The organism is Eubacterium sp. AF17-7, assembly GCF_003461285.1.
Classification (GTDB): domain Bacteria; phylum Bacillota; class Clostridia; order Lachnospirales; family Lachnospiraceae; genus Eubacterium_U; species Eubacterium_U album.
On record NZ_QTWU01000013.1, the window covers coordinates 1 to 57671 of the forward strand.

The following is a 57671-nucleotide window of genomic DNA, read 5'->3' on the forward strand; positions in this document are numbered from 1 at the left end:
CATTTTCAGGGATGGTTGCTGTTCAATTATCAATGTTCTTGTTTTGCTTGTTGTCAACTTGTTTTGTCGACTTAAATAATCAATCACACTTTCTTTTGTTTGTCAATGTCTTTTTTTATCTGAGAAGTTTCAAACGGAGAAGGAGGGATTTGAACCCTCGCGCCGCTATTAACGACCTACTCCCTTTCCAGGGGAGCCCCTTCAGCCACTTGGGTACTTCTCCAAGCAACAGCTTACAGGTGATTCATTATTTAAAAACGGAGAAGGTGGGATTCGAACCCACGGTCCCTTTCGGAATCACCGGTTTTCAAGACCGGCTCCTTAAACCACTCGGACACCTCTCCAGTTGTTTGCTTCGTTCCGTTTCCGTAACGCGCTCAATTATAATATCATTGTTGTTTACATATGTCAACAATATTTTTCAACTTTTTTTATTTTTTTATTTTTCGTGAAGTGAAAAATTTATTTCCACTTCATCTTATTTATTTTTAACAATTTCTAATCATTTAGACATGCTTATTTTGCATTAGGCACTCGCATAGTATTATATCTTCTGGTGTTGTTATTTTTATATTATCATATGCACCTTCTACAAAATGAACTTTAGCATTCCCATATTTTTCTACTACCATTGCATCGTCTGTAATTAATGCATTGTCACTTCTTTCTATATTCTCATAAGCCTCTCTTATTAATTTATCTTCGAACGCCTGTGGTGTTTGTGTTATCCAAATTTGATTCCTAGGTGGAGTATCTATTACAATTCCTTTTTCATCAACTATTTTGATAGTATCTTTTACCGGTACTCCCGCTACGCATGCTTTGTATTTTATCGCTCCATTAATACAATTATCAATTATTTGCTGATTTATTAAAGGTCTTGCGCCATCATGAATCAGAACATAATCGCATTTTGTTTCTTTTAATCCATTATATACAGAATTGTACCTTTCTTTTCCCCCTTCAATTATACTTGATACTTTTGTTAAATTGTATTTTTTTATTATATTTTTGCAATAATCTACATCCTCTTTAGATGTTACCAATATTATTTCATCTACCATGCTCTTCTGAAAAGCATTTAAAGCAAACCATATCACTGGTTTGCCTTTTATTGTCATAAACTGTTTTTTTGTTTTGCTTTTCATTCTACTTCCACTACCTGCAGCAAGAACAATAGCGTTTACTTTCATATTTTTCTCCTAATATCAATGGTTTTAATTTTTCTACTATAATTAACTGTGCACACTAAATACAAATATGATTATAACTATTACTGTTATATATAGTCTTGTTACACAATTAATTTTATTTTTTTAAAATCAAACTATCTTTCACCTAATTTCAAGTTAGGTATTGCATTTAAATCCCATCCATCTCTTTTTCCATTTATGTATTCGTAGTATGCAGCTGATCCAATCATAACCGCATTATCAGTGCACAAAATTGGTGACGGATGATAAAATTCTATATTTTCTTCTTTACATTTTTGCTCAAAAGCTGCTCTAATAGCTGTATTTGATGCCACTCCACCTGCGATAGCCAATTTATTCATGCCACTTTCTTTAACAGCCATCATTGCATGTGTCAACAATGTATCTACTACTGCATTTTGAAACGATGCTGCTATGTCTGCCGGTACTATTTTCTCTTTCTTCATTTCCGCCATATTAATCTGATTTAATACTGATGATTTTAAGCCACTAAAGCTAAAATCATAGGCGTTATCTGTTATTTTTGCCCTAGGGAACTCATAGGCATGAGGATTTCCCTCTTTTGATATTTTATCAATTTTAGGTCCACCCGGATATCCTAAACCGATTGCTCTTGCCACTTTATCAAAAGCTTCTCCTGCTGCATCGTCTCTGGTTTTCCCTAAAATTGTATATTTACCATAATCTTCTACTTTTACAAGGTGTGTATGTCCTCCTGAAACAACCAGACAAATAAATGGTGGTTCTAACTCTTTATTTTCTACGTAATTTGCACAAATATGTCCTTCTATATGATGTACTCCAACAAGAGGGATATTTTTTGCAAAACTAATAGCTTTTGCTTCAGCCACTCCAACTAACAGTGCTCCAACTAATCCGGGGCCATATGTTACACCTATAGCATCAATATCATCTAATGTGCTTCCTGCCTTTTCTAAGGCCTCCTCAATAACATAATTAATATTCTCAATATGTTTTCTGGAGGCAATTTCAGGCACAACTCCACCATATAGTGTATGAAGATCTATTTGAGATGAAATTACATTTGACAATGCTTCTCTTCCATTCACAACAACTGCTGCCGCTGTTTCATCACAAGAACTTTCTATAGCTAATATCTTTACTTCTTTCACTTTTATACCTCGTTATTCTTCTTCAAATTTCAAATCGACTGACATTCCATCCTTGCCTGCTTTAGCATTCGGGAATATTTTTGTGACTGTATCCATGTAAAGCTGTGGTTTTACAAGTGACGGACTATAGTGAGTAAGCCACATTTCATTCGGATTTGCTTCTTTTGCAATAGTAGCTGCTTCCTTAAAAGTCATATGCTTATATTCTCTAGCTTTTGCTTCTTTATCAGGTTCTCCATACATGCCTTCGCAAATAAACAAATCGGCTCCTGTTGCTGCTTCAACAATCGCTTGAACAGGTCTTGTATCAGTTGTATAAGTAACCTTAAGACCCTTTCTTCTTTCACCCATAACCATATCCGGAGTATATTTTTTATCTTCATAAATTATTGTTTTTCCTTTTTGGAGCAATCCCCAACATTTAACGGGTAAATTAAGTTCTTTTGCTTTTTCTGGATTAAATCTTCCTTTTCTGTCTATTTCAATTGAATATCCAAAACATGTTACATTATGCTTTACCTTAAACGCGTTGATTTTGTATTCTCCAATATCAATTATTTGTCTGTCGCCGCTTAATTCAATAAAATTAATTTCAAATGGCAATTCTTGAGCTATCATTCTCAAAGCCTTAACAACTTTTTCAAGACCTCTTGGTCCTATCATAGTTAACGGTTCTGTTCTTTCTGCATTTCCCATAGTCAGCAACAATCCCGGCAATCCACTTATATGATCTGCGTGAAAATGTGTTATGCAAATAACATCTATAGGTTTAAACGACCAGCCTTTTTGCTTAATAGCTACCTGTGTGCCTTCTCCACAGTCTATCAATATATTACTTCCATTATATCTGCACATTAAAGCTGTAAGCCATCTTCTTGGAAGCGGCATCATTCCTCCTGTGCCTAACAAACATACATCCAGCATAAATTTCTCCACTTTCTATAAAAGAATTTTTTTAATAATTCTTTTAATACTCTTGTTAACTCTATGTTGTATAATAGCACAAAGACTTTTTTATGAAAAGGATGTAATTTTTTATACCTGTTCTAACGTATAGTAATCATCCTCTACTGAAATATATTCTGTAACGTCAACCGGATATTTAAATAACGTAGTTATCGAATCATAACATTCTTCACATAAATCCATTGTATGCATCTGTAAATCCTTATTAGAAAAATAACCCCATTTCCCCTGTAATCTAATTATTCCTTCCGTAACTATTCCATTTGTCATCTGCATTTTCTTTCCACATTTATGACAAAAAATTTCATATTTACCTTTGCTATTCATCTTTTTCATATTTTTAATCCTTTCTTTTGATGCAATCATCATATTATTTTTTTCGACAAAAAAATAGTGGAAACCTTTGGCATTCCACTATCTAGAAGTATATTTATATCTTTAATAGCATTATAATTGCATCTTCTACCGGATGTTTATAGTATTTTTTTCGTTTTGTAATACTTTGAAATCCAATTTTTTTATATAAAAATATTGCGGCTTCATTACTTTCTCTAACTTCAAGCATTATTTCCTTAATTTGTTCACTTTTAGCATCTTTAATAGCCTCTTTTAGCAACTGCTTAGCCACACCTTTTTTTCTCTTATCTTTTTTTACAGCTACATTCGTAATATCAGCGGAATTCATAACCTTATAAACGCCACAATATCCTATAACCCCTTCTTCCTCTATAGCGACATAAAATGCAGTATTATCTAATTCTAGCGAATCTTTAAATGCTTTTTGTGACCACGGAACAGAAAATATGCTCTCTTCAATCTCCGCTACCTGGGCTATATGCTTTTCGCTCATCTTTTCTATTTTTACCATATTACCCTTATCCTTTATCTCTATAAAACCAAATTATGAAAACTGTTTTATTTTTTCTTCCTTCTTTTGCTTTTCAAGCATTTCCCTTTCAGCCTGTGAAAGTCTCAAATAATCAGGTCTATGTTCACTAGCCTCCTCAATTTTTCCATTTTTATAATATATTTGTGCCAAAGCTGCAAGTGACGATGCTCTTTGTCTGCTCATATGGCATGGGGCATATAAATGCTCAGTTTTCATTTTTTCATCTATAATTTCTCTATATGCAGGCACTCCATCTCCCAAGAACATTACTGTTTTTCCTATCTTATCTAGCTCATCAATCAAATCCTCTACAGAAATTGCGCACTGTTCTTTTAATATTTTCATATGTGTCTGTTCAAAGTAATATATTCCAGTGTATACCTGTTGACGTCTTGCATCCATAATCGGACAAATAATATAATTGCTGGAATAAAAATTATATGCCATAGCATCAATTGTCGGTACATTTATTATCGGCTTATTAAGTGCTAATCCAAATCCTTTTGCTGTAGCGCTTCCTATACGTAGTCCGGTAAACGAACCCGGTCCTCCTGTTATTGCTATAGCGTCTATAGTTTCCATGTCCAATTCTATCATTTTGCTAATTTCATCTATCATTGGCAACAATGTCTGTGAATGTGTCTTTTTAAAATTTATTGTATATTCTGCCGTTAATATATCATCTGTTACTACTGCAACTGATGCCACTAAGGAAGAACTGTCTATTGCTAATATTCTCATCTTTATTCCACCGTTATCTTTCTATAATCTAATCCTTTTTCTAAATTCTTTTCTATCAAAACTGTTGATGCATTGTCAGGAATCAGTTCACTTATGAGTTTCGACCATTCTATCAGACATACTCCTTCTCCAAAGAAATAATCCTCATATCCTAATTCATACATTTCCTCAGGGTCACCAATTCTATATACATCAAAATGATACAACGGAATCCTGCCTTCTTCATATATTTGTACAATTGTAAAAGTTGGACTATTTACGCATTCTTTTATGCCAAGTCCGCTTGCAAATCCCTGTGTAAAAACAGTCTTTCCAACACCTAAATCACCATTTAGGCAAATTATTTGTCCTGCTTTCGCAGATTGTCCTAACTTTCTCCCAATCTCAAAAGTTTCATCAGGCGAATTTGTTTCATATATCATAAATTTTATTCCTCTTTTCTTTTATGGCAAAACATATTGTAATGCCAGAGTCAAAAGGTCTAAGCCCATATGAGCTTTTCCTACACAACAAAAACATTTGCATAACAAACAGCAAATATTTGTCAAAACAAAAAGATATTGTTTATAATCACCACATAATTATAAACAATATCTTTTTACATTTCAATTTATTTATTTCTAGAGTTTTTTTATAAATGTGCTTATTTTCTTATATAATATTCCTGTTACAATTCCAACTATTATTCCTTTAAATACATTAAATGGTGCTACTGCAACCCAAACAAAGCTCCATTTATCTTTAATTATCGGATTTACTTTTGCTCCTTCTTCTATAATTGCTTCTAACGGCATAAACTTTTCATAAAACGGTAGCATTACATAATAATTAAGAATTGCGCCTGCAACTGCCATTAACACAATACCAACTACTATCCCTATGAATGCTCCCTTTTTAGATTTCTTAAATTTATATATTATTCCCGCCGGAACAACAAGGCAACATCCTATGCAAAAATTTGCCAATTCTCCAACATAACCTGTTGTTGTCCCTTTAAGTAATATTTTAAGCACAATCTTTATAGCTTCCATAATTATTCCTGATACAGGTCCCATAATAAATGTTCCTATCAAAATAGGTATCTCACTAAAATCAAGCTTATAAAAAGACGGCGCTATAAACACTACCGGAATTTCTATAAGGACCATGAGTATTGCAGCAATAGCCGCGAAAATAGCCATCAACGCTAAATTTTTTGTTGTAAATAATTTTTTCATTTAATTTTACTTCCTTTCTGAAAATTAATATATTATTTATACAGAGCAAAGAAAAAAAGCACCTGGTTCAGGTGCTTTTCATGAGATTATTAATATCATAATTATTAATCTTATTACTTCTCTCATCCAGACTTTACTGTCGGCTATGGAATCACACCATATCATGCCTTTCGGCTCGCTGGCTTATATGCATTGCATAAATACAGCCGGTAGGGAATTTCACCCTGCCCTGAAGAATTATATTTAATATACGGTTAAAAATATTATTAACACGGTTTTATTCCGCATCATATACTCTATTTACTGGTTAATGCCAATGAATCTCTTGTAGATTGCCTTTATTGCTACTTCAAAATCTTCTTCTTCAACACCAACGATAATGTTAAGTTCTGAAGAACCCTGGTCAATCATCTTAATATTTACTCTTGCATCAGCTAATGCTGAGAATAAAATTGCTGCAGTTCCTCTTGCACTCTTCATTCCTCTACCAACTACTGCTATAAGTGCAAGATTGCTTTCGATATAAATCTGATCAGGATGTACTCTGCTCTTAATCTCGTCAATAATAGCTGTTTCCTTGCCTGCTAATGCTTCAGTTGCAATTACAACGCTCATTGTATCTACACCTGATGGCATATGTTCAAAACTTACATTACTCTTTTCTAATGCACGTAATACATTTTTACCAAATCCGATTTCGCTATTCATCTTATCTTTTTCTATATTAATTACAGACATGCCTTTCTTACCTGCAATACCCGTAATAATATGATCGCAATGTTCAGCTGACTCAGAAACAATCATTGTTCCTCTATCTTCCGGCTGATTTGTATTTTTGATGTTTACAGGAATACCTGCTGCTCTAACAGGGAATATAGCATCTTCATGCAATACTGTTGCTCCCATATATGCTAATTCACGTAATTCTCTATATGTGATAGTCTTGATAGGTTCCGGATTATTAACTATTCTAGGATCACAAATAAGACATCCGCTAACATCTGTCCAGTTTTCGTATAATTTAGCTTTAGTTGCTCTAGCAACTATTGATCCTGTTACATCAGAACCACCTCTTGAAAATGTCTTTATTGTTCCATTTGGCATAGATCCATAAAATCCAGGTATTACTGCCTTGTTTGTCTTAGCAAGCTTTGGTGCCAATTTTGCTTCTGTCTTAGTCCAGTCAAAATTACCCTGATCATCAAAGAAGATATATTTTCCTGCATCGATAAAATCAAATCCTAAATATTTTGCTAATACTTTACTGTTGAGATATTCTCCACGGCTTGCAGCGTAATCACGGCCTGCCATATGAGCAAATGCGCCTTTAATTATCTCAAAATCTTCATCAAGGCTAAAATCTTTTAATCCTAAGTCTGCAATAATATTGTTATATCTGTCTTTAATCATCTGAAAATATTCGTCAAAATTTTCGCTTTCAGATGCTAATTCATAGCACTTATATAACATATCTGTAACTTTAACATCTTCAATAAATCTTTTTCCAGGTGCAGATGCAACTACAAATCTTCTTTCCGGATCAGACAATATTATGTCTGCAACCTTTTTAAACTGTTTTGCATCAGCAAGTGAACTTCCACCAAATTTAACAACCTTTGTTTCTTCCATTTTCTTTCAATCCTCTCACACCGAATTACGGCCTTTATATTATATATGTTTTTTTATTATAAATTGCTATCAATTATTATTTACATAAACATTAATCTGTTAATGCAAATTTAACTTAATTTAATATCCCTTAATATTATTCTTCAATTCTTATTCTTGTAATAATATTCTCTAATTTTTCTGATGCAGCCTTAAATTCATCTTCTGACATCGGTCTTGTAACAAAACCAATTTCATTTTCAATTCCTGCATCTATGTATGTTACATTTTCAAACGCTTCTTCAATCTTATCTTTTTCATCACCTTCAACACGAACAAAGAAAGACTTTCTTGATTTGCCAAATTCTAATAATTCTAACTTTTCTTTATCCCATATAACTGTCACAGGAATATTCAAATGTCTTACAGCATCTACAACGTCTGATACAACTGCACTTGCTGTTGGAAGTTTTCCTGCGCCACTACCGATAAATACTAAATCACCAACCATGTTTCCTCTTACTAAGATTCCATTTACAACGCCTTCAACGTTAAACAATGGATGACTTGGTGATAATAATCTTGGTGTTACAGATGCAACTATTCCGTTTGCCTCTTTTTTACATTTTCCTAATAACTTTATAGATTTTCCCATAGCTGCCGCATATTTAAAATCTATATCTGTAATATTTGTTATTCCTTCTGTATATACATCTTCAAAATCAACTGATTTGCCATAAGCAAGTGATGCTAATATTGCTATCTTTCTAACTGCGTCAAATCCTTCTATATCTGCTGACGGATTACGTTCTGCATATCCTAATTCCTGTGCCTGTGCTAATACTGTCTGGAAATCTGCACCTTCTTTATCCATTTTTGTAAGGATATAATTTGTAGTTCCATTTAAGATACCTGCAATCTCACAAATTTCATCTGCTGTAATATGCTGATTTAATGGTCTTATAATAGGTATTCCACCTCCAACACTTGCTTCAAACAAGAAGTTTCTGTTGTGGTCTTTTGCAATCTGAATTAACTCTGCGCCATATTTAGCTACTAATTCTTTATTTGATGTACAAACACTCTTGCCTGCTAAAAGTGATTTTTTCACAAAATCGTAAGCTGGTTTTAATCCGCCCATAACTTCAATAACAATTTCAACTTCATCATCTTCCAAAATAGTATTAAAATCATGAACCAATACTGATTCACATGGGTCACCAGGGAAATCTCTAAGGTCTAAAACATATTTTACGTTTATCTCCTGTCCTGCTTTTTCCCCAATCAATTTTTTGTTTGTATCTAAAATTTCAAACACTCCGGAGCCTACTGTTCCGTATCCTAAAATTGCTACATTAATCATTATCTCTTCCTCGCTTGTTTCATTATCATTGCTTATTTGCATAACAAATTTATGTATACACTTTCAAAATTTTAACATAGTTAATTTTATACTGCAACTTATTTTTCGTTACTTTGCATACTAATTTATTTTCCCTGTATACTATTTTGCTTTAAATATGCATTTATAAACTGGTCTATATTGCCATCTAAAACACTACTTACATTCCCTGTTTCTTCATTTGTCCTATGGTCTTTTACCATAGTATACGGTTGCATTACATATGATCTTATCTGACTTCCCCAGCCTATTTCTTTTATTTCTCCTCTGATTCCTGATTTCTTTTCCTGTTCTTCCTGCTGTTTTAAAAGATACAATTTAGCTTTGAGCATTTTCATTGCTTTATCTTTATTTTGCAACTGTGAACGTTCATTCTGACATTGAACTACTATGCCTGTTGGTAAATGAGTAATTCTTATTGCCGATGAGGTTTTGTTAATGTGCTGTCCACCTGCTCCACTTGAACGATATGTATCTATTCTGATATCATCATCATTAATTTCAACATCTAAGTCTTCTTCTATATCAGGCATTACATCACATGAAGCAAATGAAGTCTGTCTTTTTCCTGCTGCATTAAAAGGAGATATTCTTACAAGTCTATGAACACCTCTCTCTGATTTTAAATACCCATATGCATTTTCTCCATTAATCTGCACAGTTATGGATTTTATTCCCGCTTCTTCACCCTCTAGAAAATCTAAAACCTGAGTTGTAAATCCTTTACTTTCAGCCCAACGCGTATACATTCTATACAACATACTTGTCCAATCACAGGATTCTGTTCCACCTGCCCCTGCATTTAACTTTAATATTGCATTATATTTATCATATTCACCTGACAAAAGAGTTTTTATCTTTACTTCATCCACTTTAGAAGCAAATTCATCCATTGAACTTTTCGCCTCTTCAGCAATTTCTGCATCTTCACTCTCTTCTCCCATTTCTATTAAGACTAAAATGTCATCATACAAACTCTTTAAATTATTATATGTTTCTATTGAATCCTTTAAATTTTTGAGCTCTTTCATATATTTTTGTGCTTTGTCCATATCATCCCAAAAGTCCGGAGCTTCCATTGTTCTTTCTAGCTCAATGATTCTTTCTTCTTTATTTTGCAAATCCAAAGCATCTTTTATTTCGTCTAATTCTTTTTCATATGGAGTCAATCGATATTTTATTTCATCTAATTCTATCATCACTCTCTCCTATAATATGTATTGCCCCCTCCCTTCGGTCAGTGGCTATTCGTTGGAAACATTTATAGGAAAAAATGAACTTCGTTCATTTTTTTCTCCTATATTTTTAACAGATATAATTTACTGTTTCAATTTATTGCTTTACTTTCTGTTAACACTAGGAAAGGACAGGTATTGTCCTGTCCTCTTCCTCTTAATGTGTTCTTCCACAGCAATGTTTATATTTCTTACCAGATCCACATGGACAAGGATCATTTGGATATACCTTAGCAACATCTCTGTGCTTTGGCTTTTTAACTCCTTCATCATCCTTATTTGTTCCGGTAACCTGAGCAACTTCTTCTCGCTCAACTTTTTGTTCTACCTGAAGATGCATTAACATTTTTATTGTTTCAAATCTGATATTAAGAATCATATTTTCAAACATTTCGTAACCCTGCATCTTATATTCTACAACAGGATCTTTCTGTCCATAAGCCATAAGGCCTATTCCCTGTTTTAACTGATCCATATCATCGATATGATCCATCCATTTTCTATCAATAACCTTTAGAAGAACAATTCTTTCAATTTCTCTTATCTGTTCGGGTTCAGGGAATTCTGCTTCTTTATCTTCATATAATTTAACTGCTGCCGCCTTAAGTGTCTGCTTAAATTCAGCCTTTGATAAATTAAGGATTTCATCCTTTGTCAATAAAAGCTTTATTGGCATAATTTCAAGAATACTCTGATTCAATCCAGCAAGATCCCATTCAGATGATGGCTGATTATCTCCAATGTAAGTATCAACTTCATTTTCAACTACATCTGTAATCATCTTAACAATGGCATCTCTCATATTATCGCCGTTAAGAACTTTTTCTCTTTCTGAGTAAATAATTTCTCGCTGTTCATTATTTACTTTATCAAATTCTAATAAGTTCTTTCTAATACCAAAGTTATTTCCTTCAATCTTCTTCTGAGCTCTTTCGATTGTTTTGCTTAATGACTTATGCTGAATTTCTTCATTCTCAGGAACTCCTAATGCATTAAACACAGACATAAGTCTTTCTGAACCGAACAATCTCATTATATCATCTTCCAATGAGATGTAGAATTTAGATTCACCCGGATCTCCCTGACGTCCTGAACGACCTCTTAACTGGTTATCAATACGTCTTGATTCATGTCTTTCTGTTCCAAGTACCTTTAATCCACCTGCTGCTCTTGCTTCATCATCAAGTTTAATATCTGTACCTCTACCTGCCATATTTGTAGCAATGGTAACCGCACCGTGACGTCCTGCTTCTGCTACGATTTCAGCTTCTAATTCATGATACTTAGCATTTAAAACTTTATGAGGAATTCCCTCCTTCTTTAATAATGCACTTATTTCTTCAGATGCATCTATGTTAATTGTACCAACCAATACAGGCTGTCCCTTAGCATAGGATTTCTTTATTTCTTCTATAACTGCATGTAATTTTTCTTTCTTTGTTTTAAATACAGCATCATCATGATCAATTCTTGCTACAGGTCTGTTTGTAGGTATTGCTACAACATCCATGCTGTAAATATCTCTAAATTCTTTTTCTTCTGTAAGGGCTGTACCTGTCATACCGGCTTTCTTATCATATTTGTTGAAGAAATTCTGGAATGTAATAGTTGCAAGTGTCTTACTTTCTCTCTTAACTTTTACATGCTCCTTAGCTTCAATCGCCTGATGCAATCCGTCTGAATAACGACGGCCCGGCATAATACGTCCTGTAAATTCATCTACAATGAGAATTTCATCATCTTTTACAACATAATCCTGATCTTTAAACATAAGATTATGCGCTCTTAATGCTAAAATCATATTGTGCTGCAATTCAAGATTCTCTGCATCAGCATAATTGTCAATATGGAAGAATTTTTCAACCTTCTCAATACCCTGAGCAGTTAATGTTACAATCTTGTCCTTTTCGTTTACAAGGAAGTCGCCATCTTCTTCAATGTCAACACCCATAATAGCGTCCATCTTACTTAATTCAGGGCTTGCTGTACCTCTTTCCATCTGTCTGGCAAGAATATCACAAGCTTCGTACAACTTAGTAGACTTACCGCTCTGACCTGAAATAATCAAAGGTGTTCTTGCTTCATCAATTAAAACAGAGTCAACTTCATCGATGATACAATAATGTAATCCTCTCTGTACAAGCTGTTCCTTGTAAACGACCATGTTATCTCTTAAGTAATCAAATCCTAATTCATTATTTGTTATATATGTAATATCACAATCATATGCTGCCTTCTTAGCATCATGATCCATATCAGCAGTAACACATGCAACAGTTAAACCTAAGAATCTGTGAACCTGTCCCATCCATTCAGCATCACGGTTTGCAAGATATTCATTTACTGTAACAATATGAACTCCTTTTCCTTCCAAAGCATTCAAATATGCCGGAAGTAAACATGTCTGTGTCTTACCTTCACCTGTTTTCATTTCTGCAATTCTACCCTGATGAAGAATAATGCCACCTAAAAGCTGAACTCTATAGTGTTCTGTATTAAGAACTCTTCTCGCAGCTTCCCTTACTACCGCAAATGCTTCCGGAAGTAAATCATCCAAAGTCTCTCCTTTTGATAATCTATCCTTGAATTCTGTCGTTTTATCTTTAAGCTGTTCATCCGACAATTCCATCATAGCCGGTCTGTAGCTTTCAATCTTATCTAGCGTATGCTGATTTCTTTTAATCTCTCTGTCACTATAAGTGCCAAATACTTTACTAAATGCGCTCATTATATACTCCCAATTATGTATTTCTATGATAATAACGTTTCAATAACCTTATAATCACACTAGCATATTGTATCACTTAAGAGTTTTTTATTCAACATATTATCCCCTGCATACTGTTACTATTTTGTAAAATATTTGTTAACATCACACTTGTTTCCATACTCCCCACTGTCCACAAGTTTCAGGATTCTCACCAACTGTCCACCATTTAGCCTGATATACTTTGCCGTTATAGTAAACTCTGTTTCCATTTGTATATACAGTATTACTATCCCATGTTGGATACTGGCTTACATTTTCTGTTGTTTCAGGTGTCTTTGTTGTAACCTCAGGCGCTTTTGTTGTAGTTGTTGTCTCTGATGCCTTTGTTGTAGTTGTTTCAGGTGCCTTTGTTGTTTCAGGTGCTTTTGTAGTTGTTTCCTGTTCCTTTGTTGTAGTTGTTGTTTCTTCCGGAATAGTCTGTGTTTCTTTTTCAACTGTAAAATCAGCTATGTTACATGCTCCTCCATTTACAACTAAAGTTAATTTATATGTTCCTTTTGCTGCAAAATTAATTGTAACTTTATGACTAATAAAGTTTGTCCATGAATTGCTTGCTGTAATTGCCATTGTTGCCGCATTATTATCATTTAACTTCACAATTATGTTATCTGCATTATATTTACTATCTCCAGCAGCTAATTTCAAATCAACTGTATAATTACCCTTTGAAGGGACTTTAATATAATAGTCTAAATATGATTCATTTGTTAAATTTCCTGCATATGTTGTATTATCAGATGTATTCATTGTAATTGAACTTGTCTTTCCACCAAATGAATCTACTTTTACAGTTCCCGGAACCTGCGTTACTGTAGCTTTTCCACCTGTACCAACAATAGCCGTAGCTGATTTGTAAATTTGGTTCAACAAACTATATGTAGCATTTTTACTATCCTGGCTAATTTCCCAAATCATGATACCACCAGCATTCTGTGCTGCAAATGTAGCTTTCTTAGCCATTGTATCTAAACCATTATAGTAAACTGTTGTTCCGTTAATAACTGCTGAGTCTTTATATGCATTTGCTGAATTATTAGCAACTACATCTGCATATGACGCCCAGTTAGGTCTTTCATAGAAAGGTACACCTAGTACAATTTTAGACGCGTCTACTTTTCTTGTTGAGTTCCAATAGTTAAATGAATTTGTAAGTAAGCTATATGGTGAATGTCCTGCCCCACTATCTCCGTCATATGCCATAACATTAATCCAGTCAACCATGTTAAGAACTTCATCAGTCTGATATGTTCCACTGGTAGCAGCAACTGCTGACGATAATGTCAATCCTCTCTTTGTTAATCCTTCTCTCAAATATCTCATGAATGACGTAAATTGATTTGCTGAACTTGCTGTTGGATATTCCCAGTCAATATCAACACCATCGAATCCATACTTATCAACTACTGATAAAATACTATTTGCAAGGCTTCTGCATTTTGCGTCAGTATTTGTTGCTTTTTCAAATGCATACTGGCACAAACTTCCATCTGAATATGACCAGCCTCCAACTGCCATTTCTACTTTTGTTCCACTATTATGAGCTGCCTCAATCAAACTGTTAATTACATTTGCAGAACCGTCTACAGAATCAAGTACACCTGATGCATTTGGCAACGCAAATGAATATATTACTGTAGTTAATTTATCCCACTGAATGCTTGATGTAATATCTCCATACCAGTTTGGATAGTACGCTACTGCTTTAAAATTGTTTCCATATTTGCCCTGTGTGTCAGGTACATCTACATTTACTTCAGGCTCTGAATCATCCTGAGTTTCATTTCCATAAACTTCAACTTCCCATATAGAATATCCATAAGGGAGCGCTCTCTTAACACCCTGCATCTTTACATATCTGGCCTTTACTCCATTAAGAGATACTGTTGTAGTTCCTCCTGTCTGATTATTTAATGTCTTTGCAGTTGTCCAGGAAGCGCCATCATTTGAAATTTCTATTCTGTATTCTGTTGCATAAGCTGCTTCCCATTTAAGCACCATATTATTAATTTCATATGTCTTACCCAAATCAATACATGCCCACGCATTATCTGCAAAGTCTGATGACCATCTTGTTCCATCATCACCATCAACTATATTTTTTCCTGTAAATGTATCATTTTCGTTTCCTGAAACTGTTACTGTTTTGTTCTTTGAAATTAATTTTCCTTCAGTCTGTGGTTTTGTCACAGCTTCAGTTATTGTTTCTGTTACAGGCTGTGTAGTTGTTGTTTCAACTGTTGGCTGTGTAGTTGTTTCTACAGGTTGGCTATTTCCAGGAATTGCAGATGCATTAGTTGCTTCCAGTGCAAACTTTTCCCATGTTCCAACTGAAGTTCCACAGGCATGTAATATTCCTGATGTTGTATCATTTATATCTGTCTGAACATAATAATTATTTAAATATGTTTTAATCGCATATGTTCCATCACTCTGTTTTTCAACATAAAATTTTTCCCATGTTCCAATTGCATTACTTCTTGGAATTACCGGGTTTTCTTTATCTGTATCATCAAAAACAGCACATAAATATTTATTATTTGCTCTAGACTGGAAAGATACTGTTCCATCTGAATTATAAATAACTCTAAATTGTTCCCATGCACCGGCAGAATCTCTGTTAGCTACTAAATTAGACTGTCCATAATTATCCGCACAAACATATTTGTTATTTATAGTTGCCTTAATTGAGAAATAATCCGCATCTGTTAATGCCTTATCAGCAAAAACAATTGTTCCCGGCATAGCTTTTTTCATTGTATTATACACAATTCCATTACTACTCTTTGAACCTGTGCCAATTGAATCCTTGCTCCATTTAGCCTTAATATCTGCTAAAGAATCCGATGTAGGATTTACCTTCTGCGTTGTCTTTTCCTGATAAATTCCCCATGAACCCGAATTATTTGTTTTATATGCCCATGATGTGTAATTCCATCCTGCCTTGTTAAATTCATCCATAACATATGTCCATGCATCTTCCAATCCAAAGCATGTATATTCACCTATATATGTAGGAACTCCATAATTAGCATTATTTATGCTGTTAATAAGATTTTTACATGAATCTTTCTGTCCCTGTAAATCACTAATATAATTCCATGTATAGTGATGATATTCATACATTACATTGCTCCATCCATAATCTGATGGTTTTGGAAGATTTGCAGTTCCCCAACATGATTCCATAATGATAATATGGTCAGGGTCAACTGATCTTATTGTTTTATACATCTGATCATAAAATGCCCAATGCTTAGAAGATGTAGTTCCGGCTTTTTCACCCGGTTCGTTTAAGGTATCATAAGCTGCCACTGCCGGATTTCCTGCATAATGAGCTGCTACTGTCTTCCATAATTCTAATGTTTTATTTTTATAATAGTTATTTGAGAAAAATGTTACGTCAGATACGTTGTCAATTACTTCCCCTGAATGATCCTGTCCATTTTGTGATCCAAATGTCCCATGTAAGTCCAAAATTACATAAATTCCTCTCTTACTGCATTCCTCAACAAACCAGTCAAGTTTGTTAAAAGCATCATCTCTAAGGACCCAATCCGACTTAGAATTGTCATATTTGTATAGATTCATGTAAGTAAACGGAACCCTTATTGCACTCATTCCCATTTCCTTACAATTGTCAAAATCTGATTCTGACCAATAGTTGTTTTCATACAAATCAAGTAATTCATACATAGTATTTTTTCCAAATCTGTTTTCAAGATTTGACATAAGTGTTTTCTGGTCTCGTACATTTGTAGAACACATCCAACTTTCCTGTACAAGCCATCCTCCCGTATTTGTACCTCTTAAGTACACCATGTTTCCTTTACCATAATTATTCTTAATTGATGTACCATCACATTTTAAGAAATCATTGCTGGTAAAACCCGTTGTTGCTGCTTTTACTTCTTTATTGTTCTTGTATGTATATAGACCCGTAAGTAATCCTGCTGTCATTGTTACACACAAAAAAGAAGCAAGCAATTTCTTGCCAATTCTTTTTGCATTTCGCATAATCAAAACCTCCTCAATATATTGCACATATGTGCGCCCAATCGTAGCGTGCAATCTAAACCTCATATAGCAAAACCCCTAACGTTTTACGTTTTACTGCACTGTTTATATTATAAAATTTACCCCACTTTTTTTCTATAAAATAAAACTGCTTTTATTCGTAAACGTAATTTTTGTATATTTCGATATTTGGCAGCCATATTTTTTATGCAAATTGTCTAGTCAGTTTTGTTTTGAATCGTTTTTAACATCTAAATATTTATTATATGTTCATAAAAATATTTTTATATTTATATTACAGTTCTATTGCTTTTGATTCTATTCTTTAATTAATCTCTTGCACCATATTACTTAATAAACATTTAATGCATCCAATGTTTATAATTTGTAATCTTAGTTTTCTGTATGCAAAAGAAAAGTTCGAGGTTGTGAATGTTATTAGCATCCCGGTTATAAACTTGGTTTACTCCATTCTTTACAAAGAGCCAAAAAAGGAACCGCAAATGGCATTTACCATTTGCAGTTCCTTTTTATAATTATCTAAATATTTATTTAACTATCTTAATCAAATTCCGGTTCAATTAATCCGTATGTATTTCCTTTTCTCTTGTAAACAACGTTTACTTCATCCGTTTCTGAGTTAAGGAAAACAAAGAAATTATGTCCAAGCATATCCATCTGAACACAAGCTTCTTCAGGATCCATTGGTTTAATTCCAAATTTCTTACTCTTAACAATCTTTATTGTTTCTTCTTCATCTTCGTAATCTGCATCTATAAATTCTGATGTAAATAACTCTTTATATGATTTCTTCTTGTCAACAAGTTTATTTTTATGTTTAACAAGCTGGCGCTCAATCGTTTCTAATACTAAATCGATTGTAGCGTACATGTCGCTGCTTTCCTCCTCTGCTCTAATAATAGTTCCCTTTACTGGAATTGTTACCTCAATCTTCTGACTGTCCTTTTCAACACTGAGTCTGGCAATAATCTCTGTATCTGGTACAAAATACTTCTCAAGCTTGCTAAGTTTGTCCTCTACTGCCTGTCTTAATCCGTCTGTAATCTCAATGCCTCTACCTATGATTTTAATTTTCATGGTACCACTTCCTTTCCGTTTCTGATGGATTAATTATACCATATAATCATAAGATTTAACAAGCGAAAAGCAAACTTTATTTACAAGTTTTTCACATTTATTTTGTGTTATTTTATTAACAAATTTACACTATTTTTCCATACATCTTTTTCGACATATGTTTTTGTATAAATTGCACAATTTGACACCTTAACTTATTAACATTCATTTTCCTCCATTATTTGAGTTATTAACATATTCTTTTGGCATTTTTCCCTTTAAAACAAGTTATCAATCTAGTTATTAACACTATTAACATTATTTTTTGTTGATTCATGTCGTATTTTGTTTTATGGCGTAAAAGAACGTCTGTTTTGTGTATTAGTAATAAAAATGATTTTCTTTGGTAATTTTCACTATTTTTTTATTGACTTTTTTCCAATATTATGAACCATTTTCTCAGTGCGGATTAATACTTTAAGAATTAATTTCGAAATTCTAAAACAATTTACTTTTTTACTCCCTAATTACCAACATATTTAACTAAAAAGAAACATGGGCTGTGAATGTTATTAACAGCCTGGTATAAACTCGGATTACCCCCACGCTTGACAAAGAGCCAAAAAAATAAGACCGAAAAATTCGGTCTTATTTTATATGTTATTCTTAGTTCATAATTCTTCTTGCTGCACAAGGTGAACCTACACCACTGATAATAATACCAGTTTCTTCTGTAGATGCATGAATAATCTGTCCACCACCTATGTAAATAGCAACATGGCTAATTGAATTGCCACCATATTTATAGAATACCAAGTCACCTGCCTGTAAGTTTCCTGTTGATACACTTGCACCATTGTATACCTGTGTATATGATGATCTATTCAAGCTATATCCAAAATGCTTATATACTGACATTGTAAATCCTGAGCAGTCTGTTCCATTTGTTAAACTTGAGCCACCATAAACATATGGGTTGCCCAAGAACTGTTTAGCATATGCTACAACTGCAGCAGCACTACCTGATGAGCTTGAGCTACTCGAGCTGCTTGATGAACTACTGCTACTTGATGAACTGCTTGAGCTTGAGCTATTACTTGTTGCAGGTTTACTGTAACTTGAGTTACTTGATGAACTACTGCTACTTGATGAACTGCTACTACTTGAACTTGAACTACTTGAATTATAATTAACTGATGTATTACTCTGATTCTGTTGTTCCTGTTGCTGTGCATCTATAGCTGCCTGAGCTGCTTCTGCTTCTCTTTGCTGTTCAGCTAAAATTGCTTCCTGCATAGCCTTTTCTTCTTTTAGTGTAATTGCAGTATCCATATCTATTGTAACATCAACGAAATCTGCTGAAACCCAACCACTCATACTTCCTTCGCCATCAGGTTTCTTCATCTTAATCTTAACCCATGATCCATCTTTACTAAATTTCTTAATAACATAATGTTCATTCTGGTAAACGTTAGTCACAACTTCTGATTCTGTAGTAGGCTTTGTTCTAACACGAATACCTGTGTCATTCATATTAGCAATAACATAACCTGCATCCAATGCATAATCTTCTGCTTCTGAACCTGTTACAAAATAATCAGCTTTTATGTAACCTGTTACGTTTCCGGATCTGACTTTGTACCATCCGTCTTCTGTTGTTTCAAGAATAACTGCGCCACAATTGCTGTATACTTTACCAACAACTTTACTTTCAGTACTAGGTTTCTTTCTTACGTTTACGTAATCATCACCTGTTACAGATGTAATTGCAATATCCTCAAAATATTTGTTTTCCTTATCTTTACTTGCCTGAGCTGCCTGTTGCTGTGCTTCTTCTGCCGACTGCTGTGGAATTAAAGTTGAAATATCTGTAGCCTGTGTTTCTGCTTCTGTTGCAACACCTGCTGTGTAATCATTCAACGCAACTGCAATTCCAGCACCTGCAATCTCAGTGTCTAATGTGTCAGCCGCTACCGTTTTTCCACCTGCAAAAATTGCTGTTCCTGCTAATACTCCAAACGCTAACGCTGTCATATTTCTATAGTGCTTCATGTAAACCTCCGTGTACTTTCACTATTTATTACAAAATTATTACGTTGTACATTATAACAACACTGTCTATTATTGTCAACAAAGATACTTTGACAATTCATGCCACTATTACACTATCAATAGTGCATTAAATAAGTGTCATTTTCATAATGCTTCCTACAACAATTTTATATATTACCAGTTATCTATTTGCTTTTTGTGAACAAATTAAATCAATTTTGTGGCAAATTATTTCATTGTATTTTAATATCTAAATATTAATTTATATTATTCTAAATTTACTATATCTATATTAATTTATATTAAATATGTGTTATTATTGTGTTGATAATAGTTTTTAGGAAGGATTTTATCAACTATGGAAAAGTTTTAATGTTTTGAAATACTTTAACATAAAAAATTTTATAAATACAAACTTTTTATACTTCTGTGTAAAAATTTTTTATACGTTTATATTTTTCAATACATTGAAGTTTTAATATAACTAATTTTTCATTACTGATATTATATTAATTATGAATAAAACAGTTTTAATAACGGGAGCCTCCCGTGGAATCGGCAAACAAATTGCAATTATCTTTGCTCAAAATGGTTTTAATATCGTAGCAACCTGTCACAATAATATTGACACCCTAAGTTCTTTAAAAAATGAGCTTTCAAAATATAATGTTAATATTTTCCTGTTTCAGGGTGATTTATCAAAGCAGTCAACTATATCTGATTTAATTAAATTTTTAAAGAATAATAATATTTCAGTTGACGTTCTTATTAACAATGCAGGAATATCTGTTGTTGGATTAATTCAGGATTTATCAATTGACGATTGGAATTATATTTGGAATACAAATGTAACAGCGCCTATATTTTTGTCAAAAGAACTGGTTCCTCATTTTTTGCATAACCATTCAGGTAAAATAATTAACATTTCTTCTGTATGGGGAAATGTCGGTGCTTCATGTGAAGTCGCATACTCAGCAACTAAAGGTGCAATTAATTCTTTTACAAAAGCTTTAGCTAAAGAACTCGCGCCTTCAAATATTCAGGTTAATGCCATTTCATGTGGAATTATTGATACTGATATGAACAGCCACCTTTCTTCAGATGATATCAATGAAATTGTAACCGATATTCCTGCCGGACGTATTGGAACTCCTAAAGACATTGCATTGACTGCACTCTCTTTAGTAAATGGCAGTGATTATTTAACCGGTCAGATTATCACTGTTGATGGTGGATGGATATAAAAAACTCCTATGATGCACTTTAAAGTTACGTTGATTTTCTAATTATTAGATTTCTTAATTGTGAGGGTTTGTGATATTAACTTAATAACGCTCGCGCTGCTTGTCACTCGCAGCAGTTCTAAATCTCCAGCTATATTTTGCTGTTAGAACCTTTGGTTCTAAGCAAAATCCGCTGTCAATTTGAACCGGCGGTGACAAATGCCTTTAGTTAATATCACAAACCCTCACGTAAGACCATCAAATAGATTGACAAACCATCAAAAACTTCGATTACCCAATTTTAGTTCTAACTCTTTTAGGTTCAGTTAATTAACCTTAAGTGTATCATAGGATTTTTCTATGATTTTGTGTTATTTCTATATTTATTTTTTGTCTAAATATTCCATATCTTCTTTTGTTAATTCAAAATCTACTTTTGAATTTTCTATTATACGTTCTTTCTTTGTAGATTTAGGAATTACAACATTGCCTTTTTGTAACGAATATCTTATACACACCTGTGGTATTGTAACACCATATTTTCTTGCAATTACTTCTATATATTTGTCATTTACAATATTTCCTGTTGCAAGCGGAGAATATGACATTATCTGCATATTATATTTATTGCAAAATTCAATAGTCTCTTCCTGTCTGTTACCTATATGGAAGCAGATTTGATTTACCATTGGTACTATCTTAGCAATTTCTAACACCGGCTCTAAATGCTGTTTTGCAAAATTTGATACTCCGATACTCTTAGCTTCGTTTGCTTCATAAATTTCTTCCATAGCCTGCCAGCTTGCTATGTTTCCTTCTGTACAGTCTTTTCCCCACTCATCCCACGGCCAAGGTGCATGTATTAGATACAAATCAATATATCCTAAATTAAGTGTTTCCATTGATTTGTTAAAGCATTCTTTAGCAATATCATAGCCTTTACATTCGGCAGGAAGTTTTGTAGTTATAAATATTTCTTCTCTTGGTATTCCTGAATTTCTTACTGCTTTGCCAACACTTTCTTCATTGCCATATGCTGCTGCGGTATCAATATGTCTATATCCTGTTTCTAAAGCATATGAAACAGCATCGTATGTGTCTTTTCCATTTGGTATCTGCCATGTACCTAATCCTAATTTAGGAATCTTTACTCCATTTTGCAGTACATAACATTCATCAAGTATCATTTCTTTTCCTCCTTTATTTATTAATAATCTCTCGGAGTCTCTAAGCCAGTAAAATCAAGACTTCCCGATTCCCTTTTTATTAAAGCCTCCACTTTAATTCCATTATTTTGCTGGTATGATTACTCAAGATTCCGAGAGACCATATTATTCTGTTCTCCATTTTCATATTCCACTATTCTTGCTGTTGCGCCGGATGATTTTACTCCGTATCCACTGTTATTGATTACATGTTCTATTCCCGGATGTCCATTTAACATAACGGTTACCGTGTTATGTAATTTTACTCCTTCAATATCAGGGACCTCTACTGCTCTATCTATTGTAATAGTAGCATCTCTATTGTAACTATATACACCTACGCCATAACTTTCAAATGTTAATACATTATCTCCCACTTTTAATGACGCAAATCCATTTACTTTACCATTATTGCTCATAAATTCACTTTGATTTGGAACATCATAAGGTATCTCACTTTGATAGAAGTATAATCTTCCACCATTTCCATCCCATATTGTCTGGTATTCCTGAAAATGTTCTACAAACAATCCGTACATAATTACATTATCACCATGAATTACAGCACCATTTTTTGCTGTATTTTTGTCCCATGCCACATTATCTCCATGATCTGCTCTCCATACCCATAAATTGTCGCCAATAACGTCATTACTGTTTACTGTAATACAATTTTCAACTTTTCCTTCGTAGCTTGAGCCTCCAACTCTAAAGTATACATCACTTAAAGTTGTAGGGTTTGCTCCATGAGAAACATCGCTCTTTTTTGCACCTACTTCAAGCAATGTATCTGACTCTTTTTCACCTGCTTCAAATAACACTCCTGCTATTTTCACCCCGTCAACATCTGCTATTTTCATTGCTTTATTTCCATTGACAGATACAATTGTTGCCATTCCCATTCCATATACTATTGTATCGCTATTTTTAACATTTAACGGTTTATTTATTTCATAAATTCCAGGCGTTAGTAATAAATTTTTGCCTGCTGCTAAAGCCTCATTAATTGTATCTGCATCATCCGTATTTGGATTTGCGATGTAGAATTTATTTAAGCTGACAAATTTACCCTTTGTTCCACTTTCCCATGATACTCCAACAGCATCTGTCCTAAGTTCAGGAACAATAACTCCGTATCCATATTCTTCATCATATGTAAGGTATGGCTTTTCCTGAATAACAGGTGTAGTCTGCACTTTTGTATATGGCGAATACGGCCATGTTCCTGCCGGAGTTCTTACAGTATCAATCCCAACAAAAACCATATTCCAAACTCCGCCATCCCACAATCTCCAAAAATCATTTCTTGTAAGATACTGCTGCTGTGAACCTGATGAAACTGTTCCATTTGAATAGCAGTCAGCCATAAATCCACCACTTGACCACCCTTCTCCATCACTGAGAACCATTCCATCATTAAACTTCATTCTTCTAAGTGAAACCGCCTGTGAATTTGCCCACATACAATATTCATTTACTGAAAAATTCTCTGCACTTCTCCAGAAATTGCATGTTGCATTATGATACATCCAGTCAGCGTTGACCCACAACTTGTTAATATTTGTATCTGTAGGTAAAACTCCAAGTCCTGATACCTGTGTGTAATAACCAACATTTACAGATAATGATGTATCATATGCACCCGGTTTAAATAAAATTGCATATCTCTCTTTTCCGAACTGATTTGTTTCCTGTTTTTTATAAATTTCATCTACTTTAGACTGAATTTCATTTTTATCATCTTCCGGAGAAAATACATATGTATTTTCTCCAAATACTGTAGCATCTTTTACAGGTTCACCATCACTTTCATAGTCAATTGCATTTTCTATTTTCTCTTCTGTCTGTGCCTCAGTAACATTTTGTGTCACATTCTTTTTAGCTGTTTTGTTATCACTTTCTCCACAACTCCACAATAACATCGATGCAAGTGCTGCTGTTACTGCAATATAAACCTTTCTATTCATCATTCTCCTCCAAATCAATTTTTGCTACATAAATCCCATCTCTTGCCGTTATAAACAAAGTATCTTTATTTGTTCCACCTATATCAAATGTAGATGGTCTTGACGCTACATGAATAGATTTTACAATTTTTCCATTTTTATATATTTTTATATCGTCATCTCCAACCAAAATATTATCTTTAATATTTCTAACGCAATAATCTCCCTCTTCAATTATTACATTCGGATTTATAAGATAACCATTTTTATCAACTGTACACTCAAATACTCTTTTGTACATTTCATCAACTGAATACATTTTTTTGCCACATGATGAAATCGATAAGTTATTACTCCTTATTAAATCATAATGATTTGGAATTATAGTTTTTCCATCTGTTGCTATCCAGGCTTTTTCAGGCTTATATCCTAAAACTTCTTTATAATCTGAACCATCTCTCCATCTATTACCAGGATATATAACTCTATCAGGTTCTATTTTGCCCATTTCCACCATATCTAATGGTTGCATTTCTCCATTATTATCTAATGTAAATACTATTGTATAGGCATCTCTGTTGTACCAAAATCCATATGAAGTACCATATGAGTCCGAAGGCAAAATATTTTCCTGTTTTTTTCCATCTACTGTAGCATTCTTTGGAATCACATATTCTCCAACAATTATTATTCTGTCATTTGTATCAAATCCCACAGAATTAATTTTATAAGGTGATTCAAATATTTCAGTAAGTTTATAATCTTTTCCGTCTACACAATAAATTTTCTTATCAAGACTGTCTACAAAATAGAAATCACCTTTTTGATTACAAATCCCTCCATCAGGGAATCTGAATCCACTATATAATTTTTGTGGTTCATTAGTTTTAGTTATTCTAATATTTCTGCCAACATTTCCCTTTATATCAATCTTTGTTGCCTGCCATGTTCTTATTTCTACATTTGAGTTTACATCCAAAAGATAATTATCGATTGTGTATTTCATTTGTGAGAAATTATGTGCATTTATAAATGAAATATTTTTGCAGTCAAATGTTTTTACACAATAATCATAAGGCTTATTTACAAATATTGTTCTAAAATGATATGTCATTGCAAATGTAATATCTTCACAATTATGTAGTTCTATTGGTCTTGCAAATTCGCCTTCTGCCACTTCCTCCTCTGTCTGTATTCCATAGATTGTCCAGTTCTTAACATTATTCATCAACAATTCATGTCTACAATGATGCTCAAGTGACATACAATAAATCTTTCCCGGTGTATCAGTATTTTCGATAGTTATTCCTGCTGTTACATAAGGACTTGCAGACCACACATCCTTAATTACTCCGCCACCATTAACAACTATTGATGGATACTGATAATCCCACATACGCTCAGGATTACTGTCTGCAGTTCTTGTTGAGTTATAAGGCATTTCAAACGCTCCTGTACCTTTAACAAGATTTCCATGTCCACCAAACATTTTTACATCATTAATATATGAATCAATATCGCCGTTCCACTTAAGTCCTATTGCTCTTGGATTTTTTCCACCTGTTTCTATTCCTATACCAAATAATATGTTGCTTTTTCCACTTTCAATAAATGCTATACCTTTTCCATATCCGGTAAATCTTTCTGCATTATCTTTAAGTATAAATTTAGTAGAAACAGGATTAAGTCCAATAATAACTGTATCATCTTTTAATTTGATAGTATCTGTAAGCAAATATTCTCCCTGTGGGAAATAAAGATATGTATACTTTTCAATTAACTCCTTAAGAACCTTTGTATCATCCGTAACTCCATCTCCAATAAGACCATTTTTCTTAACATTTATCCACTGTTTTACTTCAGGTAAAGTCTTTAAATCTGTATACAAAACATTATAGTCAATTTGCTTTTCTCCTATATATAATATATCTTTAATTTGTTTTTCAGGATACTCATCACTTGCTGTTATTCCATGTATATATTCATTTATATGTGCACAATCATATTTATTATCTATTGTATTTTCTGTATCCTTATAACTTACGATAACATTGCATTTTTCTAAATAGCAATTCTTTACATAAATACTTGTTAACGAATTATTTTCTAATGCAATATTCAATAATTTATCCACATTTTTAAATATAGAATCTTCTACATATAATTTTTCAAAAAATCCATCCTGTACCTCTACAAACTGTGGCACATTTTTCACATCAGTTCTTACTATTGTAAGACCTGCCTCTCTTGTAAAAATAGCTGCTTTTTTCTGATTTTCAAATTTTGTATCTACCATTACAAATGGCCATCCCGGAGAACACTTTGTAGTGATTATTCCGTAATTTCCACCGACAATTTCTATATCCTCCATTTCATTTCCCACATCATATATTCCTGCCATTCCTGAATTGACGTTAATTGTAATGTGAGCTAAAAAAGCATGTTGTGCATAATGTGTCCTAAAAGCTACCGCATAATCATTTTCTCTACCTAAGTTAATATTAACATTAGACATTGCACTATAGAAAGTTCCCGGATTAGCATCATTTGCATTCACATTTGTCCCTTCCGTTACAACTCTGTCCACAAACCAGAACAAATATCTAAAATGACCTTTATCGTCTTCCTTTGATATATTAAAATTTAATGCATTATCCTTTAATATAAATTCAGGTCTTTTTTCTCCATATCCGATTATTCTTACTGCCTTTGGAATATAAATTGTCTTACTTAACAGATATTTTCCTTCAGGAACAAATACAATTCCATAACCGTATTCTTCTACAACCATATTAACTGCTTTTTGCAGTTCATCTGATACATCCACTATTCCATCATTACTAATATTAAAATGGTCTGCGTCAAAATATATCGCAGACTCATCCTCTATTTTCCCCGTATAAAAACTTGTTTTCATAACAAATACCTCATATTTCTCAATAATATATGTATTCTTTTTAAAATACTTTATTCTTTTTTATTGAAACAATTTTATCAGATATTTTTGTTAAAATCAACATTAATTGATTAAATCAAAGCATTATTTTTGTGCATTTTTATCATATTTTTCTTTAACATTTTTGTAGGCATAAATAAAAGAGCACCACTTTTTTATGATGCTCTTTCATTAAAATTATTCTCTCTTTATCAATCTTCTAAAACTAAGCTGTTTCTTCCTGCTGTGCCCATTGTGAATTGTATAGTTTAGCATAGAATCCATCTTTTTCCATTAATTCGTTATGATTTCCCTGCTCGATTATATCTCCATCTTTCATTACAAGAATTAAATCGGCATTCTTTATAGTTGAAAGTCTGTGGGCAATTACAAAACTTGTTCTGCCTTTAAGCATATTATTCATACCACGCTGAATTCTTTGTTCTGTTCTTGTATCTACTGAAGATGTTGCTTCATCTAATATCATAATCGGATTATCTGCGAGTATAGCTCTTGCAATTGTAAGAAGCTGTTTCTGTCCCTGTGATATGTTACTTGCTTCTTCATTTAATTCCATTTTATATCCATCCGGAAGAGTTCTGATGAAATGGTCTGCGTGAGCTTTCTTAGCTGCTGCAATTACTTCTTCATCTGTTGCGTCTAATCTGCCATAACGGATATTTTCCATAATTGTTCCTTTAAATAACCATGTATCCTGAAGAACCATTCCAAATTCCTGTCTAAGTTCGCCTCGGTTAAAATCTTTGACATTATGTCCGTCAATAAGAATCTGCCCCTTATTTACGTCATAGAATCTCATTAATAATTTAACAATTGTAGTCTTTCCTGCTCCGGTAGGACCAACTATTGCTATCTGTTGTCCTTCCTTAATATCAGCACTAAAATCATTAATTATAGTCTGATTTTCATTGTATCCAAAGTTTACATGATCAAATGTAACATTTCCTTTAACAGTGTTTATATCTACAGGATTTGCTACGAATTGGTCTTCTTCTTCCTCGTCTAAGAATTCAAATACTCTCTCAGCTGCTGCTGCCATACTCTGCATCATATTTGAAACCTGTGCCACCTGCTGAATTGGCTGTGTAAAATTCTTTACGTATTGGATAAACGCCTGAATATCACCGATTTCAATTTTTCCATTTATAGCAAGATAAGCACCCGAAATTGCAACACCAACATAACCTAAATTTCCAACAAACTGCATTATAGGCATCATTAATCCTGAGAAAAACTGAGATTTCCAAGCTGATTTATAAAGGATTTCATTTGTATCATGAAATTCTTTCTTTACAGTTTCTTCTTTATTAAACGCCTTTACAATATGATGACCACTATATACTTCTTCTACCTGACCATTTATATGACCTAAATATTCCTGCTGACTCTTAAAGTATTTCTGTGAATGTTTAATTACAAAACTAATTAATAAGATACTCACAGGTAATGTAATAAGTGTAATAAGTGTCATCGGTACACTTATTGTTATCATCATAATAAATACACCGATTAATGTACTTATAGATGTAATTAACTGTGTTATACTTTGATTTAATCCATTTCCTAATGTATCTACATCATTTGTAATTCTTGATAAAACTTCACCGTATGTTCTACTTTCAAAATATTTGAGTGGCATTCTATTTATTTTTTCTGAAATTTCTTTTCTCATACGGTAACAGATTTTCTGTGTTATACCCGTCATTACAAATCCCTGAATAAGATTGAATACACAACTAACTCCATATAACGCCAATACTATTAAAAGTATTTTTCCAACATATCCAAAATCAATTCCACCTTTTCCGGATATCTTGTTCATAATTCCATCTGAAAGTGCTGTTGTCGCTTTACCTAATACCTTAGGTCCTGCAACAGTAAATACAACACTAAACATTGCACAAACCATTACTGCAAATACGCCATATTTATAATTTCCAATATATCGTATTAATTTTCCAATCGTGCCTTTAAAATCTTTAGCCTTTTCACCTGACCCCATTCGGCCGCCGCCCATAGGTCCTCTCATTCTTTTTGGTGGATTTATATTTGTTCTATTTTCATTACTCATCTTTATCCACCTCCTCATTTAAACTTGCTGCCAATTCGGCTTCTGACATCTGAGATGATGCTATCTGCTTATATACCTCACAATTCTTCATTAATTCCTTGTGTGTTCCTTTTCCAACCATCTTTCCATCATCTAAAACAATAATCTGCTTTGCCTGTAATACAGTGCTTATTCTTTGAGCTACAATAATTACTGTACTTTCTTTTACCTTAGGACTCAATGCTTTTCTTAATGCTGCATCAGTCTTAAAGTCTAACGCTGAGAAACTGTCATCAAAAATATATATTCTAGGATTTTTTGCAATTGCTCTTGCAATTGATAAGCGCTGTTTCTGTCCTCCTGAAACATTAGTTCCACCCTGTGAAATAGGACTATCATATTTTTCTTCTTTACAATCAATAAATTCTGTTGCCTGAGCAATTGTTGCAGCCTCTAACATTTGTTCATCGGATGCATTCTCTGCTCCATATTTTATATTAGATGCAATTGTTCCTGAGAACAAAATTCCCTTTTGCGGTACATATCCAATATTATCCCTTATTGATTTCTGTGATAAATCTTTTACATCAATTCCATCAATTGTAATCTGTCCCTCTGTTACATCGTAAAATCTAGGAATAAGCTTTGCTACAGTACTCTTACCACTACCTGTACTACCTATAATAGCAGTAGTTTCACCAGGTTTAGCAATAAAATCTATTCCCTCTAAAACATTTGTATCTCCATCAGGATATTTAAAATCAACATTTTTAAATTCTACAATTCCCTTTGGTGCATCTAACATCTTAGCTTCTTTTTTATCTTTTATAGAAACATCTGTATCTAAAACGTCATCTATTCTTTCTGCTGCAACTGTTGCTCTAGGAAGCATAATTGATACCATTGTTATCATAAGGAAAGACATAACTATCTGCATTGTATAGGTAATAAATGCAGTCATAGACCCAACTTCTAAAGCACCCTGATTAATTCTGTGGCTTGCAACCCATTCAATCAATATTGTAATTCCATACATAACCATCATCATAAGTGGCATCATAAATGTCATTACTCTATTTGTAAATAACATTACCTTTGTCAAAGATTTATTTGCAACATCAAATCTTTCTTCTTCTTTCTTTTCTCTGCTAAATGCTCTTATTACAGGAATTCCTGTTAAAATTTCTCTCGAAACAAGGTTTACTCTGTCAACTAAATCCTGCATAATTTTAAACTTAGGCATAGCTAAAGCCATCAATATTGCTACCAAACATAAAAGAGCAACAACAGCAACTACGATAATCCACTCCATACCTGAGTGTGTTTTTATAACCATTATTATGCCGCCCACAGCAAGAATAGGTGCATAAGCAACCATTCTAAGAAGCATTACACATACCATTTGAATCTGTTGAACATCATTTGTGCTTCTTGTAATTAATGATGCTGTAGAGAACTTATTAATTTCTGCATCAGAAAATTCCAATACTTTATTAAATACTTTTTCTCTTAACTCTTTACCGATTGAAGCTGATACTTTAGATGCGAGGAAACCAACAATAATCGCACTTACAGTCATTAAAAGTGCCATTGCAAGCATTTTTGCTCCTGTACTCCACAAATAACTAACTTGCTTTGTTTCAACATCTACTCCGATTTTTTTGTATTCCTTTTTTACAAATGAAATAGCTGAAGACTGAACAAGAGAATCTCCCATAGAATCAATTGCTGACCCCATTTTATCTCTTACTGTATCTCTTATTAAATCGAAATGAGCTGCCATAAACTGTTCCTGTGTCATAGTTCCATTTTGAACTGCTGCTAAGTCCATCTTAGCCTGATTATCAAGAGAATCCATATCAATTTCTTTCATGTACTCACTCATATCCTGACCAGTATTTTCATTATTGTTCTTCTTGTCCTGTGCCTGAGAAATCATTGAATATACAAGAATTGGTTCTGAAAAAGTCTTATCTAACTTTTCCATGTTTTCTTTTGATTTATCTTTTAACTTATAATTTCCATTACTTTGTTTCTTATATGCAGACTCCCATTTACTTTTTTCTTTATCAGTCATCCACATTGCAATTCCCTGATAACTTTCTTCTGAAATTTTCTCCGGTGTTGCATATTCAATTCCTGAATTATTAATACCTGTATCAATTAATGATGCTGTATAATCAGGTAAAGACAGGTCGCACATAGCCTGTATAAACAAAAATGCTATTATTGTAAATACCATTGGCATATGCCCCTTGAAATTTTTAAAAAATCTCATCTTAATTCTCCTTTTCTTTTTTTAATGTCTTGCCTTCTTCAAGTATAGCTGCATAAAATTTTTCCTGAAAATTCAAATATTGCTGTAATTCTTCTTCAGTAAAATGTGAAAATACTCTTTCAAAATATCCTTCCACATCCTTTTTTTTCTTTTCTACAAGTTCATTGCCTTTTTTTGACAATTTTATTAATGTATTCCTTCTATTATCAGAATCTACTTCTCTTACTATATATCCTTTATTTTCCAAACTTTTTAGTGTTCTTGAAATAGACTGCATTGACACATGCAATCCTTCTGCAAGTTCTGATACATTGACTGATTTATTTTCCATTTTTTCTGATTTAACAAGCCAAAATATTATACTGCCTTCCATTCTTGAAATATCATCAGATAATTTTGGATGATGAAACTTTCTGAATTTCATCATTCCTTTTATGACCTTTTCTACAAGTTCCTTATTGTACTCGCTCATTTCATCCTGTCACCTCCAAGCTTAATTAGACTTTAGCAAAAAAATAAACACTGTTTATATTTAACAACGTTAACTGTAAACAGCGTTTATTATTTTACTCTTATTTTTTAATCTGTCAACAACTTAATTTAAAATTTAACTAATCGTTAACATTTCTTACTATATTTTTTTACATCGATTCTATCACCCATAATAGAATCCATTCTCGTATCATCTTTTATAAGAATCTCTTTTTGTGCTTTGCTTAGTTGTTTAATCCAATATTCTAATTTAGATGCAAGTGCTTTATTTTCTGTCTGCCAAGCAGCTTCAAGTTTTAAAGCCACATGACTTCTTGTATATTTTGCACTTTTTTCTCCTGCTCCAAAATGTTCTTTCATTCTTCTATCTAAATCCGTAGTTATCCCTGTGTAAATCGAATCGTCTTTACATCTTAACATATAAATATAGTACATTTTATTCTCCCATTTTTCTAAATATTCCTCGTATAACAATTATTGATATAACTGCTGCCCCACCATCTGCTATAGGTGCCGCATACATAATGCCATCTATTCCAAATATCATCGGTAAAACTACTATTAAAGGTAGCAGAAAAATAATCTGTCTTGTAAGTGCAAGAAAAGTTCCCTTCATTGGTTTTCCAATTGCCGTACTAAAAGTTGAAGTTATTGGTTGTATCGCATTTGCAAATGTCATAAACAAAAATATTCTAAAATAATTTGTTGCAAACTGATAATATTCTTTTGTACCATTTCCAAATATACTAATGATATTTCTTGGGAAAACCTGAAACATTATAAAGGCTATCACTGATACTATTGTACCACTTATAACAGCTAGTTTATATGTTTCTTTCACTCTGCTATAATTTTTTGCGCCTATATTAAAACTTGCAATTGGCTGTATTCCCTGCGATAGTCCAATTATCACAGCAAAATAAATTTGATTAACTTTCATTATTATGCCTGCACACGCTAACGGAATTGAATCCCCATAATTTGATAACGCCCCATAGTATGTCAAAGATTTATTTAATGTAATTTGAACAATCATTATTGCTATCTGATTTGAAAATGGTGTAACCCCTAATGATGCAATTCTACCAATACATTTTAAAGAAGGAATAAAATGTTCTTTTTTTAACTTTACTGTCTTATAGTGCCTTAAATAATTTATCACTAAGACAAACGAAACAAATTGTCCAATAATTGTTGCTAACGCTGCCCCTTTCATTTGCCAATCAAATACCATAACAAACAAATAATCAAGAATTATATTAATTATTGCACCTACAAGATTGCATGTCATAGAAAAATCAGGGCTTCCGTCCGCCCTTATAATATGTCCTCCCCCAAGTCCCATTATAAGAAATGGTATTCCAATTGCCGTAACACCAACGTAATCTTTAGCATATCCTAAAACATTGTCAGGTGATCCAAAAAATTTTAATAAAGGTGTTAAAAACAATAATATTCCTATAGCTATTATAGTTCCAAGTATCATTATTCCTGTAACAACATTACCTATATAAAAGGGGGCTTTTTCTTTATTTCCTTTTCCCATTTCAATATTAAATGCTGCCGCACCACCAATTCCAAATAGTAAACCTAATGCTACACATATTGTACTTACAGGAAATGCTACATTCGTAGCTGCATTTCCTAATGTTCCAACAGTTCTTCCTATAAAAAACTGATCCACTATATTATAAAAAGAACTGACAAGCATAGCTACTATGCTTGGTATTGCAAATTTACGCAACAACTTACTTATCGGTTCAATCCCTAACGGATTTCTGATTTCACTATTTTCTTCCATTTCTTTATCTCTCTTTTATATTTACTTATATTTTTTTCTTTTGTCTTAAAACTATTCGTACAATTTTATCACATATACAAATAACTTTTCCACCATAAAATTATATATATTTCTATGCCTTACCAACTTATTAATATTATTTGTTCAATTTATATATGTTTTTAATGAATTAAGGAATCGTTTTCTACCTATATTTAACTTGTTTTAAATAATTACACTATGTTATAATTTTAGATAATATTGCTATTGTTTATTAAAGCATAATATACATAGCACCCCATATATTTAAATTAATCGTCATTCTATGAATGAAAACTTATAATTATGAAATTATTTTATTAAATTACTATGAAAGGATAAAAATATGAGAGGTATATACTCAAATAAAACTGAGATTAGGCATAAAGTATTTACGGAAGTTGCCCGAATGGCATATGAAGGTGGAGATTTTTCACGTATGGAAGAACTACCATATAAGATTATGCCAGGTGAAATCGGTAACTACTATGACAATATTTTTCTTGAGAGAGCAATTATAGGAGAAAGATTGCGTGCTACTATCGGACTCCCTATAAGAAAAGTATCTGAACATGCTCCTCTTTCGGAAGGTATTGATAAAAGTGCTATTGATGAAAAATACTATGATCCACCACTTATTAATATAATTAAATTTGCATGCCATGCATGTCCTGAAAAACGAATTTTAATAACTAACGGATGTCAGGGTTGTTTAGAACATCCTTGTATTGAAGTATGTCCTAAAAAAGCTATTCATATGGAAAACGGTCGTTCTATTATTGATCAGGATAAATGTATTAAATGTGGTAAATGTGTTTCAGCATGTCCTTATAATGCCATTATCAAACAGGAACGTCCTTGTGCAAAAGCATGTGGAATGAACGCTATCAAATCAGATGAATATGGACGTGCAGATATTGATTATGAACAATGTGTATCTTGTGGAATGTGTCTTGTAAGTTGCCCATTTAGTGCAATTGTCGATAAAAGCCAGATATTCCAGACTGTTCTTGCACTTAAGAGTGACACGCCAATATATGCAGCAATAGCCCCATCATTTGTAAATCAGTTTGGCGGTGCTGTTACATCTGCACAGGTACGCGCTGCTTTAAAAGCTGTTGGATTTGAAGATATGATTGAAGTTGCTGTCGGTGCAGACTTATGTGCAATTCAGGAAGCTGAAGATTTCCTTGAAGAAGTACCTGAAAAGATTCCTTTTATGGGAACAAGTTGTTGTCCGGCATGGTCTGTAATGGCGAAAAAGACTTTCCCTGAATATGCAAATTGTATTTCAATGGCACTTACACCAATGGTTTTAACAGGTCGTATGATTAAAAAAGACCATCCGGATTGTAAGGTTGTTTTTATAGGGCCATGTGCTGCTAAAAAACTTGAAGCAAGCAGACGAAGCGTTAGAAGTGATGTTGATTTTGTTCTTACATTTGAAGAACTTATGGGAATATTTGATGCTAAATCAATTGAATTTTCTGAATTAGAAGTTGAAGAGGAACTCCAGACATCTTCTGCTGATGGTAAAGGATTTGCTGCTAGTGGCGGTGTTGCTAATGCTGTAAAAAATGTTATTAAGAAAATTGATCCTGATAAAGAAGTCAATGTTGTCAGTGCACAAGGACTTGCAGAGTGTAAAAAAATGCTTACTTTAGCAAAAGCAGGAAAATACAATGGATATTTATTAGAAGGAATGGCATGTCCCGGTGGTTGTGTAGGCGGTGCCGGAGTTTTAAGTGATGCTAAAAGAGCTGAAATAAAATTAAAGCAGGAAATGGCTAACTCCCAATTAAAAAATTCTTCTGAAACATATTATGTTGATTATTTGAAATTAATTACTGAAGAAGATGCTGATAAATAATTATCATGTTATTTTATATATTATCTTAATACAATTTTTATTTTATATACTAATAATTTTAACAAAAATGTGTATAATCATTATATGATGAAAGGCTAAAACAGATAACACATCTAATTATCTTTCTATCATCATTATGCAAACTTTAGATAAAGGAGGCTTTAATATGGAATTAGAAATTACAACTGAAAACTTTGATGAATTAGTATTAAACAGTGACAAAACTGTACTTGTAGATTTTTGGGCTGACTGGTGTGGTCCATGTAAGATGCTCTCACCTGTAATTAAACAGATTGCTGAAGAACGAAATGATATAGTTGTTGGAAAGGTAAATGTTGACGAGCAACCCGGCTTAGGAGTTAAATACAAAATAGCTTCTATTCCAACAGTAATAGTATTTAAAAATGGTGAAATAACAAACAAAAGTATTGGTTTAGTTTCAAAAGCAGAATTATTGTCATTGCTGGCTTAATTACACAAATTTTCTAAAATACAAAATTAATTTGACCCTCAATTGTTAGATTTTTTCTAACTATCGAGGGTCTTTTAAGATTGGATATTCTAATTAATTACTCCTGTCATAATTAACATTGGTGGCATATCTAATTGTGCTACCGTATCATTAACTCTAATACCGGCAGGTCTGCTTTCATTTGTTTTATTTAACACGACTACCACAATATCTCCATTAGGGTTTTCAAATGATGTAACATCTACATCGTCTGAATATCTGCTAAATGCCACTCTTTTAGCTCCCGGTTTTATGTAGTGACTAAAATGATTAATATATGAAAGAGTATTTCTTTCCATTAATTTGTCATCTTTTGTATCGTATAAATACGGTGCATCACAATAATTTCCGACATGATTTGGACCACCCTGTTCATCTAATCCAGGTCACTTACATAAATATATCGTTTCTATTAAATTATGCGATATTGGATAAAAAGAAAAATAACATTAATTACATAACTACATTATTTTCTATTAAATTGCCATTCAAATATGACATTGCATTTTCAAATGTAGTAATACTTATCGATTCTAAAGCTTCATTAGTCAAAAATCCCTGATGCGAGGTAACTATAACATTTGGAAAAGATAATAGTCTTGCAGTAATAGAAGTTTCTAAAATATCATCTTCTCTGTTTTCAAATACATTATTTGTTTCTTCTTCATATACATCTAATCCTACACTGAAAAACTTTTTGTCTCTAATTCCATGTATTAAATCTTCTGTTTTAATTAAGGCTCCTCTTGATGTGTTTACAAGAATAACTCCATCCTTCATTTTTGCTATACTACTTTTATTTATCATATGATAAGACTCTTCTGTAAGTGGACAGTGCAATGAAATTAAGTCGCTGTCATTTAATAACTTATCTAATTCCAGATATTCTACAAAATCTAATTCGGGATTTTTATACAAATCATATGCAATAACTTTCATTCCAAATCCTCTGCATATTCTGCACATCGTTGCTCCTATTTTTCCTGTTCCTATTATTCCTGCTATCTTTCCATGCAAATTTGTTCCTGTAAGTCCTGTAAGACTAAAATTATTTTCTCTAACCTTTATATAACTTTTATGAATTCTTCTGCTCGAAGCTAAAGCCAAAGCCATTGCATGTTCCGCAACTGCTTCAGGTGAATATCCCGGGACTCTCATAACTGTTATATTTTTCTTTTTTGCTTCTTCTAAATCTACATTATTAAATCCCGCACATCTTAATAAAACAAGTTCAACGCCGTTTTTACTTAGACAATCTATTGTTTCTTTTCCTACATCCGAACTTACAAATGCACAGATTGCCTTGTACCCTTTTGCTAAATTTGCAGTTTTTGAATTTATATCTGTATCTGTATATTCAATTTCTATTTCCGGATATTTTTCCGTAACTTTTTCAAATGAATCCCTATCATATTTTTTTGTATCATAAAATAATATTCTCATAATTATCTCATGTCTCCTTCTTAATTGATTTTATTATCTAGTATTTTCTTTTTTTTTCATAATATACAACACTAAAAAGACAAGCATCCAAATTACTTATGCTACAACAAAAGACTTACTTAAACTTTACCAGCTATTAAACCTGACAATTAATTTGTAAATTAATCTGAAAATTAATTATTTGCTTATTAGCAAAATAACTAAATATAGCCGGTCGTTTGCATCCCCGACCGGTTATATTTAAAATTTACTTTTATTTACCTTTTACAATACATTTAAAATATCTTATACTAAAACACTTCTTTATATTTAACCTATTAGCCTCAAATAATATTACACATTACAACTGAATATATTGAGGATAATTGTCCATCAAAAATTCCACACCTGCCATCCCCATCGCAAATAGGATAAGAAAACATATCATAAACATTCCACCAATATCATACTTGAAATGTTTGTCATTAAATCTTAAAGTATAATATATAATTTCTCCTCCTAACATAATCAGCATAATTGGCCACATATGAAAAATAAATGCATAATTAAAACTTTTAAATATTGTTTTAATTAAAAATAACACACCAAAAAGTATCAGGCTTATTCCAAATGTAAATGTACCTACTCTTCTTTCCTTCATTTCTTATTCCCCCTTAATCGCTTAATATTTCATCATTTGCTTCTTTTTCATTTTCAATAAAATTATCTTCAATAATTTCTGAATCGCCATCTAACTTTGTATTATCTATACTTACATTTTCTTCGTATATTGATTTTCTTTTTCCTTTAATTAAATAAATTCCAGCTCCAATTATTAACACTGAAAATACTAATTTAGGTAACGCATATCTAATTAATCCAAATACAGTATTATCTAAATCTATTCCTAACTGATAGCAAAAACTAATCGCACCATTATACAAGGAATTTATTCCTATAAGTATTAATATCACTGCTGCTATAATTCTTACTTTTTTAACATTAAATTTAAGTTCATCCGTGTTCTTGATTATTAACCAATCATCCTCTAATTTTGAAAACTCATCCGCTGACAATGAATTTTTATTTAATGCATCAAAAAAAGCATAAAACCATATAACAGGAAGTGCAAATGCAATTGCATCAACTCCAATCAAAGAAATAATAGCACAACATCCCATAAATATGGACATTAAACTAATTCCCTGTTTAAAAAATCCTAAATACATCTGACCTGCTCCAGGTATACATGCCAGGCAAAAATTACAAAATTTACTTCTTTGCTTTTTCATCTTTATACACTCCTTTATCAAATTCTAAATTTTCGGCTATTCCTCCGGATATATTTTTCATTCCGGCTCCTATCTTTTCCGTAGACTGCTGTAACATTCTCGATATCGAAAATTTGTTATTTAACTGTTTCATTGTTTCTATTTTAGTTCCGACTAAATTTGGCTTAATTGAATCCATATTAAACACCATAAGTACAGCAATTCCGACAGCAGCAACAACCTTTGAGCTATACAAAATAAGTTCTGTTTTCCTATTTTTATATTTGTTTAACGGAATAATATTTGCTTTTGTCTTATGTATTTCACCGTTTGTTTTTATAATTTTCTGATTTTTTTCATCATTTATTTTTTCTTTTATTTCATATTTTAAATTATCAGTTGGTGAAATTAACTCCTCAACAGGAAAAAGATTTGCAAATTTTTCTGCACATACCAAGCACTGTGACACGTGATTTAACAAATTGATTTCTTCATTTTGTTCTAATTTGTGATTATAATATGAAATTATTTCTTCATCTTTTAAATGATTCATCGCAGTTCCTCCTTATCCCATTGTGTTCTAAGAACCTTTCTTACTCTCCTTATCTGAGTTTGCACCGTATGTACATTAGCATTTATATGTTCTGCTATTTCCTTAGCCGTTTTCCCTTTATAAAAATATTCATAGGCAACGGTTTTGTATGGTTCTTTAAGTCTATTACAGCATTTTTCTAATTGTTCCATAACAACTATTTCCATAACTTGCTTCTCTGCTGAATCAACCGGTGGGCTTCCTCTTTCAAGTTCTTCATCCTCACTTGGCATTGTTCTTCTCTCAGCTCTTTTCAAATGGTCCAGACACTTATTTGTAGCTACCCTTGTAATGTATGCTTTTTCATTTTTCTCATCAAAGGATTCCATAACTTTGTAAACTGAAATAAAAGTTTCCTGTGTTAAATCCTGAGCATCAAAATAATTATTCGTCATTCGATAGCATATTGAAAAAACCAATTTCTCATATTTAGTTAATAAATCTTCAAAATAACTATTTTGATATATCTCTTCCAAAATTTAGCACTCCTTTCCTTATTTACCCCTCTATAATATATAACGATTTAGCAAAACAAAAGTATTCAATTTTTTTATTTTTATTTAAATAAACTTTAGTTGAAATTTTATTTTGAGTTGAATGGGTTAAATTATTTTACAAATATTAAAATTTGCGAACAAAAAAATGTCTGATATTTGATATATACCATTTTAACTGATTGCTTAGTAATGATGATATACTTCCTTGTTCTCAGACATCTTTTTATAAATAACTTTATACTATTAAAATATTAAATTGTAAGTTATTAATATTATCGTTCAATTAATTGACGCCTGCATTACAACCAATCCAATATGAAAAAGAATTGTAGCCTTCCCCATTTCCAAACCTGTTATACATGTAATTGTATACGGAATTGAACTGACCGGTGACACACCTAAATCCGATTTGACAGACATTGAAATTCCCAATGTCATAATAAATAATCCTAATATGTAAATTGTAATTCTTGTAAAATAATTCTCACTCTTTATTATTTCATTTAATTTGTTTAACACGTTAACATCTCCTTTATCCTATTTTGAAATAATACGCTGGCAGCAATTTTAACTCTTTTTTATATTTATTTCAAATCTAAGGAGTTACCATTTTGCAACAATTTCTCCAGTATTTTCTCTATCTCATACTGAATTCCACTAAATAAATTTCCTGCTTTTATTGTCCTAGCCTTGAACCTTGTTGCTACATCTGATATTTCCAACTAACTTAATTTATATACATTCTGCAATACATCTCTTTCTCATATAACCTGATTCCCATTAACTGCTGCAATTGCAAAAAGAAAAAATCCAGATCATACGTGTCATCAAATAGGTCAATAATTGCCTTACTTGTATGAGCAAAGTCAATGAGAATATATGATTTAAACTCTTTTTTTGCAAATTCCTCTGCAATAGTTGATTTACCTACTCGTCTTGCCCCCTTTATCAAGAGTGCGTATTTATCGCTTCTGCTCTCTTTCCACTCATATATTTCATCGTATATTTTTCTTTTAAAAACTGGTTTATCCATGCATAAATCCAACTTTCCACCACAAGTATAACGCAAATCCCCATTCATGTAAGCCAAAATTATGGTCAAATCCCCATTAATTTTCTCGCATTTTTTACCCATATCCCCTTTCGTTTTCTTAACTATTAGATTTTAGTCTATTTCTTCATTTTCTTATTATGCACAGGTAAAGTTCTTTCTAATCGTTATATTTACCGGTATACTCTGTACTTTGCCATCACAACCAGATATCCGTTATCCCACTCAACTACTATCGTATATCTTTCCAATTTGCCAGAAGTGATAAAACAAATTCTTTGGTTATTAAATTCAAAAATTGTATACTTTCCATAATTAGTAAGCATTGCATAATCTTTCATTTAAATCACTACTATCAAATAATCTCTTTTAACATTATATTTTATATAATACCACAGTTATCATAAAAAACACCCCAGGACAAAGTCCTGAGGTGTAATATACTTTTCTGAAACGCCCTGAGGCGTTCTTGATTGTAAAATTGATTATCTCTTTGATAGTTCTTGGATAACTGTATTTATTTATATTATACACTTTTCAAATATCTATGTTACTATTCTGTTACTATTCTGTTACTATTGTTTATTTATTCACAGATTTTATTAACACTTTTTTTCTATGCCTCTTCTTCAAATAGTATCGTGTATCCATCTTTCTTTTATCTGTCTTCATCATACATTTCAATCCTCCTTTATTTGTTGTAGTACATTTTTTTGAAATTTAATATATATGAAGCACATTTTTTTCCATCTACGACTGTTACTTTTGCTCTCTCTTCTGCTGTTAGTGTTGATTCATATACCTTTAATGCTTCCATATATTCAAGTTCTTTTTCATAGTCACTTAATTTTTTCACTGTATAATCTCTTGTTAGTCTTTCTTCCTGTGATATCTCTGTCCTTAATTCATCTTCACGCTTATTGCATTCCTTTTTAGATCCTATGAATACAATACTTTCTCCTTCTATTGAATCAAATTCTATGACACAGTATTTCTTTTCATATTCCAATTCTTTTTTTGATAGATTTAATATCTTATCCTCTATAGATTCAATGACATAGTCAGGAGCTTTCCTTGCTCCACTTTCCCATGATTCTATTGTCCTTTTTGACATCTTCATGATGTCTGCTAAATCCTGTCTGCTTAATCCTTTAATCTCTCTAATTTCCTTTAATTTCATCGTTCTACTTCCTCCTTTATTTTACAACTGACTTAGGTATCCAAGTCTTCCAACCTTTTGTTGAACCGTCTACATGTCCTGTGCTTAACACTACATTGATTGCTTTTTCTGTTTCTTTAATTTCTTCCTGAATATAAACTGTAATGTATCCACCATCTCTGTTAATTAAATCTATGTCACCCTCCTTCATTTATTTGTACCTCCTATCTATCTTGTAATTATATTATATACATCATTGTAGTATACTACAATGATGTATATTAACAATTATTTATATTTGTCTTGATTATTTTTAACATAATAATACGCACTGCTGCTCCTTACGTTTTTTTCGATATTTTCCCCTTATTTTATTGTATTGGGGTAAAAAAAATAAGAGGAAGCAGACGCTCCCTCTTATCAAATTCTTACCTTATATATTTAGCTTTAACCCAGTTATCATTTTTCTTTCTGTGAGCCATCAGATAGCCATTGATAAAGCGATACATGTCTGCATTGCATGTTGTCCCTTTAGTAATGCTTCCGACTTTTTCACCTTTTACGTTGAATGTGTTTATTTTTCTGGTTGAATATTTCTTTATCCCACTATCGAATGCATTTAAGATTCCTATTACAATTGCCTGCGCCATTTTCTTTGCATTATAAAGATTTGCATCGTCCTTATCATCAACAAAGCAGCATTCAACTAAAAGTGCTTTCTTTCGTGCTGGTGCTGTGCGATTTAATACGTAAAGGTCATTTCTTGTCTTTACGCCTCTGTTTGTAAATCCCAGTTTGGCAATCTCCTTGCAAATATTCTCAGCAGCTTTGTATGAATCACTTGATTTGTCATACACATAAACTTCTGTCCCGGTATTTTTACCGTTTCCGTTTCTGTCATTTGCTCCGCTGTTAAAATGAATTGAAATATCTATGTCAACGATATGCTCATTGCATTTTCTTCCAATCTTATTTAATACATCACTCTGAGATGTTCCATTGTTGCATGTGCAGTCGTACACTGTATGCCCTGCTGCTTTCAGATATTTAATAACATATCCTTTTACTTTTCTTGCCTGCGTTGATTCCTTAATTAATCCAACTGCTCCGCACGCTATTTTTTCATCCGGGTTATGCCCTGCATGTACATTTATCTTCATGTCTTATTCCTCACTTTCATCTATATGTATTTTGTCCTCTGTCTGACTTTTAATATTTTTTACTAAAGGTAGTAAAAACGATGGAATTGCCACTCCTATATCTACTATATTCTCAAGAATACTAATAAGTTCGTTGCAGGTAATCCAAATTGCAACAATGCAACTTACAAGGAATGTGAATGGAAGTGTTATTCCTGCTGTCTCGGATGCATATAAGATAAGCTGGTCAATGATTGCTCCGACGACTACTAAAAGCCACATTGATACCTTCTTTGCAATTCCCCTGAAGCTCTTGTACGAGCTTATTGTTCCGTCTTCTCTGTACTTTGCCGCCATTAATCCTGTAGTGTAGTCAATAATGTTGCAAATCACCATTAATAATGTTGGAATGTAAAGCACCCCTAGGAACGAGGACAATGTGCTTCCTGCTGCTGTGATAATTTCTTTAATGTGTTTCATGTTTTTTCTCCTTCTCAATGTTTTTTGATAATAAAAAAAGACCTTTCGGTCCTGCTCTGATTTGCCTCATGGGATTAGTCCAATTCTTCTAAATGATTTTCGGTTTCTATTTTTTTATCTGTTTCAATGTATTCTCTTTCTATGTCTATTGGGTCTATAGCGTCAGAATACTCTACTCCATCACGTTCAATGTAAAATCCTGCATCAGAATAAGTATGATCAAATTCTGTTTCATTTATAGTTACGACTTCTTTTATTAACATATTCACGCCTCACTTTCTACATAATCACTAAGCGGTTTTATTTGGTTGGCATATTTACCCCAACTATTTGCACTTTTATATTGCTTAACTAATTTATCAGGAACATATATATATCCATTTCCTGATGCTATTTTTGTACCGGATAATGAATCATCAGTACCTGAACGATACATCACACACACCTTTGTATCATTTTTAATTATTAAAGTTTCAAGATTTGAACAATTTTGGAATGCAAGCACATCCATGCTTTCTATTTTTTGAAAAATTATTTTGCTTAATGATGTACAAAGTAAAAAAGACTGTTTATTAACTTCTACACATTCTGGTAAATTTACATTTTTTAAATTATTACATCTTTCAAATGCATTATTTTTTACTTCTATACATTTAGGTGCATCTACTGTTTCTAAAGCAGAACAATATTGAAATGTGTATGAGTTTATTTCAGCACATTCTGGCAATGTTATTACTGACAATGATTTACAACTTAGAAATACTGTGTTTTCCAATGTAATACATTTAGGCAGTTCAATTTTCTTTAATGATGTGCATCCTTTGAATGCCCCACTACCAACATTTATACATTCTGGCAACTCTATGCTCTCTAATGATTTACACGATGCAAATGTCCAAGCTTCCAATTCTATACATTTTGCTATATTCACATTACTTAAAGCTGTGCAATCTTCAAATGCAGACATTCCAACATTTATACATTCCGGCACTTCCACATTTAACAAAGATTTGCATCCAATAAACACATTATTTTTAATCGTGGTAACTTTTAGTGCATTAAACTGCTTTAATTTTTCACAATTATAAAATGCATAAGGACCAACATTTATACATTCTGGTAAATTTACATTCTCTAATGCAGTACAATTATAAAATGCATTATTACCAACATTTATACATTTTGGCAAATTCACTTTTATAAGTTCAAAACAATTAGCCAATAAATATTCTTTAGTATTTATAATATTTTCATCTTCAAACTCCTGTATATTTCCTGAAATTAATTCAGAAATACTTTTATCATTATCATTTTTTAAGTATGTGATAAGATTGTAGTTTATTTTTTTTAACTTTTCTGAAATGTCCTTTCCTGTATTATCTAGTAGCATTTTTTTTAAAATCATTTTTATTCCTCGCTTTCCACATACTCACTTAAAGGTTTAATCTGACTTGCGTATACAGACCAATTAGTTGCTGTTTTGTACTGTTCTATTAATTTATCAGGAACATATATATATCCATTTCCTGATGCTATTAGAGTTCCCTGAAATGCACTTGTATCCGCTAACACACACATTGTTTCTGTATTTGATATTTTCACACATTCCAATGCTGTACAATTATAAAATGCAGAAGATTCTATTTTTTCAACAAAATTTAAGTCTATTTTTTTGAAATTACAATATTGAAATGCACTACCTTTAATTATCGTACATTTAGGAATATTAACATTTTGCAATTTTTCACAATTATAAAATGCATAAGGACCAACATTTATACATTCTGACAAATTTACATTCTCTAATGCTGTACAATTATAAAATGCCTTAATACCAACATTTATACATTTTGGCAAATCTATTGCCATAAGAGATTCTCTCTCATATAACCCATAATCTCTAACTTTAGTTATTTCAGTTGATAATAATGTTCCTATTTTTCTATCTTCTAAATACGCATAATAAGGATTATTGCTTGCTATATAGTCTCCCATAGAATTATTTATTTCTTCTAAACTACTAACAATTTCCTGACCTGTTTCATCTAATAACGGAAATTTTGTTATTCTATCCATATATTACACCTCACTCTCATCACGCTGTATTATACATAATGCTCCATCTTCTACAGTAAAAATGGCATTCTTGCTTCCTGTTCCTGTGATTTCTTCCAATATTTCATTGCCTTGCTTTTCAATTGCCTGAGCCTGCGCTTGCGCAGTCTTATTAATTGCCTCAATCTGACTTGTAGCTGTCTTATTAATGTCTGCAATCTTTCCTTGTGCCGTTTCAGTAATTCCTCTTATCTGTGCTCTTCCTGCTGCATTAACTGCATTAGTACCTGATGCTATGTTCTGATTAGTTACATTATTAATGTTGCTAATCCGCGCAGATGCTGTATTATTAATATCTTCAATCTTTGCATTCGTGACATTAGCTATGTCACCCATTTTCGCTATTACAAGAGAATCTATGTCTTTGTTCTTTGCTTCAACAAGTGCATTAATATCGCCCATTTTTGCATTTGTGATATTGTCTATCTGCTTTAAGCATTCTTTCGCCTGCTCAACGTATTTTTTGTTTGATGCTATTTTTTCGTCTGAATTTGCTGCTATATCTTTAGCTTCTGTCATTAATTGAATGATTCGTGTATACACATCAATACTGACATTGTCTGATGCATTCTGCACAGGAACGCCCTTCTTGACTTCCTGACGAACGATTGAACTTGTCAGTCTTTGTCCTGCTGCATTTATTCCAAATACGCCCACGTACACTTCGCAGTTTTTTTCAAAAATTTCTGCCGGAAGTTGTACCGGTGCAACTTTATCGTTTTCGATAAGAATATTGACCGCCTTGTCTCTGTCATATGCTCCGACGTATACTGTTGCTGTCTTTATCATATCCGCCCACTCATCAGAGAATTCAAACTGTATTCCTTCAATAGCTACTGTTCCGCTATACAGCTCATGGCGATTTATTATTTTTGCCTTTTGATTCAATACTTGTATCTTAATATCCATGTTCTTCCTCCTCTCTATTCGCTGAAGCTGAAATTAAATGGAATCTGTAACTTGTCGCCTGCTTTGAATGTATAGTCTTCGTTTCCTGACATTTTTAGATTTCCATTCGTATCAATTGCTAATGAGCAGTTAAGTGGCTTTCTGTAGAATTGGCCGTCTGTAGTCTTATCATATGCACGGAATGAGCCTACATATCGCGGTGAGTCTAATATTAATTCTTTTGTTGATGAATGTTTGAATTTAAGCAGTTGATACCAATTCTCAACCGTTCCGTATGTATTCCATGCTGTCTGAAATTCTGCTAAGTTACTCTGAGTCAAATTGATATTTAATGTTCCCATCACAGCATATGTTTTTCGTGCAATCTTTCTGCTGCTTATTCCTGCTAATGTAATGCCCGAGTTAACGCTTAAATTAAAATATCCGCCTACTGTATCATATACAGGCTGTGATACAAGCGTATATGAGCTTCCATTATATAAGAATTCATATATTTTTCCGGCTACAAGCATATCTGCGTCAATGGAATTGCTTCTGTAGATTACAGAAGCAATTCCAGTCTCATTGACATTCAATCTCACGTTGTCAGCCTTGTTACTATATTTAAATTCGACTTTAACTGTTGAGCCTTTTTTCTTGACGAATCCGGGGCAGTCAACTATTTTAGCGGCCACATCTGCTGCGGTGTTACAGACTGAATAAAATGATACGCATTTTTCTTCATCAGTTTTTTTGAATTTATCGTCGATTTTTTTCATGTTTCTGTTCGCGACTTCAATATCGTAGAATTCTGTTTCTTCCGGCTGTTCTAGTGCTAAATATTCTGTGTTATTCAATTCAATTCTCCTTCCTTAAGTTCTCTGTGACTATGTTCTTTTAATTGAGCATATGTTTTTTGTTTCAACATCTGATGCGTGTTCCACATCACATCTGCATCTATCAGCATATCAAGTGGGACTATGTCCTCTAATATGTTCTTAACATAGTCAATCATCTTCTTTTGAATTAATGCGACTCTAACTTTTACCGTCGAATTGGATATACTTACGTCAACCATTCCTGATCCAACTATCTGCTCTAACCTTCGCTTTAATGTTGAAATCGTGTAAGGTGTCTGTTCATTCTCCATTCCCAGTATTCTGAATCTTTTTTCTTCAACTGTATCGTTGTCTTGTCCTTTTAGCCCCATTTCTTTTTCAGTGATTCTGCACATATTAATATCCATACTACTTATCTGCATATTCTGTTCTGCTTCGTCAATCTGCTGCTCTAATTCCGATTCCTGTAAGTCATTAACTGCATACAGTTCTCTAATCTCATTAATTCCTAGTATTCTTTCATTATTATCCATTAGTCAACTCTCCCATCACCGGAATTTTTGAATATGTGATTTCAATGTTTTTAGCACTTCCGTTAACAGTCGCGCTGGCGCAGTCAATCACTCCCTGAACAGATAAGACAGCATATTCTATCTGTGAGACTCTCACTATGCATTTCTTGTTTTTGCTCCATAATTTTCTTAATGTCAGCAAATATTCTTCTATCTTAGCCTTAATCGAATCCTTAACGCCTTCCCATGTATATTCTGTATCTAAGTCTACTTTGACTGCTACATTGATGTTCATATTAGTCGGTGTCATAACTACAACAGAATGGCCAATAGGTGCTATTCCATCGCCTTCTCCTGTCGATGTAGTAGGGTCGATATAATTCTGTAATGATGTGACTTTGTCGCTGTTTAATGCCTTATATTCTGAATCAACTGCATATACATTGATTGTTTTTCCGTCTGTGGTCCTAAATGGAATACAGTCGGCCACTCCGCCATAAGCATCATTGTATTTTGATATATATTCCTTATACGCTGCCTTGTTTCCAGCGAATGGCTGTATGTTGTATCTTAATTCCTTGAATCTTTGCTTATATGCTTCTATATCCTCAATATTTGTACCGTATTTAATGACTTTGAGAATAACTCCACCTTTCCAGTCTTCCACATAGTCTATCGGCTCTATATCGCCAATGTTCGTGTTTGGTTCTGTTCCGGCTGTATCACATTCAGCTATGTATTCATATCCTGAATCGTCATATACGCTTATGACTGTGTAGTCGTAGTCACCGCAGTTAAATCTTGTCCCACTCTCAATATCCTGTCCAAATTTGCAAAGCACCTGCGCTGGTTTTGCTGAAATTCTTATAACTCCTCTGTCTGTTGCAAATTGTTCAAAGAACTCTTCTTCCATTTCTGTTATGCTAAGATTGTCATAAAGTCTTGAAAGGTCTGCATATGTCTTTTCCAGCGTCAACGCTATCTTCGAACACGCTTCGTACATGAGACTTCCTTCAGATGTATCTACATCTGTCACTTGCTCCAGCATTTCATTTAATATGTTTTCAAATGTCTTTTCCTCATACATTCAAATTTACTCCTTCTATATTTCCTAAATCAGTTATCACGCGGAAGTAACAGAATAGACTTTCGCCGTCTGTATCGGCGTCAAATTCTTCAATTCCTATGATGTGCTCGTTAACTGTCAGACATTCCTCAATCATTTCTTTCGCGGTAATTCTGATATAGTCAATGTCGTTACAACTTCCAATCAGATTCTCTAATTCGTGGCCAAAATTCCAGGAATGATGCTCATATCTGTATCTGTCTGTTACTAATACGTTCCATATCCACACCTTCAGGGCTTCAATTCCGTATACCTTCTTCCCTGTTAGTTGGCCTGTTTCGAAGTCTATTCCATATTCAACCGGAATGCTCTGTTCTTCCTGATCCTGTTCTTCGTCAACTTCTTCCTCTTCAATGTCATATGGAAACATATCATCCCACCTTTCCTATGACGATGTATTCATCATCGATTCTACTACATATCAATATGTCGTCTTTTTTAATCTCTCCCACGTGCTTGCACACGCTAAAAAAATCTGTGTCGAGCTTTAAATCTCCAATTTGAATCTCTGTGTTTGAAACCGCCTGGGCATAGCACAGTCCCTTTTCGTTTCCTCTTTTTGCTTCTGTTCTTATTCTATTTATTATTTTTTCGTAGGATGTCATATGCTTTCCCTCGTTTTCTTGAATTCTATGTTTAACTGCATTTTATGAATTCCATTCTCAAACGTATGAGAATCGGATGTGATATAGTAAGTACCGCTCAATCCTGTAGCCTTATTCTTAATCTTAATGCTACGTCCTGCGATTGCTCTTATATCTCCTAATGCAGTAATTGTCGCTTCTTTTGTTGTTCCTTTATACAGCTTTTCTGCTGCCTTTTTTGCATTTACGCCTTTTTCTTTCGTATATGTCTCTTGATACAGTCCGTATTTATTAATTGATTGATTATTCTTAATAATTCCTATCTTTTTTCCTTTTTCGTTATAAATAGCAACCTGATTAACCATCTCGTCTGAGTTCTCGTTATATTCTGCATTTTCAATGTTGCCCACCTCGAGGACTACTCCTGAAGGTTGCCATTTTTCCACAACAGATAATTTTGTGCCTTCCATTATCGGCATATAGTATTTGTTGCCTTTTATTGACGCCTTATTATAGGCTTTAACTATAACATTGTAGGCTTCCTCACTATCTGCAAGCAGCTTTTTGATGTGAATTTTTGTTTGAGTAATTTTCTTTGTTTTTATACCAAAATACTTGCATATCTTGTCTGTTATCTTTTCTGCATTAGTGTTTTTGAATGTTCCTGTGTATTTGTCGCGAATTAAATAATGCATGAAGTCCTTAGAATCAACTGTTACATCTCCAAGCTCTGTGCTCTTACTTCTTCCTGTTACTATTCCAACGAATAGTCTTTTGCCCTCGTAAAACGATATAATATCGCCTAACACTAGAGTTGGGCTCTTAAATGCTGAATCTGTGGGATTATTAGCAATGTTGAACGACAATTCTCTTGATACCTGCTCACTACTTCCGCTCCATGTTACGCTTGTTGTATATTTAGATATGTCAACTGAATTCTGTTTTATCTTCATACCTTAATCACCAACTTTTTTCCTTTTTTCAGCTTTGAGTTGACTTTCAACTTGTTAGCTTTTGCAATCTTGGCCGCATTCGATGTGCTTCCTGTTGTTTTTCGTGCAATCTTATAGAAGTTATCGCCCGCTTTACACGTATACGTCTTAGTAGTAACTGTCTTTTCTGCTCTTTTTCCTTTTATTTTTCGCTCCTCTAAAAACGAAATCGTATACTTGACATCACCTGTTCCATCCTCTTCTGAATATGTGAATGACTGAATCACACATCTTAGTGATATTGAATGAGATATAGTCACTCTTAATGTATTCTTGTTGTTTTTTAATTCTCTGATTTTTTTGACCAATTCCCACGGATTTGTGTCATCAGTTTCCGAAAAGTTATACTTTTGCGCAGGAAAAAACGATGAGAATGTCAATGTTCTTAGCTTTTGATTGCCTTTAAGAAGAATCTCTCCTAATCCATATATATTAACCGTCTGATGGTCCTGTTCGTCCGTCACTTCATAAGACGGAGGTAAAACAGGCAAAGTGATTGCCTGTTTTCCACTGATTTTTCCTATTGTTATCATGTCCGCCTCCTTATGCCATGTTAACTGCTGCCTGTTCTAACTTTCTCGCTAAAGCATCTGCAATCTTATCAATATCGCTGTCATTGCGAACAATAATTTGTTCACACAATTTTTCAACAACAACTTTTACGTTCTTGCTTCCTGATTCTCTGGCCATCTGTAAGCTCTTATCATGTGGATATACGCGTGTACCTTGTGGAAGGTCTACGATTTCTGCTCCTTTATCGTGAATCATTGCTGGTCCACCCATCCAGTTAGATGTTCCTTTATAAAGCATCGGGATTTGTGGAATGTCAATTTTGAATTTTTTTCCGCCTAGCTTTGGCACCCAATCAGGTATTTCAATTCCTATCTTATTAACGCCTTCTATTGCTCCGTTAATAAGTCCAATGACGCCGTTAAGTGGCATTTTTGCAAGGCTGACTAATGACTTGAAGATTCCGCCGAATATGTCTTTAACTCCATTCCATGCTTTTTTCCAATTACCTGTGAATACACCTGTGATGAAGTCCACGATTCCGCCTAATGCGGTCATGACTCCGCTAGCCACATTCCCGATGGAACCTATAAACGAACTAAACAGTCCAACTGCTGCTCCCATGATTGCCGCTAATTTCAACTTGAAAACTGTTCCAAATATGTCTCCAATCTTGCTAACAACCGGCTTAACGATAGTCCATAGTTGTTTAACCTTTGAGCCGAATTCTGTCAATTTGCTTTTTGCTGTCTTAGCAAATGAGCCAATGTCTAATCCACAGCGTTTGAATATCGAATTTATCCAATTTCCCAATTTTTTAGCCGCTGCTGATACCTTGTCCCAATTCTTATATAGCAGAATTCCTGCTGTGACTAATGCTCCAATGGTGATGATTGCAATACCAACCGGCGATGTTATTAGTCCCATCATTCCGCCCATACTAGATAGCTTTTTACCAAAACTTCCTATTTTCACAATCGCATATCCTACCTTGCTAGTAAGTCCGCCAACCACTATCATAGCCGGGCCAACTGCTGCTACTATTCCAGCCACTTTAATGATTGTATTCTGCTGACTATCTGATAAGCTGTTGAATTTATTAGCCGCTTCCTGTAGATATCCTGTTACCTTTTTGACTGTCGGTGTCAACTTGTTTCCAAAATTACTCGCAATGCTTTCAACTGTTGATTTTAAAACCGTTAATGATCCTAATAGGTTATTATTCGCCACATTGTACATCTTTTTTGCAGCACCTTTTGAGTTGTCAATTGACTTGCTCAACTTGTTAAAATCCTTATCTGAACTGTTAACGATAGCGAGTAAGCCTGACATTCCAGTCTTGCCTGCTAACATTGCTGCATATTGAGCTTTTTGGCTCTTAGTAAGTCCGTTGAATGCTCCTCTCGTCTCGCTCATGACCTGTCGCAACGGCTTCATTTTTCCATTTGCATCCGTCATTGATATTCCCAAGTCTTCCATCGCCTTCGATGATTCCTTAGTTGGCTTAGCCATTCTAGTAAACCATGAATTAAGTGACGTACCTGCCTGTGATGCCTTGATTCCATTATTGGCCATAAGTCCTAATGCTGTAGCTGTATCTGCTGCTGAATATCCTAATGAGCCTGCCGATGGAGCTACATATTTGAAGGATTCTCCGAGCATTGATACATTCGTATTCGACTTATTTGCTGTTTGAGCCAATATATCAACGAATTTGTTCGTATCTTTTGCTTTCATTCCAAACGCCATCAATGCGTCTGTTACAATATCGGATGTCGTCGCCAAGTCCTCGCCTGTGGCTCCTGCTAAATACATGACGCCTTCAATTCCATCCATCATCTGCCCGGCGTTCCATCCTGCCATAGCCATGTATGAGAATGCATCCGCTGATTCTGAAGCAGAGAATTTTGTTTTAGCACCCATCTCTTGTGCTTTCTTCGTTAATGCGTCCATGTCGTCGCCTGTAGCTCCTGATATGGATTGAACCTTGCTCATTCCTTTTTCGAAGTTGGCGGCGGTAGAGACTGCTGCAATTCCTGCGCCTACAATTGGTGTAGTTATCGTGGCCGTATATTTTTTTCCTGCGTTTTCGATATTATTGCCGAATCTGCTTATCTGTCTTCCTGCCTTCATCATTTCTGATGATTGTCTTTGAATCTTTCCGATGGCACTATCCATTGGGGCTGTAAATTTATCAACGAATCTTAAAGTAGCATCAATGATTCTATTCGACATTGCTATCCGCCTCCTTTCTGCTGTCTTCTAACTCCATCATGAGCATTTGCTTTACTACAATTCTCTGACCATATCCCATGTTGTAATATCGTTCAGGCTCCCAATGATGCAGACGAAAAAGGAGATATACAATGTATACCTCCTCGTTCGTCCTTATTAGTTTTTTAAGTCATCTTCGTTATCTTCTGAAACTCCTGAGAGTTCCATAATTGCATCGGATATTGCTGTCACTTCTGAGCCAAACAGCACTTCTGCCAATTCTTTTGGACTTGATGCGTTAAAGTGATTCAATAAGTCCTTGTCAGTCATTGAAGGCTCAACAACGCCTTCAACAATCGACATCAGTTTTGCATCAAAGGTTCTTTCAATTTGGAAGTTTCCCTTAGTTGAATACTGCATCGCCATTAATTCATTAAGCTTACGTTGAGGAATTTCTCTGACGGTAATCTCAACCGGTTCTGTTTCTCCTATTAACTGTGCTAATCTTTTTGATTTGAATGTTCTTCTTTTTAACTCATAAGCCTTACTGCAGTCTGCCTTAACTAATTTTTCTACAAGATTCATTTATTTTTTCCTCCTACTTAAATGGAATTGCTTCGAGAACTTCAAAACTCTCGAATGTAAATGGAATGGATTCTTCTCCATTTTTCTTGACTTCCCAATTCGCCAATGTTAATTCATCAAAAACAACTCCTGTTAATTTGATTTTTTCAGCGCCAAATGCATCCGGGTCTTTTAAACTCGTGATGATTTCAGACACAGGCGTTTTTCCTGCTTTAATCGCATCACCTAATTTAAGAATGAAATAAGATGAAACCTTATTCATTTTCAATGTTCCTTTTCCGGCAACTCCTGTGACCTTATATCCTTTAGATAGTCGTTTAATCATGTTAACTTCTGTCTTATCTAAAGACATTTTAGCTTCAAGGCCTGTTGTTTCTGCTAAATACTGTGAATCACACCACACCTCGCCATATGTGCCGTTAATGACGTTTCTCGCTTCATATGCGTTCATTTTTTATGTTCTCCTTCCTAGATTGCTATTGATATTGTGATATCTTCAATTGCATCGTAAATCTGTATCTGTGCTGTGATGAATACGTGTTCATCCGTATCAGCTTTCTTGATGTCAATATCCGTGCAATCTTCTAATTCTTTTTCTTCTCCACCATCAATCTTGACTTTTCCGCCTTTTGCTGCTAAATAATTTCTGTTTGCTTCAACATCAATGTCGACTGAATAGCTTCCAAGAACGTTCTCGCGTTTTAATGTGTCGAAATATCCCATGATAGCACTTACGAGTAAGCCTTTGTTATCGTAAGAGTTTTCAAATTTACCTAAGTAAGTATCTTCTGCAGTTTTTTTGATATCTTCGTATATCATGTCGATTGTGTCAACAATCTTAATTTTTTTAAACTTACTGCCCTTCGTGGATGTTGTAGTCTTTAATGATGTGACTGCTCTTCCAGTCTTAACCTTTTCGCCATCCCACCACACGATAAATTCGCCGTTATTAACGGCCGTATCCATCTCTGCTCTTGTTAACTTAGTACAGTCTGTCAACTCGCTAAGCGGTGCATATGTGCATGAGATTCTAAGCGGTGTTCCTGCTATGATTCCGGCAATTCTCGAACAGAACTGTTCTGTCGTGTATACTGTGTCTCCCTCTGTTACAGATGCAGTTGTATAGTTGATGATTCCTTCGTTATCTGCTGCTGTGTTTGGAAGAATAGCCTTAACCATTTTTCCGTTTTCTCTTAACTTTTTGATGAAGTTAACTACTTCATTGTTCTTCTTATCTGTCTCTACAGATGGTGCTACTAAGTAGTTGAATTTATTAATTTCAAAATAATTCAATGCCTTGCTGTAATCTGCTGCAGCTTCAGGGTCAATGAAATATACAACTACCTTTTTAGGCGCGTTTTCATAGCCTCTTAAGGCTAATTCAATCTGCTGCTTGTTTGCTGTAAGCATATTAGTTGGAATATCTGCTGCTGTGATATATTCCTTAGTCTGATTCTTGTATGTCTTGTCTTTAAGAATCATTCCGATGATTCCTCTATCACCTCTTGTTACTGCAGTTGACGCAGTCTCAGTAAATGATATTGATACGTTGGGCATTCCCATGTTATAGTCCTCCTAATTCTAATTTTTGCATCTTTTTGTTTGTTTCTTTTGATGTAATCGTGTCTGTGTATTTAAGCTCAATCTCTATCTGTAAGATGTTGCTATCTTTCCCGGTCCAATTGTAGTCCTTGTCTTCTACATTTAGCCATCTGTCTCCAACTTCTAACTTGCCTTGTATTTTTTCATTCAATACATCCCATATTTGAAGTGCTTCAAGCTCGTTTGGAGCATCTTGAAGATATGTGATGAAGATAGTGACCGTGTGGTCAACATATATCTTGTTTTTCTGACTTGAAGTCCCATACATTTCAACAAAAAAGCAAGGTCTGATGTGACCTTGCGTTACTTCTTTTCCATATATTCTAATTTGAGGAAATGTATTTTTAAGCAATTCATTGATTGCTTTTTTAATGTCTACGTTTTTAACAATCATATCAAACCTGCCTCCCTTAATATCTCGTCACGCATTTCTTCAAGTGATTGTGGCAGCCTCTCCTTGTATTCATCTTTAGTGCGCTGGATCATGTGATAGCCTGACTTATATCCTACCTTTACTGCCTTTCCTTTTTCACCTGCGTACACATCATGACCATGCTCTATCAGATGGAAGTGAGCATTGCCTTTATTTTCGGCCATAAAATTAACTTCCATGTTCTCGCGATATCCTATCGCCTTACTTACTCTATAGCCGCTTGTAAGATTCCCTGTCCTTACTCTAACTAACTTGTTAGTATTCTCTTTTGCAAGTTTCTTAAATTTTCGGCCCTCTTTTTCGAGCGTTTTTTCTGCCTTGTTTGGATAGTAGTCAATTGCCTTTTTCAAGTCTTCGGATATTTCCCCAAATCCTGCTATTGTAAAATCATCCATTTTTATCACTCTTTCTCACTTTTTCTATGCATTGAATTTCAAATTGGATGTGTTCATTCTTAATATCAATGCAAGATTTGACCTCATATCGCTTTCCCCGATGTTCAATCACCATATCCTGTTCCACCGGTTTTTTTGAAAATCTCACATATACAAAGTGGGTGATTTCAGGCTCGATTTTCTTAGCATCATAATACTTGTTTCCACGAACATCTATCACTTCTGCATAAGGATTTCTGACATTCTTAAATTCTTGAACAGTCTGACCTAATTCATTAACTTTTTCCACACGTTCAAGGATTTTGACCTTGTCTTTAAGTCGTCCAGGATTAAATTTCACGCCATCACCTGCTTTCTAAATCAAATTAATTCTATGTCTTGATAGAATTGTATCTACAGTATTGTTAACTGTATTTTTATCAATTTGAAGTGCTCGATTATCATAGAAATCTTGACATAGTGACAGATAAGCGATTGTCAAATCATCCTTGTCTTCTATCTGTTCTGTGCTAAGTCCTGTCTCTTCTTGTATGTACGAAAAAGCAGATTCCTTGACAAGATTAATGAGTTCCTGCTCTGATTCATCCAAATCCTCAT

At 33.4% G+C, this 57671-nt stretch carries 59 protein-coding genes, 2 tRNA genes and 1 riboswitch (1 of these 62 running past the window's edge); of the genes, 3 read left to right on the plus strand and 58 right to left on the minus strand.

Features of this window, described 5'->3' with window-relative positions; translation table 11 throughout:
- Positions 1-134: 134 nt before the first annotated feature.
- The 17 genes from DWW96_RS10535 to DWW96_RS10615 form a co-directional block, all read right to left on the minus strand.
- Positions 135-223 (minus strand) — tRNA-Ser (locus tag DWW96_RS10535).
- 35 nt (positions 224-258) lie between these two features.
- Positions 259-344, minus strand: a tRNA-Ser gene (locus DWW96_RS10540).
- A 162-nt stretch (positions 345-506) separates the two neighbouring features.
- The gene (ispD, locus tag DWW96_RS10545) at positions 507-1193 is read right to left on the minus strand and encodes a 2-C-methyl-D-erythritol 4-phosphate cytidylyltransferase (RefSeq protein ID WP_022089637.1); all 687 of its coding nucleotides are present in this window, start codon (positions 1191-1193) and stop codon (positions 507-509) included.
- 134 nt (positions 1194-1327) lie between these two features.
- On the minus strand, positions 1328-2347 hold the full coding sequence (gene tsaD / locus DWW96_RS10550; RefSeq protein ID WP_022089638.1) for a tRNA (adenosine(37)-N6)-threonylcarbamoyltransferase complex transferase subunit TsaD: 1020 nt from the start codon (positions 2345-2347) through the stop codon (positions 1328-1330).
- A 12-nt stretch (positions 2348-2359) separates the two neighbouring features.
- Positions 2360-3271, minus strand: coding sequence for a ribonuclease Z (locus DWW96_RS10555; RefSeq protein ID WP_022089639.1), 912 nt, complete (start codon positions 3269-3271; stop codon positions 2360-2362).
- Positions 3272-3382: 111 nt separating this feature from the next.
- Positions 3383-3649, minus strand: coding sequence for a hypothetical protein (locus DWW96_RS10560; RefSeq protein ID WP_117910453.1), 267 nt, complete (start codon positions 3647-3649; stop codon positions 3383-3385).
- Positions 3650-3743: 94 nt separating this feature from the next.
- Entirely contained in the window at positions 3744-4163 is a 420-nt protein-coding gene (gene rimI, locus DWW96_RS10565) for a ribosomal protein S18-alanine N-acetyltransferase (protein WP_199522691.1), read from the minus strand.
- Between the two features lie 51 nt (positions 4164-4214).
- Positions 4215-4943, minus strand: coding sequence for a tRNA (adenosine(37)-N6)-threonylcarbamoyltransferase complex dimerization subunit type 1 TsaB (tsaB, locus tag DWW96_RS10570; protein ID WP_117910381.1), 729 nt, complete (start codon positions 4941-4943; stop codon positions 4215-4217).
- Between the two features lie 2 nt (positions 4944-4945).
- On the minus strand, positions 4946-5365 hold the full coding sequence (gene tsaE, locus DWW96_RS10575; protein WP_117910382.1) for a tRNA (adenosine(37)-N6)-threonylcarbamoyltransferase complex ATPase subunit type 1 TsaE: 420 nt from the start codon (positions 5363-5365) through the stop codon (positions 4946-4948).
- A gap of 198 nt (positions 5366-5563) precedes the next feature.
- Complete coding sequence (locus DWW96_RS10580; RefSeq protein WP_117910383.1) at positions 5564-6160, minus strand: ECF transporter S component; 597 nt, start codon at positions 6158-6160, stop codon at positions 5564-5566.
- A gap of 110 nt (positions 6161-6270) precedes the next feature.
- Positions 6271-6401, minus strand: a riboswitch (FMN riboswitch).
- Positions 6402-6460: 59 nt separating this feature from the next.
- Positions 6461-7789 (minus strand): aspartate kinase, encoded by a 1329-nt coding sequence (locus DWW96_RS10585; protein ID WP_022089645.1) that lies wholly within the window; start codon positions 7787-7789, stop codon positions 6461-6463.
- A gap of 136 nt (positions 7790-7925) precedes the next feature.
- Positions 7926-9131 carry a homoserine dehydrogenase gene (locus DWW96_RS10590; protein WP_022089646.1) on the minus strand — a complete coding sequence of 402 codons (1206 nt, stop codon included), beginning with the start codon at positions 9129-9131 and terminating at the stop codon, positions 7926-7928.
- Positions 9132-9256: 125 nt separating this feature from the next.
- Entirely contained in the window at positions 9257-10369 is a 1113-nt protein-coding gene (gene prfB, locus DWW96_RS10595) for a peptide chain release factor 2 (RefSeq protein WP_117910384.1), read from the minus strand.
- Between the two features lie 193 nt (positions 10370-10562).
- Positions 10563-13133: a preprotein translocase subunit SecA gene (gene secA, locus DWW96_RS10600; protein WP_117910385.1), complete on the minus strand. Its 2571-nt coding sequence runs from the start codon at positions 13131-13133 to the stop codon at positions 10563-10565.
- Positions 13134-13277: 144 nt separating this feature from the next.
- Positions 13278-17189, minus strand: a complete 3912-nt coding sequence (locus tag DWW96_RS10605; RefSeq protein ID WP_158562688.1) for a glycosyl hydrolase family 18 protein — start codon at positions 17187-17189, stop codon at positions 13278-13280.
- Positions 17190-17750: 561 nt separating this feature from the next.
- Positions 17751-18287, minus strand: coding sequence for a ribosome-associated translation inhibitor RaiA (gene raiA, locus DWW96_RS10610; RefSeq protein WP_022089650.1), 537 nt, complete (start codon positions 18285-18287; stop codon positions 17751-17753).
- 645 nt (positions 18288-18932) lie between these two features.
- Positions 18933-20318: an SH3 domain-containing C40 family peptidase gene (locus tag DWW96_RS10615; RefSeq protein WP_022089651.1), complete on the minus strand. Its 1386-nt coding sequence runs from the start codon at positions 20316-20318 to the stop codon at positions 18933-18935.
- A gap of 515 nt (positions 20319-20833) precedes the next feature.
- Between DWW96_RS10615 and DWW96_RS10620 the strand changes: the two genes are divergently transcribed.
- Complete coding sequence (locus tag DWW96_RS10620; RefSeq protein WP_117910387.1) at positions 20834-21562, plus strand: SDR family NAD(P)-dependent oxidoreductase; 729 nt, start codon at positions 20834-20836, stop codon at positions 21560-21562.
- Positions 21563-21924: 362 nt separating this feature from the next.
- Here the strand turns inward: DWW96_RS10620 and DWW96_RS10625 are convergent, their stop codons facing one another.
- The 8 genes from DWW96_RS10625 to DWW96_RS10660 form a co-directional block, all read right to left on the minus strand.
- Positions 21925-22728, minus strand: coding sequence for an aldo/keto reductase (locus DWW96_RS10625; RefSeq protein WP_022088078.1), 804 nt, complete (start codon positions 22726-22728; stop codon positions 21925-21927).
- Positions 22729-22847: 119 nt separating this feature from the next.
- A complete protein-coding gene (locus tag DWW96_RS10630; protein ID WP_117910388.1) occupies positions 22848-24713 on the minus strand; it encodes a hypothetical protein in 1866 nt (621 codons plus the stop codon).
- Positions 24706-27609 (minus strand): glycosyl hydrolase family 28-related protein, encoded by a 2904-nt coding sequence (locus DWW96_RS10635; RefSeq protein ID WP_117910389.1) that lies wholly within the window; start codon positions 27607-27609, stop codon positions 24706-24708. Before DWW96_RS10635 ends, DWW96_RS10630 begins: the two co-directional genes overlap by 8 nt.
- 244 nt (positions 27610-27853) lie before the next feature.
- Positions 27854-29719, minus strand: coding sequence for an ABC transporter ATP-binding protein (locus DWW96_RS10640; RefSeq protein WP_117910390.1), 1866 nt, complete (start codon positions 29717-29719; stop codon positions 27854-27856).
- On the minus strand, positions 29712-31976 hold the full coding sequence (locus tag DWW96_RS10645; RefSeq protein WP_117910391.1) for an ABC transporter ATP-binding protein: 2265 nt from the start codon (positions 31974-31976) through the stop codon (positions 29712-29714). The genes DWW96_RS10640 and DWW96_RS10645 overlap by 8 nt, the downstream gene beginning before the upstream one ends.
- A gap of 1 nt (position 31977) precedes the next feature.
- A complete protein-coding gene (locus DWW96_RS10650; protein ID WP_022088073.1) occupies positions 31978-32448 on the minus strand; it encodes a MarR family transcriptional regulator in 471 nt (156 codons plus the stop codon).
- Positions 32449-32594: 146 nt separating this feature from the next.
- A complete protein-coding gene (locus tag DWW96_RS10655) occupies positions 32595-32903 on the minus strand; it encodes a GIY-YIG nuclease family protein (protein ID WP_022088072.1) in 309 nt (102 codons plus the stop codon).
- Between the two features lies 1 nt (position 32904).
- Positions 32905-34269 carry an MATE family efflux transporter gene (locus DWW96_RS10660; protein WP_117910392.1) on the minus strand — a complete coding sequence of 455 codons (1365 nt, stop codon included), beginning with the start codon at positions 34267-34269 and terminating at the stop codon, positions 32905-32907.
- A 364-nt stretch (positions 34270-34633) separates the two neighbouring features.
- On the opposite strand from DWW96_RS10660, the gene DWW96_RS10665 reads away from it, so the two are divergent.
- Positions 34634-36157: a 4Fe-4S dicluster domain-containing protein gene (locus tag DWW96_RS10665; RefSeq protein ID WP_022088070.1), complete on the plus strand. Its 1524-nt coding sequence runs from the start codon at positions 34634-34636 to the stop codon at positions 36155-36157.
- Positions 36158-36323: 166 nt separating this feature from the next.
- Complete coding sequence (gene trxA, locus DWW96_RS10670; protein WP_117910393.1) at positions 36324-36629, plus strand: thioredoxin; 306 nt, start codon at positions 36324-36326, stop codon at positions 36627-36629.
- Positions 36630-36718: 89 nt separating this feature from the next.
- Here trxA and DWW96_RS10675 read toward each other — a convergent pair whose 3' ends face one another.
- The 33 genes from DWW96_RS10675 to DWW96_RS10820 form a co-directional block, all read right to left on the minus strand.
- Positions 36719-36967 carry a glycoside hydrolase family 30 beta sandwich domain-containing protein gene (locus tag DWW96_RS10675; RefSeq protein ID WP_117910394.1) on the minus strand — a complete coding sequence of 83 codons (249 nt, stop codon included), beginning with the start codon at positions 36965-36967 and terminating at the stop codon, positions 36719-36721.
- A gap of 154 nt (positions 36968-37121) precedes the next feature.
- Positions 37122-38111 (minus strand): 2-hydroxyacid dehydrogenase, encoded by a 990-nt coding sequence (locus DWW96_RS10680; protein ID WP_117910395.1) that lies wholly within the window; start codon positions 38109-38111, stop codon positions 37122-37124.
- Positions 38112-38451: 340 nt separating this feature from the next.
- Positions 38452-38751, minus strand: coding sequence for a hypothetical protein (locus DWW96_RS10685; protein ID WP_022088241.1), 300 nt, complete (start codon positions 38749-38751; stop codon positions 38452-38454).
- Between the two features lie 13 nt (positions 38752-38764).
- Entirely contained in the window at positions 38765-39382 is a 618-nt protein-coding gene (locus DWW96_RS10690) for a hypothetical protein (RefSeq protein WP_117910396.1), read from the minus strand.
- Positions 39363-39914: a hypothetical protein gene (locus DWW96_RS10695; protein ID WP_117910397.1), complete on the minus strand. Its 552-nt coding sequence runs from the start codon at positions 39912-39914 to the stop codon at positions 39363-39365. The genes DWW96_RS10690 and DWW96_RS10695 overlap by 20 nt, the downstream gene beginning before the upstream one ends.
- Entirely contained in the window at positions 39911-40429 is a 519-nt protein-coding gene (locus tag DWW96_RS10700) for a sigma-70 family RNA polymerase sigma factor (RefSeq protein WP_117910398.1), read from the minus strand. Before DWW96_RS10700 ends, DWW96_RS10695 begins: the two co-directional genes overlap by 4 nt.
- Before the next feature lie 300 nt (positions 40430-40729).
- On the minus strand, positions 40730-40969 hold the full coding sequence (locus DWW96_RS10705; protein WP_117910399.1) for a hypothetical protein: 240 nt from the start codon (positions 40967-40969) through the stop codon (positions 40730-40732).
- Positions 40970-41034: 65 nt separating this feature from the next.
- A complete protein-coding gene (locus tag DWW96_RS14275; RefSeq protein WP_199522692.1) occupies positions 41035-41172 on the minus strand; it encodes a hypothetical protein in 138 nt (45 codons plus the stop codon).
- A 5-nt stretch (positions 41173-41177) separates the two neighbouring features.
- Entirely contained in the window at positions 41178-41585 is a 408-nt protein-coding gene (locus tag DWW96_RS10710) for an AAA family ATPase (protein ID WP_243003066.1), read from the minus strand.
- 89 nt (positions 41586-41674) lie between these two features.
- Positions 41675-41842, minus strand: coding sequence for a hypothetical protein (locus tag DWW96_RS14050; RefSeq protein WP_158562689.1), 168 nt, complete (start codon positions 41840-41842; stop codon positions 41675-41677).
- Between the two features lie 350 nt (positions 41843-42192).
- Positions 42193-42681, minus strand: a complete 489-nt coding sequence (locus tag DWW96_RS10715; protein WP_117910400.1) for a helix-turn-helix transcriptional regulator — start codon at positions 42679-42681, stop codon at positions 42193-42195.
- A 16-nt stretch (positions 42682-42697) separates the two neighbouring features.
- Positions 42698-42871 carry a hypothetical protein gene (locus DWW96_RS14055; RefSeq protein ID WP_158562690.1) on the minus strand — a complete coding sequence of 58 codons (174 nt, stop codon included), beginning with the start codon at positions 42869-42871 and terminating at the stop codon, positions 42698-42700.
- Between the two features lie 217 nt (positions 42872-43088).
- Positions 43089-43820, minus strand: a complete 732-nt coding sequence (locus tag DWW96_RS10720) for an N-acetylmuramoyl-L-alanine amidase (protein ID WP_117910401.1) — start codon at positions 43818-43820, stop codon at positions 43089-43091.
- Positions 43821-43823: 3 nt separating this feature from the next.
- Positions 43824-44279 carry a phage holin family protein gene (locus tag DWW96_RS10725; protein ID WP_117910402.1) on the minus strand — a complete coding sequence of 152 codons (456 nt, stop codon included), beginning with the start codon at positions 44277-44279 and terminating at the stop codon, positions 43824-43826.
- Between the two features lie 74 nt (positions 44280-44353).
- Entirely contained in the window at positions 44354-44542 is a 189-nt protein-coding gene (locus DWW96_RS10730; RefSeq protein ID WP_117910403.1) for a hypothetical protein, read from the minus strand.
- 2 nt (positions 44543-44544) lie between these two features.
- Positions 44545-45684, minus strand: a complete 1140-nt coding sequence (locus tag DWW96_RS10735; RefSeq protein ID WP_117910404.1) for a leucine-rich repeat domain-containing protein — start codon at positions 45682-45684, stop codon at positions 44545-44547.
- Between the two features lie 2 nt (positions 45685-45686).
- Positions 45687-46355, minus strand: a complete 669-nt coding sequence (locus tag DWW96_RS10740) for a leucine-rich repeat domain-containing protein (RefSeq protein ID WP_117910405.1) — start codon at positions 46353-46355, stop codon at positions 45687-45689.
- 3 nt (positions 46356-46358) lie between these two features.
- On the minus strand, positions 46359-47303 hold the full coding sequence (locus DWW96_RS10745; protein ID WP_117910406.1) for a hypothetical protein: 945 nt from the start codon (positions 47301-47303) through the stop codon (positions 46359-46361).
- A 14-nt stretch (positions 47304-47317) separates the two neighbouring features.
- Positions 47318-48139, minus strand: coding sequence for a hypothetical protein (locus DWW96_RS10750; RefSeq protein WP_117910407.1), 822 nt, complete (start codon positions 48137-48139; stop codon positions 47318-47320).
- Positions 48136-48654 (minus strand): putative phage tail protein, encoded by a 519-nt coding sequence (locus DWW96_RS10755; protein WP_117910408.1) that lies wholly within the window; start codon positions 48652-48654, stop codon positions 48136-48138. The genes DWW96_RS10750 and DWW96_RS10755 overlap by 4 nt, the downstream gene beginning before the upstream one ends.
- Entirely contained in the window at positions 48647-49720 is a 1074-nt protein-coding gene (locus DWW96_RS10760; protein WP_117910409.1) for a baseplate J/gp47 family protein, read from the minus strand. The genes DWW96_RS10755 and DWW96_RS10760 overlap by 8 nt, the downstream gene beginning before the upstream one ends.
- Complete coding sequence (locus DWW96_RS10765; RefSeq protein ID WP_117910410.1) at positions 49713-50129, minus strand: DUF2634 domain-containing protein; 417 nt, start codon at positions 50127-50129, stop codon at positions 49713-49715. Before DWW96_RS10765 ends, DWW96_RS10760 begins: the two co-directional genes overlap by 8 nt.
- Before the next feature lies 1 nt (position 50130).
- Positions 50131-50364 (minus strand): hypothetical protein, encoded by a 234-nt coding sequence (locus tag DWW96_RS10770; RefSeq protein ID WP_117910411.1) that lies wholly within the window; start codon positions 50362-50364, stop codon positions 50131-50133.
- On the minus strand, positions 50361-51296 hold the full coding sequence (locus tag DWW96_RS10775; RefSeq protein WP_117910412.1) for a hypothetical protein: 936 nt from the start codon (positions 51294-51296) through the stop codon (positions 50361-50363). The genes DWW96_RS10770 and DWW96_RS10775 overlap by 4 nt, the downstream gene beginning before the upstream one ends.
- A complete protein-coding gene (locus tag DWW96_RS10780) occupies positions 51293-51868 on the minus strand; it encodes a LysM domain-containing protein (protein ID WP_117910413.1) in 576 nt (191 codons plus the stop codon). The genes DWW96_RS10775 and DWW96_RS10780 overlap by 4 nt, the downstream gene beginning before the upstream one ends.
- 10 nt (positions 51869-51878) lie before the next feature.
- Complete coding sequence (locus DWW96_RS10785) at positions 51879-54080, minus strand: phage tail tape measure protein (RefSeq protein WP_117910414.1); 2202 nt, start codon at positions 54078-54080, stop codon at positions 51879-51881.
- A 156-nt stretch (positions 54081-54236) separates the two neighbouring features.
- Positions 54237-54644, minus strand: coding sequence for a hypothetical protein (locus tag DWW96_RS10790; protein ID WP_117910415.1), 408 nt, complete (start codon positions 54642-54644; stop codon positions 54237-54239).
- Positions 54645-54657: 13 nt separating this feature from the next.
- Positions 54658-55095: a phage tail tube protein gene (locus tag DWW96_RS10795; RefSeq protein ID WP_117910416.1), complete on the minus strand. Its 438-nt coding sequence runs from the start codon at positions 55093-55095 to the stop codon at positions 54658-54660.
- A gap of 17 nt (positions 55096-55112) precedes the next feature.
- Positions 55113-56207 carry a phage tail sheath subtilisin-like domain-containing protein gene (locus DWW96_RS10800; protein ID WP_117910417.1) on the minus strand — a complete coding sequence of 365 codons (1095 nt, stop codon included), beginning with the start codon at positions 56205-56207 and terminating at the stop codon, positions 55113-55115.
- A 1-nt stretch (position 56208) separates the two neighbouring features.
- Positions 56209-56640, minus strand: coding sequence for a DUF6838 family protein (locus DWW96_RS10805; protein WP_117910418.1), 432 nt, complete (start codon positions 56638-56640; stop codon positions 56209-56211).
- Complete coding sequence (locus DWW96_RS10810; protein WP_117910419.1) at positions 56637-57074, minus strand: HK97 gp10 family phage protein; 438 nt, start codon at positions 57072-57074, stop codon at positions 56637-56639. Before DWW96_RS10810 ends, DWW96_RS10805 begins: the two co-directional genes overlap by 4 nt.
- Complete coding sequence (locus DWW96_RS10815) at positions 57067-57414, minus strand: phage head closure protein (protein ID WP_117910420.1); 348 nt, start codon at positions 57412-57414, stop codon at positions 57067-57069. Before DWW96_RS10815 ends, DWW96_RS10810 begins: the two co-directional genes overlap by 8 nt.
- Positions 57415-57429: 15 nt before the next feature.
- Positions 57430-57671: the 3' portion of a head-tail connector protein gene (locus DWW96_RS10820; RefSeq protein ID WP_117910421.1), read on the minus strand. 58 nt of this gene lie beyond the right edge of the window; the window shows 242 of its 300 coding nt (coding positions 59-300); its start codon lies beyond the right edge, outside the window — the gene reads right to left on this strand; its stop codon occupies positions 57430-57432.

Bases quoted from the DNA above. Each gene is read 5' to 3' on its own strand.
- DWW96_RS10765 (WP_117910410.1), bottom strand. From the start codon at position 50,129: ATGTTTCCATATGACATTGAAGAGGAAGAAGTTGACGAAGAACAGGAT.
- DWW96_RS10710 (WP_243003066.1), bottom strand. From the start codon at position 41,585: ATGGGTAAAAAATGCGAGAAAATTAATGGGGATTTGACCATAATTTTG.
- DWW96_RS10690 (WP_117910396.1), bottom strand. From the start codon at position 39,382: ATGAAAAAGCAAAGAAGTAAATTTTGTAATTTTTGCCTGGCATGTATA.
- DWW96_RS10810 (WP_117910419.1), bottom strand. From the start codon at position 57,074: ATGGATGATTTTACAATAGCAGGATTTGGGGAAATATCCGAAGACTTG.
- DWW96_RS10735 (WP_117910404.1), bottom strand. From the start codon at position 45,684: ATGATTTTAAAAAAAATGCTACTAGATAATACAGGAAAGGACATTTCA.
- tsaE (WP_117910382.1), bottom strand. From the start codon at position 5,365: ATGATATATGAAACAAATTCGCCTGATGAAACTTTTGAGATTGGGAGA.
- DWW96_RS10685 (WP_022088241.1), bottom strand. From the start codon at position 38,751: ATGAAGGAAAGAAGAGTAGGTACATTTACATTTGGAATAAGCCTGATA.
- DWW96_RS10790 (WP_117910415.1), bottom strand. From the start codon at position 54,644: ATGAATCTTGTAGAAAAATTAGTTAAGGCAGACTGCAGTAAGGCTTAT.
- DWW96_RS10780 (WP_117910413.1), bottom strand. From the start codon at position 51,868: ATGATAACAATAGGAAAAATCAGTGGAAAACAGGCAATCACTTTGCCT.
- DWW96_RS10655 (WP_022088072.1), bottom strand. From the start codon at position 32,903: ATGTACTATATTTATATGTTAAGATGTAAAGACGATTCGATTTACACA.
- DWW96_RS10650 (WP_022088073.1), bottom strand. From the start codon at position 32,448: ATGAGCGAGTACAATAAGGAACTTGTAGAAAAGGTCATAAAAGGAATG.
- DWW96_RS10590 (WP_022089646.1), bottom strand. From the start codon at position 9,131: ATGATTAATGTAGCAATTTTAGGATACGGAACAGTAGGCTCCGGAGTG.
- tsaB (WP_117910381.1), bottom strand. From the start codon at position 4,943: ATGAGAATATTAGCAATAGACAGTTCTTCCTTAGTGGCATCAGTTGCA.
- DWW96_RS10760 (WP_117910409.1), bottom strand. From the start codon at position 49,720: ATGTATGAGGAAAAGACATTTGAAAACATATTAAATGAAATGCTGGAG.
- DWW96_RS10795 (WP_117910416.1), bottom strand. From the start codon at position 55,095: ATGAACGCATATGAAGCGAGAAACGTCATTAACGGCACATATGGCGAG.
- DWW96_RS14055 (WP_158562690.1), bottom strand. From the start codon at position 42,871: ATGAAGGAGGGTGACATAGATTTAATTAACAGAGATGGTGGATACATT.
- DWW96_RS10585 (WP_022089645.1), bottom strand. From the start codon at position 7,789: ATGGAAGAAACAAAGGTTGTTAAATTTGGTGGAAGTTCACTTGCTGAT.
- DWW96_RS10675 (WP_117910394.1), bottom strand. From the start codon at position 36,967: ATGGAAAGAAATACTCTTTCATATATTAATCATTTTAGTCACTACATA.
- DWW96_RS10620 (WP_117910387.1), top strand. From the start codon at position 20,834: ATGAATAAAACAGTTTTAATAACGGGAGCCTCCCGTGGAATCGGCAAA.
- DWW96_RS10695 (WP_117910397.1), bottom strand. From the start codon at position 39,914: ATGAATCATTTAAAAGATGAAGAAATAATTTCATATTATAATCACAAA.
- DWW96_RS10645 (WP_117910391.1), bottom strand. From the start codon at position 31,976: ATGAGATTTTTTAAAAATTTCAAGGGGCATATGCCAATGGTATTTACA.
- secA (WP_117910385.1), bottom strand. From the start codon at position 13,133: ATGAGCGCATTTAGTAAAGTATTTGGCACTTATAGTGACAGAGAGATT.
- rimI (WP_199522691.1), bottom strand. From the start codon at position 4,163: ATGAGCGAAAAGCATATAGCCCAGGTAGCGGAGATTGAAGAGAGCATA.
- DWW96_RS10555 (WP_022089639.1), bottom strand. From the start codon at position 3,271: ATGCTGGATGTATGTTTGTTAGGCACAGGAGGAATGATGCCGCTTCCA.
- raiA (WP_022089650.1), bottom strand. From the start codon at position 18,287: ATGAAAATTAAAATCATAGGTAGAGGCATTGAGATTACAGACGGATTA.
- DWW96_RS10635 (WP_117910389.1), bottom strand. From the start codon at position 27,609: ATGAAAACAAGTTTTTATACGGGGAAAATAGAGGATGAGTCTGCGATA.
- DWW96_RS10615 (WP_022089651.1), bottom strand. From the start codon at position 20,318: ATGAAGCACTATAGAAATATGACAGCGTTAGCGTTTGGAGTATTAGCA.
- DWW96_RS10580 (WP_117910383.1), bottom strand. From the start codon at position 6,160: ATGAAAAAATTATTTACAACAAAAAATTTAGCGTTGATGGCTATTTTC.
- DWW96_RS10805 (WP_117910418.1), bottom strand. From the start codon at position 56,640: ATGATTGTTAAAAACGTAGACATTAAAAAAGCAATCAATGAATTGCTT.
- DWW96_RS10560 (WP_117910453.1), bottom strand. From the start codon at position 3,649: ATGAAAAAGATGAATAGCAAAGGTAAATATGAAATTTTTTGTCATAAA.
- DWW96_RS10715 (WP_117910400.1), bottom strand. From the start codon at position 42,681: ATGAAATTAAAGGAAATTAGAGAGATTAAAGGATTAAGCAGACAGGAT.
- DWW96_RS10800 (WP_117910417.1), bottom strand. From the start codon at position 56,207: ATGGGAATGCCCAACGTATCAATATCATTTACTGAGACTGCGTCAACT.
- DWW96_RS14050 (WP_158562689.1), bottom strand. From the start codon at position 41,842: ATGAAAGATTATGCAATGCTTACTAATTATGGAAAGTATACAATTTTT.
- DWW96_RS10725 (WP_117910402.1), bottom strand. From the start codon at position 44,279: ATGAAACACATTAAAGAAATTATCACAGCAGCAGGAAGCACATTGTCC.
- DWW96_RS10640 (WP_117910390.1), bottom strand. From the start codon at position 29,719: ATGAGTAATGAAAATAGAACAAATATAAATCCACCAAAAAGAATGAGA.
- DWW96_RS10720 (WP_117910401.1), bottom strand. From the start codon at position 43,820: ATGAAGATAAATGTACATGCAGGGCATAACCCGGATGAAAAAATAGCG.
- prfB (WP_117910384.1), bottom strand. From the start codon at position 10,369: ATGATAGAATTAGATGAAATAAAATATCGATTGACTCCATATGAAAAA.
- DWW96_RS10680 (WP_117910395.1), bottom strand. From the start codon at position 38,111: ATGAGAATATTATTTTATGATACAAAAAAATATGATAGGGATTCATTT.
- DWW96_RS10770 (WP_117910411.1), bottom strand. From the start codon at position 50,364: ATGACATCCTACGAAAAAATAATAAATAGAATAAGAACAGAAGCAAAA.
- ispD (WP_022089637.1), bottom strand. From the start codon at position 1,193: ATGAAAGTAAACGCTATTGTTCTTGCTGCAGGTAGTGGAAGTAGAATG.
- trxA (WP_117910393.1), top strand. From the start codon at position 36,324: ATGGAATTAGAAATTACAACTGAAAACTTTGATGAATTAGTATTAAAC.
- DWW96_RS10730 (WP_117910403.1), bottom strand. From the start codon at position 44,542: ATGTTAATAAAAGAAGTCGTAACTATAAATGAAACAGAATTTGATCAT.
- DWW96_RS10755 (WP_117910408.1), bottom strand. From the start codon at position 48,654: ATGGATAATAATGAAAGAATACTAGGAATTAATGAGATTAGAGAACTG.
- DWW96_RS10625 (WP_022088078.1), bottom strand. From the start codon at position 22,728: ATGATACTTGATGAATGTTATGTACTGCAAAATGGAGTAAAGATTCCT.
- DWW96_RS10605 (WP_158562688.1), bottom strand. From the start codon at position 17,189: ATGCGAAATGCAAAAAGAATTGGCAAGAAATTGCTTGCTTCTTTTTTG.
- DWW96_RS10665 (WP_022088070.1), top strand. From the start codon at position 34,634: ATGAGAGGTATATACTCAAATAAAACTGAGATTAGGCATAAAGTATTT.
- DWW96_RS10745 (WP_117910406.1), bottom strand. From the start codon at position 47,303: ATGGATATTAAGATACAAGTATTGAATCAAAAGGCAAAAATAATAAAT.
- DWW96_RS10660 (WP_117910392.1), bottom strand. From the start codon at position 34,269: ATGGAAGAAAATAGTGAAATCAGAAATCCGTTAGGGATTGAACCGATA.
- DWW96_RS10775 (WP_117910412.1), bottom strand. From the start codon at position 51,296: ATGAAGATAAAACAGAATTCAGTTGACATATCTAAATATACAACAAGC.
- DWW96_RS10740 (WP_117910405.1), bottom strand. From the start codon at position 46,355: ATGGATAGAATAACAAAATTTCCGTTATTAGATGAAACAGGTCAGGAA.
- DWW96_RS10630 (WP_117910388.1), bottom strand. From the start codon at position 24,713: ATGAATAGAAAGGTTTATATTGCAGTAACAGCAGCACTTGCATCGATG.
- DWW96_RS10785 (WP_117910414.1), bottom strand. From the start codon at position 54,080: ATGTCGAATAGAATCATTGATGCTACTTTAAGATTCGTTGATAAATTT.